The 56,588-nt window shown below is 70.0% G+C and carries 50 protein-coding genes and 4 pseudogenes; 30 read left to right on the top strand and 24 right to left on the bottom strand.

Annotated features, from left to right (window positions below; genetic code table 11):
• Positions 1-11 precede the first annotated feature (11 nt).
• Complete coding sequence (locus tag OG390_RS47760) at positions 12-1,451, bottom strand: serine hydrolase domain-containing protein (RefSeq protein WP_406176860.1); 1,440 nt, start codon at positions 1,449-1,451, stop codon at positions 12-14.
• 246 nt (positions 1,452-1,697) lie between these two features.
• Here OG390_RS47760 and OG390_RS47755 point away from each other — a divergent pair, with 246 nt between their 5' ends.
• Together OG390_RS47755 and OG390_RS47750 are read left to right on the top strand one after the other, a co-directional pair.
• Positions 1,698-2,909: a 4-hydroxybenzoate 3-monooxygenase gene (locus tag OG390_RS47755; RefSeq protein WP_406176859.1), complete on the top strand. Its 1,212-nt coding sequence runs from the start codon at positions 1,698-1,700 to the stop codon at positions 2,907-2,909.
• A gap of 162 nt (positions 2,910-3,071) precedes the next feature.
• Positions 3,072-4,664 carry a serine/threonine protein kinase gene (locus tag OG390_RS47750; RefSeq protein ID WP_406176858.1) on the top strand — a complete coding sequence of 531 codons (1,593 nt, stop codon included), beginning with the start codon at positions 3,072-3,074 and terminating at the stop codon, positions 4,662-4,664.
• Between the two features lie 61 nt (positions 4,665-4,725).
• Here OG390_RS47750 and OG390_RS47745 read toward each other — a convergent pair.
• The 6 genes and pseudogenes from OG390_RS47745 to OG390_RS47720 form a co-directional block, all read right to left on the bottom strand.
• Positions 4,726-5,123, bottom strand: a pseudogene (locus OG390_RS47745) (amidohydrolase family protein); the annotation flags it as partial.
• A gap of 379 nt (positions 5,124-5,502) precedes the next feature.
• Complete coding sequence (tgmB, locus tag OG390_RS47740) at positions 5,503-6,456, bottom strand: ATP-grasp ribosomal peptide maturase (protein ID WP_406176856.1); 954 nt, start codon at positions 6,454-6,456, stop codon at positions 5,503-5,505.
• Between the two features lie 15 nt (positions 6,457-6,471).
• The gene (tgmA, locus tag OG390_RS47735; protein ID WP_369251632.1) at positions 6,472-6,663 is read right to left on the bottom strand and encodes a putative ATP-grasp-modified RiPP; all 192 of its coding nucleotides are present in this window, start codon (positions 6,661-6,663) and stop codon (positions 6,472-6,474) included.
• 195 nt (positions 6,664-6,858) lie between these two features.
• On the bottom strand, positions 6,859-8,229 hold the full coding sequence (locus OG390_RS47730; RefSeq protein ID WP_406176854.1) for an MFS transporter: 1,371 nt from the start codon (positions 8,227-8,229) through the stop codon (positions 6,859-6,861).
• Positions 8,226-9,335 (bottom strand): PLP-dependent cysteine synthase family protein, encoded by a 1,110-nt coding sequence (locus OG390_RS47725; RefSeq protein ID WP_406176853.1) that lies wholly within the window; start codon positions 9,333-9,335, stop codon positions 8,226-8,228. The genes OG390_RS47730 and OG390_RS47725 overlap by 4 nt, the downstream gene beginning before the upstream one ends.
• 803 nt (positions 9,336-10,138) lie before the next feature.
• Positions 10,139-10,368 (bottom strand): annotated as a pseudogene (locus tag OG390_RS47720) (SDR family NAD(P)-dependent oxidoreductase); the annotation flags it as partial.
• A gap of 71 nt (positions 10,369-10,439) precedes the next feature.
• Here OG390_RS47720 and OG390_RS47715 point away from each other — a divergent pair.
• Together OG390_RS47715 and OG390_RS47710 are read left to right on the top strand one after the other, a co-directional pair.
• Positions 10,440-11,363, top strand: coding sequence for a LysR family transcriptional regulator (locus OG390_RS47715; protein WP_406176851.1), 924 nt, complete (start codon positions 10,440-10,442; stop codon positions 11,361-11,363).
• Positions 11,364-12,219: 856 nt separating this feature from the next.
• On the top strand, positions 12,220-12,585 hold the full coding sequence (locus OG390_RS47710) for a hypothetical protein (RefSeq protein WP_406176849.1): 366 nt from the start codon (positions 12,220-12,222) through the stop codon (positions 12,583-12,585).
• Between the two features lie 425 nt (positions 12,586-13,010).
• Here the strand turns inward: OG390_RS47710 and OG390_RS47705 are convergent, their stop codons facing one another.
• Both OG390_RS47705 and OG390_RS47700 read right to left on the bottom strand, forming a co-directional pair.
• Positions 13,011-14,165, bottom strand: a complete 1,155-nt coding sequence (locus OG390_RS47705; RefSeq protein ID WP_406176847.1) for an FAD-dependent oxidoreductase — start codon at positions 14,163-14,165, stop codon at positions 13,011-13,013.
• Between the two features lie 79 nt (positions 14,166-14,244).
• Complete coding sequence (locus tag OG390_RS47700) at positions 14,245-14,469, bottom strand: hypothetical protein (RefSeq protein ID WP_406176846.1); 225 nt, start codon at positions 14,467-14,469, stop codon at positions 14,245-14,247.
• A 150-nt stretch (positions 14,470-14,619) separates the two neighbouring features.
• On the opposite strand from OG390_RS47700, the gene OG390_RS47695 reads away from it, so the two are divergent.
• Positions 14,620-15,297: a DUF2238 domain-containing protein gene (locus OG390_RS47695; protein ID WP_406176844.1), complete on the top strand. Its 678-nt coding sequence runs from the start codon at positions 14,620-14,622 to the stop codon at positions 15,295-15,297.
• A gap of 61 nt (positions 15,298-15,358) precedes the next feature.
• Here the strand turns inward: OG390_RS47695 and OG390_RS47690 are convergent, their stop codons facing one another.
• Positions 15,359-16,342 carry an aldo/keto reductase gene (locus OG390_RS47690; RefSeq protein WP_406176842.1) on the bottom strand — a complete coding sequence of 328 codons (984 nt, stop codon included), beginning with the start codon at positions 16,340-16,342 and terminating at the stop codon, positions 15,359-15,361.
• 157 nt (positions 16,343-16,499) lie between these two features.
• Here OG390_RS47690 and OG390_RS47685 point away from each other — a divergent pair, with 157 nt between their 5' ends.
• The 4 genes from OG390_RS47685 (at position 16,500) to OG390_RS47670 (ending at position 21,878) form a co-directional block, all read left to right on the top strand.
• Positions 16,500-16,790: a hypothetical protein gene (locus tag OG390_RS47685; protein ID WP_406176841.1), complete on the top strand. Its 291-nt coding sequence runs from the start codon at positions 16,500-16,502 to the stop codon at positions 16,788-16,790.
• Positions 16,791-16,949: 159 nt separating this feature from the next.
• Positions 16,950-18,308, top strand: a complete 1,359-nt coding sequence (locus OG390_RS47680; RefSeq protein WP_406176839.1) for a ricin-type beta-trefoil lectin domain protein — start codon at positions 16,950-16,952, stop codon at positions 18,306-18,308.
• Positions 18,309-18,342: 34 nt separating this feature from the next.
• Positions 18,343-20,559 carry an RICIN domain-containing protein gene (locus tag OG390_RS47675; protein WP_406176838.1) on the top strand — a complete coding sequence of 739 codons (2,217 nt, stop codon included), beginning with the start codon at positions 18,343-18,345 and terminating at the stop codon, positions 20,557-20,559.
• A 26-nt stretch (positions 20,560-20,585) separates the two neighbouring features.
• Positions 20,586-21,878, top strand: coding sequence for a ThuA domain-containing protein (locus tag OG390_RS47670; protein WP_406176836.1), 1,293 nt, complete (start codon positions 20,586-20,588; stop codon positions 21,876-21,878).
• Between the two features lie 60 nt (positions 21,879-21,938).
• On the opposite strand, the gene OG390_RS47665 is transcribed toward OG390_RS47670, so the two are convergent.
• From OG390_RS47665 to OG390_RS47655, 3 genes are all read right to left on the bottom strand, one after another.
• The gene (locus tag OG390_RS47665; protein WP_406176834.1) at positions 21,939-23,087 is read right to left on the bottom strand and encodes a glycoside hydrolase family 88 protein; all 1,149 of its coding nucleotides are present in this window, start codon (positions 23,085-23,087) and stop codon (positions 21,939-21,941) included.
• Positions 23,088-23,254: 167 nt separating this feature from the next.
• Positions 23,255-24,088: a DUF1206 domain-containing protein gene (locus tag OG390_RS47660; protein ID WP_406176832.1), complete on the bottom strand. Its 834-nt coding sequence runs from the start codon at positions 24,086-24,088 to the stop codon at positions 23,255-23,257.
• Entirely contained in the window at positions 24,085-24,483 is a 399-nt protein-coding gene (locus tag OG390_RS47655; RefSeq protein ID WP_406176830.1) for a hypothetical protein, read from the bottom strand. The genes OG390_RS47660 and OG390_RS47655 overlap by 4 nt, the downstream gene beginning before the upstream one ends.
• Before the next feature lie 186 nt (positions 24,484-24,669).
• Between OG390_RS47655 and OG390_RS47650 the strand changes: the two genes are divergently transcribed.
• The 7 genes from OG390_RS47650 (at position 24,670) to OG390_RS47620 (ending at position 32,232) form a co-directional block, all read left to right on the top strand.
• Positions 24,670-25,593, top strand: coding sequence for a MurR/RpiR family transcriptional regulator (locus OG390_RS47650; protein ID WP_399082239.1), 924 nt, complete (start codon positions 24,670-24,672; stop codon positions 25,591-25,593).
• Between the two features lie 372 nt (positions 25,594-25,965).
• The gene (locus tag OG390_RS47645; RefSeq protein WP_399082612.1) at positions 25,966-26,343 is read left to right on the top strand and encodes a hypothetical protein; all 378 of its coding nucleotides are present in this window, start codon (positions 25,966-25,968) and stop codon (positions 26,341-26,343) included.
• 100 nt (positions 26,344-26,443) lie between these two features.
• A complete protein-coding gene (locus OG390_RS47640) occupies positions 26,444-27,316 on the top strand; it encodes an MBL fold metallo-hydrolase (RefSeq protein WP_406176828.1) in 873 nt (290 codons plus the stop codon).
• Between the two features lie 101 nt (positions 27,317-27,417).
• The gene (locus OG390_RS47635; protein WP_406176826.1) at positions 27,418-27,732 is read left to right on the top strand and encodes a DUF1232 domain-containing protein; all 315 of its coding nucleotides are present in this window, start codon (positions 27,418-27,420) and stop codon (positions 27,730-27,732) included.
• Positions 27,733-27,767: 35 nt separating this feature from the next.
• The gene (locus OG390_RS47630; protein WP_406176824.1) at positions 27,768-29,060 is read left to right on the top strand and encodes a CAP domain-containing protein; all 1,293 of its coding nucleotides are present in this window, start codon (positions 27,768-27,770) and stop codon (positions 29,058-29,060) included.
• Between the two features lie 307 nt (positions 29,061-29,367).
• Positions 29,368-30,624, top strand: coding sequence for a serine hydrolase domain-containing protein (locus OG390_RS47625; protein WP_406176822.1), 1,257 nt, complete (start codon positions 29,368-29,370; stop codon positions 30,622-30,624).
• 360 nt (positions 30,625-30,984) lie between these two features.
• The gene (locus OG390_RS47620) at positions 30,985-32,232 is read left to right on the top strand and encodes a serine hydrolase domain-containing protein (protein ID WP_406176821.1); all 1,248 of its coding nucleotides are present in this window, start codon (positions 30,985-30,987) and stop codon (positions 32,230-32,232) included.
• Positions 32,233-32,248: 16 nt separating this feature from the next.
• Here OG390_RS47620 and OG390_RS47615 read toward each other — a convergent pair whose 3' ends face one another.
• The 3 genes from OG390_RS47615 to OG390_RS47605 form a co-directional block, all read right to left on the bottom strand.
• A complete protein-coding gene (locus OG390_RS47615; protein WP_406176819.1) occupies positions 32,249-34,594 on the bottom strand; it encodes a glycoside hydrolase family 65 protein in 2,346 nt (781 codons plus the stop codon).
• Positions 34,591-35,331 (bottom strand): HAD family hydrolase, encoded by a 741-nt coding sequence (locus tag OG390_RS47610; RefSeq protein ID WP_406176817.1) that lies wholly within the window; start codon positions 35,329-35,331, stop codon positions 34,591-34,593. Before OG390_RS47610 ends, OG390_RS47615 begins: the two co-directional genes overlap by 4 nt.
• 65 nt (positions 35,332-35,396) lie before the next feature.
• The gene (locus OG390_RS47605) at positions 35,397-35,795 is read right to left on the bottom strand and encodes a YybH family protein (RefSeq protein ID WP_406176815.1); all 399 of its coding nucleotides are present in this window, start codon (positions 35,793-35,795) and stop codon (positions 35,397-35,399) included.
• A gap of 64 nt (positions 35,796-35,859) precedes the next feature.
• On the opposite strand from OG390_RS47605, the gene OG390_RS47600 reads away from it, so the two are divergent.
• A complete protein-coding gene (locus OG390_RS47600; protein WP_406176813.1) occupies positions 35,860-36,180 on the top strand; it encodes a DUF6191 domain-containing protein in 321 nt (106 codons plus the stop codon).
• Between the two features lie 50 nt (positions 36,181-36,230).
• Positions 36,231-36,926, top strand: a complete 696-nt coding sequence (locus tag OG390_RS47595) for a nucleoside/nucleotide kinase family protein (protein ID WP_406176811.1) — start codon at positions 36,231-36,233, stop codon at positions 36,924-36,926.
• On the opposite strand, the gene OG390_RS47590 is transcribed toward OG390_RS47595, so the two are convergent.
• Together OG390_RS47590 and OG390_RS47585 are read right to left on the bottom strand one after the other, a co-directional pair.
• The gene (locus OG390_RS47590; protein ID WP_406176809.1) at positions 36,856-38,688 is read right to left on the bottom strand and encodes a hypothetical protein; all 1,833 of its coding nucleotides are present in this window, start codon (positions 38,686-38,688) and stop codon (positions 36,856-36,858) included. The two genes, OG390_RS47595 and OG390_RS47590, sit on opposite strands and share 71 nt — an antisense overlap.
• A 6-nt stretch (positions 38,689-38,694) precedes the next feature.
• On the bottom strand, positions 38,695-39,573 hold the full coding sequence (locus OG390_RS47585; RefSeq protein WP_406176807.1) for a carbohydrate ABC transporter permease: 879 nt from the start codon (positions 39,571-39,573) through the stop codon (positions 38,695-38,697).
• Between the two features lie 120 nt (positions 39,574-39,693).
• On the opposite strand from OG390_RS47585, the pseudogene OG390_RS47580 reads away from it, so the two are divergent.
• The 3 genes and pseudogenes from OG390_RS47580 to OG390_RS47570 all read left to right on the top strand — a co-directional run bounded on the left by OG390_RS47580 (position 39,694) and on the right by OG390_RS47570 (position 43,296).
• Positions 39,694-40,518: pseudogene (locus tag OG390_RS47580) on the top strand (BadF/BadG/BcrA/BcrD ATPase family protein).
• A 181-nt stretch (positions 40,519-40,699) separates the two neighbouring features.
• Positions 40,700-42,643 carry a phosphatase PAP2 family protein gene (locus tag OG390_RS47575; protein ID WP_406176805.1) on the top strand — a complete coding sequence of 648 codons (1,944 nt, stop codon included), beginning with the start codon at positions 40,700-40,702 and terminating at the stop codon, positions 42,641-42,643.
• A 152-nt stretch (positions 42,644-42,795) separates the two neighbouring features.
• The gene (locus OG390_RS47570) at positions 42,796-43,296 is read left to right on the top strand and encodes a methylated-DNA--[protein]-cysteine S-methyltransferase (RefSeq protein ID WP_406176804.1); all 501 of its coding nucleotides are present in this window, start codon (positions 42,796-42,798) and stop codon (positions 43,294-43,296) included.
• 205 nt (positions 43,297-43,501) lie between these two features.
• On the opposite strand, the gene OG390_RS47565 is transcribed toward OG390_RS47570, so the two are convergent.
• Complete coding sequence (locus OG390_RS47565; RefSeq protein ID WP_406176803.1) at positions 43,502-44,725, bottom strand: DUF418 domain-containing protein; 1,224 nt, start codon at positions 44,723-44,725, stop codon at positions 43,502-43,504.
• A gap of 551 nt (positions 44,726-45,276) precedes the next feature.
• Between OG390_RS47565 and OG390_RS47560 the strand changes: the two genes are divergently transcribed.
• The 4 genes from OG390_RS47560 (at position 45,277) to OG390_RS47545 (ending at position 48,453) form a co-directional block, all read left to right on the top strand.
• Positions 45,277-45,948 (top strand): response regulator, encoded by a 672-nt coding sequence (locus OG390_RS47560; protein ID WP_406176802.1) that lies wholly within the window; start codon positions 45,277-45,279, stop codon positions 45,946-45,948.
• Positions 45,945-47,165: a sensor histidine kinase gene (locus tag OG390_RS47555; RefSeq protein ID WP_406176800.1), complete on the top strand. Its 1,221-nt coding sequence runs from the start codon at positions 45,945-45,947 to the stop codon at positions 47,163-47,165. The genes OG390_RS47560 and OG390_RS47555 overlap by 4 nt, the downstream gene beginning before the upstream one ends.
• Positions 47,166-47,328: 163 nt before the next feature.
• Positions 47,329-47,517 carry a hypothetical protein gene (locus OG390_RS47550; RefSeq protein ID WP_406176798.1) on the top strand — a complete coding sequence of 63 codons (189 nt, stop codon included), beginning with the start codon at positions 47,329-47,331 and terminating at the stop codon, positions 47,515-47,517.
• A 75-nt stretch (positions 47,518-47,592) separates the two neighbouring features.
• On the top strand, positions 47,593-48,453 hold the full coding sequence (locus OG390_RS47545) for an alpha/beta fold hydrolase (protein WP_406176797.1): 861 nt from the start codon (positions 47,593-47,595) through the stop codon (positions 48,451-48,453).
• A gap of 241 nt (positions 48,454-48,694) precedes the next feature.
• Here OG390_RS47545 and OG390_RS47540 read toward each other — a convergent pair whose 3' ends face one another.
• Positions 48,695-49,456 (bottom strand): peptidoglycan-binding protein, encoded by a 762-nt coding sequence (locus OG390_RS47540; protein WP_406176795.1) that lies wholly within the window; start codon positions 49,454-49,456, stop codon positions 48,695-48,697.
• Between the two features lie 164 nt (positions 49,457-49,620).
• Here OG390_RS47540 and OG390_RS47535 point away from each other — a divergent pair, with 164 nt between their 5' ends.
• Both OG390_RS47535 and OG390_RS47530 read left to right on the top strand, forming a co-directional pair.
• On the top strand, positions 49,621-50,328 hold the full coding sequence (locus OG390_RS47535; RefSeq protein WP_406176794.1) for a hypothetical protein: 708 nt from the start codon (positions 49,621-49,623) through the stop codon (positions 50,326-50,328).
• Positions 50,328-50,549, top strand: coding sequence for a hypothetical protein (locus tag OG390_RS47530; RefSeq protein ID WP_406178299.1), 222 nt, complete (start codon positions 50,328-50,330; stop codon positions 50,547-50,549). The genes OG390_RS47535 and OG390_RS47530 overlap by 1 nt, the downstream gene beginning before the upstream one ends.
• Positions 50,550-50,590: 41 nt before the next feature.
• Here the strand turns inward: OG390_RS47530 and OG390_RS47525 are convergent, their stop codons facing one another.
• The gene (locus tag OG390_RS47525) at positions 50,591-50,815 is read right to left on the bottom strand and encodes a hypothetical protein (RefSeq protein ID WP_399082314.1); all 225 of its coding nucleotides are present in this window, start codon (positions 50,813-50,815) and stop codon (positions 50,591-50,593) included.
• Between the two features lie 360 nt (positions 50,816-51,175).
• Here OG390_RS47525 and OG390_RS47520 point away from each other — a divergent pair, with 360 nt between their 5' ends.
• From OG390_RS47520 to OG390_RS47510, 3 genes and pseudogenes are all read left to right on the top strand, one after another.
• Positions 51,176-51,697: an AAA family ATPase gene (locus tag OG390_RS47520; protein ID WP_406176792.1), complete on the top strand. Its 522-nt coding sequence runs from the start codon at positions 51,176-51,178 to the stop codon at positions 51,695-51,697.
• A gap of 607 nt (positions 51,698-52,304) precedes the next feature.
• Positions 52,305-52,424 (top strand): annotated as a pseudogene (locus OG390_RS47515) (deaminase); the annotation flags it as partial.
• A gap of 598 nt (positions 52,425-53,022) precedes the next feature.
• Positions 53,023-53,448 (top strand): VOC family protein, encoded by a 426-nt coding sequence (locus OG390_RS47510; protein WP_406176791.1) that lies wholly within the window; start codon positions 53,023-53,025, stop codon positions 53,446-53,448.
• A 191-nt stretch (positions 53,449-53,639) separates the two neighbouring features.
• On the opposite strand, the gene OG390_RS47505 is transcribed toward OG390_RS47510, so the two are convergent.
• From OG390_RS47505 to OG390_RS47495, 3 genes are read right to left on the bottom strand one after another with little or no spacing between them, the layout of a single operon-like run.
• Entirely contained in the window at positions 53,640-54,557 is a 918-nt protein-coding gene (locus tag OG390_RS47505) for an alkaline phosphatase family protein (RefSeq protein WP_406176790.1), read from the bottom strand.
• Between the two features lie 50 nt (positions 54,558-54,607).
• Complete coding sequence (locus OG390_RS47500) at positions 54,608-55,564, bottom strand: sugar-binding domain-containing protein (protein ID WP_406176788.1); 957 nt, start codon at positions 55,562-55,564, stop codon at positions 54,608-54,610.
• Positions 55,565-55,577: 13 nt separating this feature from the next.
• Positions 55,578-56,555 (bottom strand): hydroxyacid dehydrogenase, encoded by a 978-nt coding sequence (locus tag OG390_RS47495; protein WP_406176787.1) that lies wholly within the window; start codon positions 56,553-56,555, stop codon positions 55,578-55,580.
• Between the last annotated feature and the right edge of the window lie 33 nt (positions 56,556-56,588).

The raw sequence follows: 56,588 nt of genomic DNA, 5'->3' as shown, positions 1-56,588 counted from the left end.
CCGTCGGCCGGCTACGGCAGGTGCGACGGTGCGTGAAGTTTCTGCAGTGAGCCGCCGTGCAGCGGGGTGGTGTGCCACCGCGCCGTGAACGAGCGGTCCGGGAGCGAGCAGGTCACCGTCATCCGGTGCGGGGTCTCCAGGAACAGCACGTCGACACGAAGGGTCTCCGGGTCGGTCCATCCCCCGCTCACGGCTGTGGGGATCGGGCCGGAGTCGACGGTCCAGTCGGCGGTACCCAGCATCAGCTCGATGCGCCCGTCGCCCTCGGCCAGCGACACGCGCCAGCCCTTGTCCGCCGCCGCGACCTCGACTCCCGTCAACGTCCGCTGGTCCGTGCAGGCACCGCCCGCCGGGGCGAACTCGGCGCTCGCCCAGACATCGCTGCGTGCGGGAGGCTCGGGATGCGCCTCGACCGGCGGCAGGGCGAGTCGCGCGAGCCGGCTCCGCAGCATGTCGTCCTTCTCGCCCGGGAGCGGTGCGGTTCCGAACGCGGGCAGCAGGTGGCGCCACACCAGGTTCAGCAGGTCCTGCATCCGGTCGGTCGCCGCGGTCGTCGCGATCACCGCGTCGTACTCGGGCAGGACGAGACAGTACTGTCCGTACGCTCCGTCGCCGCGGTACCCGTGCCGGGACCTCCAGAACTGGAATCCGTACCCCTGCTGCCAGTCCGACAGCGCTCCCTCGGCCGTGCCGTCCGCGGTGGAGATGTGCGCGCGGGTGGCCTCCGCGATCCACGAGGACGGGAGCAGCCGCCGCCCCTCCCAGACACCGTCCCGCAGGTACAGCTGGCCGAGCCGGGCGATCGCGTCGGTCGCGGCGTACAGGCCGCTGAAGCCGAGGTCGCGGCCGCGCGGGCCCTGCCGCCAGGCGGCCTCCCCGATGCCCAGGGGATCGAACAGCCGGGGCCGCAGATACGCCGTCAACGACTGGCCGGTCACACGCTGGACGATCGTGGCGAGCGTGTACGTGGCGGACTGGTTGTAGGCGAACACGGTGCCGGGGTCGCGGTCCGGCGGTATCAGCAGGAAGCCGCGCACGGTCTCCTTCCGGTCAAGCCGGAATGCCTGGTCGTAGGTCTCGGCGAGGTGACCGCTCGCCATCGACGCGACATGCCGTACGAGCATGGCACGGCTGCGCGGGTCGGTGATGTCGGCATCGAACTCGGGGAAGTACGAGATCACGGGGTCGTCGAGGCGCAACAGCCCTTCCGCGGCGGCGAATCCCGCGGCCGTGGACGTGAAGCTCTTGCTCAGCGAGTAGAGCAGTTGACGGCGCTCGGGTGTGTACGGCCCCCACCAGCCGGAGGCCACGACATGACCGTGGCGCAGGATCATCAGGCTGTGCGGTTCGATGTCCGGGGCGGCCTCGACGGCATCGAGGAACGCGTGAATGCCGGACGCGTCGACACCCTGCTCGCCGGGCGTGCTGACAGGCAGGGGAAGAGCACTCATACGGGTGGCCTCCGGGCGGCTCGGGACAGTGGCTGTGGCGCGGCAGACGGAAACCGTGTGCATGCGTACGCCATCTTTCCCGTCCGAGCGCTTGTGTGTCCATGCCTTGCGCGCGGGCTTGGAGTGGTTGTGCACGCGGTGCGGGAACGGGCAGGCGCCGCCCGCCGAGCCGTGCCTCGGGCCCCGCTGGGGCGGCACCACGTGGGCGGATGTCCGGTGTTGACAGCTCACCGTGATAATGATCGAGTGATTTCCCCCTCCCCCGCATCCGTACAGCGCGTCCCCGTCGCCATCGTCGGCGCGGGACCGGCCGGTCTCACCCTCGGCAATATCCTGCGCGCCGCGTCCGTCGAGTGCGTGGTCCTGGAGAACGAGAGCCGGGAGTTCATCGAACAGCGGCCCCGGGCGGGCTTCATCGAGGAGTGGGCGGTGCGCGCCCTGCGGCAACGGGGGCTGGCCGACCGGCTCGTGGAGCGGGCTCAGCCGCACAGCGAGTGCGAGTTCCGGATGGACGGCGAACGTCACCGGTTCCGGTACGCCGAGCTGACCGGGGACCGCCATTTCGTCTATCCGCAGCCACTGTTGGTGACCGACCTGGTACGCGAGTATGCCGATGTGCGCGGTGGCGACATCCGGTTCGGCGTACGGGATGTGGCCCTGCACGCCATCGACGGCGACCGGCCCTCGGTGGTGTACACGGACTCGGCCACGGGTGAGCGCCGGCGCATCGAGTGCGAGATTGTCGCGGGCTGCGACGGCGCGCGCGGAGTGACCCGCATCCACGTACCGCCGGAGCGCGGCTCCCTCGCCCGCTACGACTACGGAGTGGGCTGGCTGGCGCTGCTCGCCGAGGCACCGCCGTCGTCCGACTGTGTCGTCTTCGGTGTGAACTCACGTGGATTTGCTGCCCACATGGCCCGCAGCCCCGAGGTCACCCGCTATTACCTGGAGGTGAGGCCCGGCGACGATCCGGAGAACTGGCCGCACGACAGGGTGTGGTCGGAGCTTCACGCCCGGCTGTCGGTGACGGGTGCCCCACCGCTCACCGAGGGACGGCTGATCGAGAAGCGGGTGCTCGACATGCACAGCTATGTCGTGGAGCCGATGACGTACGGACGGCTGTTCCTGGCGGGCGACTCCGCCCATCTCGTGGCACCGATCGCGGCGAAGGGCATGAACCTGGCGCTGTACGACGCCCTGCTCCTGGCGGACGCGCTCGTCACCTACTTCGGGACGGGCGACGGCAGCGGACTGCGTGACTACTCGGCGGCCTGTCTGCGGCGCGTATGGGAGTACCAGGAATTCTCGCAGTGGTTCGCCGAGTTGCTGCACGGGCCGTCGTCGGGCGATCCCTTCCGGGCGGGTTCCGCGGGTGCGCGGCTGCGGCGGCTGCTGGGCTCGCCCGCCGCGGCAGCCACGTTCGCGGACTCCTACATCGGCAAGGACCCTGTGCGGTGAGCCGCCGTCACGCACCGCGGCCTGAACTCTTCGCACGCGTGGGCGACCGTCGGGGAGTTGAGGAAAAACAGGTCTTTGGAACCCCTCGCCGTTGAACACTCAATGTCACACCCTCCGTACTTCCGGGAAAGGTGAGAGCCCGGTGCGCAGCGAGGGATGACGATGGTCAAGGTGCAAGACTCCACGGGCGAGTTGGTCGCCGGAAGATACCGACTGCTCGAGGTCGCCCACCGGGAAGAGGGCCGCGTCGGCTGGCACGCTCAGGACGTCGGCTTCGAGCGGCCGGTCGACCTGACCCGGTCGCGGCTCCCGGAGCATCGGCGCGAGGAGGCGGAGCACCGTACCGCCGCGCGGATCCTGCGCGCGTCCGAGCGCCTGGGGCTGGTCTGTCCCGGCCGGGTCGCCACGGTCGTGGACGTGATCGAGGAGCACGACTTCGTCTGGACGGTCACGGAGCGGTCCCCGGGCGTCCCACTGACCGAACTCCTCGGGCGCGGCCCGGTGAACTACATCCGCGCGGCCCGCATCGGGCTCGGCCTCCTCGACGTCCTCACGGCCGCCCACAACGCGGGGGTTACGCACGGCGATCTGAGCCCCGGTCAGGTGCGCGTGCACGAGGGGGGCGCGGTCACGGTGAGCGGTTTCGGGCTCATGGGGTCCACCGTCTCGCCACGCGTCACCGCGCCGTCGTACGCCTCCCCGGAGCAGGCCCGTGGCGAGGGCACCGGACCGACGGCGGACCTGTGGGCGCTGGGCGCGATGATGTACGCGATGGTCGAGGGCCGGCCACCCATCCGCGACCGTGGACGCCTCGACGCCACGCTGCGCGCCGTGGTCCGGCTGCCGATCCGGGCCCCGCTGAGCGCGGGACCGCTCGCACCGGCCGTTCAGGGTCTCCTGCGCCGGGATCACTTGGAGCGGGTGCCCGAGCCCGTCGTTCGCGAGGCCCTGACACGCATCCTCAAGGAGGATCTCGACGAAGCGACGGCCACGGCACCCCTGCCTCTCTACCTGGATCCGGACACCGTCGCCAAGCACACGGGACGGGCCCGGGGCGGACTGCCGGTCAGTCGGCCGGTCCTGCTCGGCGGGGCGCTGGCCGTCACCGTCATCTGCTTCGCCGTGCTCACCGCGGCGGGCGGCCTGCCCGACGGGGACACGTCCGCATCGGGCGCGGCTCCCTCACGGACCGCCGTGGGCAGCCCCTCCGCCGCCCCCGCCACACGCCCCGAGCGAACCCCGTCGGCTTCCCCCACTCCTTCCCCCTCCGTGACCGGCGGCGAGAAGGCTCCGTCCGGCTTCTCGCGCTATCAGGCGCCCGAGGGCTTCTCCATCGACCTCCCCAAGGGCTGGGAACGCCTTCGGACCACTAGTTCCGCCGACCAGTCCTACCGGGTCACCTTCGGCACGGGTGGTGACCCGCGCACGCTGGCCGTCACCTACAGCACGCGGCTGGGCCCGGATCCCGTCGCCGTCTGGAGCGCGCTGGAGCCGTCCCTGCGCGCCGATTCCACCGGCTACGAGCGGGTGGGCGACATCCGTGCCGTGGACTATCGCGGCCGCAAGGGTGCCGACATGGAGTGGTACTCCGTGATCGACGGGGTTCGCGAGCGTACGTTCGGCCGGGGCTTCCTGATCGGCGATCACCGGGGCTTCTCGCTGCGCTGGACCACCCCGGCGGACGACTGGGACACCTCCGCGAACCGGAAGGCGCTGGACGTCTTCCTCCAGTCCTTTCAGCCGAGTTCGAAATGATCAGGAATACGCTCCGGTTGGCCGGCTTCGGAGTGTTCCCCGATCCCCCCTTGGGCCGGCCTCAGAGTGATCCCGAGTCGCAGCAGCCGTCCCGCCGCATGAGCCGCCCGACCTCGAGCCAGTCGTCGCGCGGCACCGCGCGCCGCGACGACGGCTCGAACGCGGCGAGCAGGTCCGCCGTCTCGTAGGGTGTCCCTCCCTTGAGCACCGACACCGTGCGTACGAGTGTGTCGAAGTCCGTGAACGGGTCGCCGTCGACCACAGTCAGGTCGGCGAGCTTCCCTGGCTCCACGGTGCCCAGGTCACGGTCGACTCCGAACAGACAGGCCGGCAGCACGGTCACGGTGCGCAGGGCCCCGCCGGTGACAGTCCGCCGCGGTGCAGGGCGCGCAGTCCCGGATGCAGGGAGAGCCCGACGGGGACGAGCGGCTGGTCCGTGCCGAGGGCGGTAAGCGGGCCGATTCGGTTCCAGGTCGGCCGGGGTCAGCGGTACGGCACGGCCGCCGGTGCGCGGGAGCGACCACAGGACGTTCTGCGGCTCGGCGATCAACCGGTCGCCCGCCGGTGAGAGTGTCGCCGAGCCGCTGGTGGCTGAATGAACGAGGGCGAGAGGCCGGCGCGGGTCCGGGCCGTCGCCGGAGCCGCGCCGAGGGCGGTGGCGGCCCCGGCGACACCTGCCGCGGCGAACAGTTGACGGCGAGAGAGGGAAAGGGCGGTACTGCTCCCATCACGTTCCATGACAGAGCACGCTTACGGCTCTCAAAGCCCGTCAGCAACAGCGCCCTTCGCGTCAAACGGGTCCAGCCGCCTGCCGGTCCCGGGACTGTGGTGAGGAGTGTCAGTGCCCCTCGGGGATACGGTGCGCGGGTCTTCGCTGCGACAGCCACTCGGCGACCGCGTCGGCGATGGGCTGTCCGGTCTCCAGTTCGATGAAACCGAACTGGCCGCCCTGGTTGCCCTCCAGGAACCACCAGACGCCGTCCTCGTCCTCGGCGAAGTCGAAGGCGGCGTAAGCGAGTCCGGTGAAGACGAGGTACTCGTGGACCGAGCGGGCGATGCGCCCCGGCACGGCGGTGGCCTCCCATGCGTGTCCGGTGTCTCCGAACCGCCCGTCGACCTGTCCGGGCACGGCGGCCTTCCTGGCGGCGAACATACGGGTGCCGATGCTGGTCAGCCGGATGTCGGCGCGCTTGGGGATGTACTGCTGCAGGAGCGCGGGGCCGGCCGCCACGCCGGAGAAGTCCGCGTCGGGTCCGATGAGCGTGGTCGGCAGGGCCACCGGCGGCTCGCCGGGAGGGGGCCCCGAGGCCGACTTCACCACCACGTCCCGGTACTCCTCGACGAACTCCTGCGCCACGCGGGGAGCGGTCGTGATGATGGTGGGCGGCACCGCGAAGCCGCTGCTGTGGGCGACCCGCAGCTGCCAGGGCTTGTGCCGGGCCTGCTCGGCGCGGCGCGGATGGTTCATCCAGCGGGTCGAGGCGGAGTAGAGCATGCCGAACAGCGCCTGCCGGGTCTCGGCGGTGAGCCAGGGCGAGGGCTCCGCGGCATGGGCGGCCGGCTCGCCCGGCCGGCGCACCCACACGGACCGCAGGCCACCCATGCTGAGCACATGGCCGTTGACCGACAGATAGCCGTCGAAGTCACCGTGGGCGTAGTCGGCGGACAGCACCGCTTTGCCCGGCAGGTCGGCGGGGTCGAGGCGCACCATGGGCACGCCCCGCTCGTGCAGTTGGGCCACCACCATGTCGGCGGTGACGTCCTGCTCGGCCGTGAGAATGAGGACCGTCATGCGCGCGGGCGGCCGTCAGTCGTCGAAGTGCGTCTGGGAACCGGCCGTGGACGTCGTGGTACCGGTGGCCATCAGGAGCGCGCGGTCGCTGACGGCCGGTCGGCCGTCGGGGAGCACGTTCAACTGCAGTGCCACATCGAAGTGGTACGGGGTTACTGCGGCCGACTGCCCCGTGGGCATGGCGTAGTTGAGAGTGAACGGTCGCATGAAAAATCCTCCCCGGTTTCACGATGCTGTACGTCCACCCGTACGTGTCACGGCCGTAAGGAATTCATCACTTTCAGCCACATCGGGGTGAAGGTCATCACATCGCGTCGTTTCAAGCTTGCCTGTTGCCGTATTGCTCGTGTGTCTGCTTTGTCCCGGCCAAAAGCTTCGGCCAAGGCTTCATCCTCAGTGACCTCAACGCCGCACCATCCCGGGAGAGTTCCCGGTGACTTCGACTTGCTCTCCTCGCTGGAGCAAGGAGATTCCCTCCGCGTTGACGGACGCGGGCTCGGCGGTCATGGTTGCGAAACGGTCGGCCCGGTACAGGCGTTGGAGGGACGCGGCACACACCACGCCCAGGACGAGCAGCGCGAGCCACGGCAGTGCGGACAGGTTGGCCGCCCGGGCGGCGTCGAGGGCCGCTCCGGTGAGCAGGTTGCCCAGCGTGATGCCGATGCCGCAGATGGTGTTGTAGAGCCCGTAGTGGGTGGCGACAAGGCGGTCACCGGAGAGGCGGACGATCGTGTCCATCTCGAAGGGGTACGCGATCATCGTGCCCAGCGCGAGGAGCAGTGCCGCCAGCGTCGGCAGGAGGGCGGCGACCAACCGACGCCCGACCTGTGCGTCGGGCACGGGCATGATCGTGCCCGCGAGCAGCGGTACGAAGGCGAGCCCCATGCCCAGCAACCCCCAGGCCAGGGCCTGACCGGGCGCCAACCGTGCCTTGCACCACTCGGTCACCCGAGTCTGTCCGAAGAGGGTGGCCAGTCCCGAGGCGGCGAAGAGCAGCGCGACGGCCGCCGTCCCGAACTCCCCTTCGCCGCCCAGGCGTCGCACCTCCAACGGCAGCGCGAGATAGACCTGAAAGGACAGGACGTAGGAGCCGATCATGGTCGTGGCGAAGAGGAGGAACGCGCGGTTGCGCACGACGCCCCGCCACTGCACGAGCACGCTCGTGCGCTCACCGGCCTCCGCGTCCCCGGCATGGCCCGCCGTGCGGGCGGGCAGAGCACGGATCTGCACTGCGCTCAACAACGCGAAGATCGCTGCCGAGACCAGGCAGGTGAACCGGAAGTCGACGCCGGTCAGCAGCATCCCGACCAGTGGGCCGAGCAGAATGCCCGCCTGGTAGAAGACGTTGAAGAGCGCGAAGGCCTCGACGCGGCGCTCGCCCGCGTCGGCGGCGAGGTAGGCACGCACAGCCGGGTTGAACAGAGCCCCCGCGAAGCCGGTGGCCGCCGAGGCCGCGAGCAGCGCCGGGATCGAGTCGACCAGGCCGAGCGCGGCGAAGCCGACCGTACGCAGCAGGCATCCGGCGACGATCAGGGGTTTGTAGCCGAAACGGTCGGCGAGAGTACCGCCGACGAGAAACATGCCCTGCTGGCTGAAGTTCCGTACGCCCAGGACGAGTCCGACCAGCCAGCCGGCCAGGCCGAGAGTGCCGGACAGATGCTGGGCGAGATACGGCATCAGCATGTAGAAGCCGAGGTTGATGGTGAACTGGTTCGCCAGGAGCAGTTGGACGCTCCGCTCGTACGAGCGGGCCCGCGCGAGTGTCGTCTTCACTTCCCGCCGCCTTTCGTGCCGACCGTCTCCACCGTCGGGGAGAGCGGGTCGAGGACCGCGGTGCAGCGCGTCCAGCGGGTGACTTCCTTCTCGTCCGGGCGGCCCACGACCTCGGGTTCGGGCGCCGGAGGCACCCCCAACAGCCCGTGCTCGGTGCAGAATCGGTCGTCGTAGATGGTCTCCAGATAGCGCTGGGGCCCGTCCGGGAAGATCGCCACGACGCGGGTGTTCCGAGGCGCGGTACGGGCGAGCCAGCCGGCCACCAGCGCGACCGCGCCGACACTCCAGCCGCCGGTGGCGTAGTGCGAGGCGGCCAGCTGCCTGCACGCCCAGACCGATTCGGCCGGGGTCACCCAATGCACCTCTGCGAAGTCCTCGTACGCGACATTGCGCGGATAGATGCTCGATCCGAGCCCCCGCATGAGTCGAGGCCGGTCGGGCTGGCCGAAGATGGTCGAGCCGATGGTGTCGACGCCCACCAGACGCATTCCCGGACAGAGCCGTCGCAGCACGCGCGAGACGCCCGCGGAGTGGCCTCCCGTACCGACACTGCAGACGAGTACGTCGATGTGGCCCAGCTGCGAGGCGAGTTCGAGAGCCAGCGGGGTGTACGCGGCGACGTTGTCGGGGTTGTTGTATTGATCCGGAGACCACGCTCCCCGATGCTCCGTCAGCAGCCCGGCGACCCGGTCACGGCGAGCCTGTTGCCAGCCGCCCGTGGGGTGCGGCCGCGGCACCATGTCGACGGTGACCCCGTAGGCGACGAGGAGCCTGGTCATCGAGGGTTCGAGGCCCGGGTCCGTGACAAGCGTGACGGGATGCCCGTACACCATTCCGGCCAGGGCGAGGCCGAGGCCCAGTGTGCCGCTGGTCGACTCGATGATCGGGCGGCCCGGCCGCAACTCGCCTCGGGTGCGGGCCCGTTCGACCATGTGAAGTCCGGGACGGTCTTTGATGCCACCGGGGTTGAAGCCCTCCAGCTTCGCCCAGAAGCCGCGGTCGGGCGCGGTGAAGGGCCGGGACACGTGCAGGACAGGGGTGTTGCCGACGAGACTCGGGAGGCTGGAGCCGGCGGGGGTGAAGTCACTCGTGGTCAGGGAGTGCATGTGTTTCGCTCTCGATCAGGGCGGACGGGCAGCGATCAGTGGGGTGGTGGTGAACGATCGTCGACCATCCCCGCGCCGTGCCGGAGAGCGCGATGCGCAGGAGGGCAGACGCCATGAACCGGCCGCCGGAGGCAGCACCGACCACGGCCTTGAGCCGAGTCGGTGCATCCGATCAGGGGTCGACCGATTCGAGAGACGCTGACCTAGATACGAAGAACCGCGGAGTCCGACGCGTGCGCTATCGGGGCCACGGCGTCACGCGCTGCGGCGTGACGGGCCCGCACCGGCCGAAGCGTCTCGTTGTCGTGGCTCGCCGCATACAGCGGAGACAGGCAGGGCACTCCAGCATCGGGGCTCTGTGGAGGCTGCCCGAGCGCGCAGTCCTCGACGGCGTGCTGGTGCCCGTGCCCGTCCCGGTGCCCGGTCGATTTCCGGCCCGCTGACGAGGCCGACCTTGCACTCGCAATGCCCTCGTTCTCGGTGACGGGCTCACAATGAACGCCGGTGACCGACACGCCTTCACCCACGGAAAGGTGACTCAGCGTGGACTCAGGGCTGACGGCGTGCCCGTACAACAGACCGAGAAGGAGCAGGCCCAGCCCCAGGACGCGCCAGAGAGCCGCTGATGAGCGACTCCACTGCATGCCGTAAGGCGACCGGACCGTGATCACGCGGTGATCCTAACTCCGTGCCGGAAGCCTTGGCTTTTCGAATGAAAAGAACACCGAGTGAACCAGCCACCTGCCGACACCGCGACCACCCGATCGGCCCAACCTCGTGCAATGGCCGGACACTTCACCACGTTCGTCGGCGCGTCGGACGATGGCGTCGGTGTCGGTCACGTCCAGGACCCGGCCCTGCCACTGGCTGCGCGTGCCCGGCACCTGCGCCACCTCGCGGGCGGCGTCCGTGACCCGCTGGTGGCCGCGGCCAGTCGGCAGCACCAGGTCGTCCGGGCCGCCAACTCTTCGGCGAAGGCACGACCGAGCCCCTGGTGGGCGCCCGTCACAAGGGCGATGCGAGAAGCGTTCATGCCTGCCACGCCGGAAACACCGGTGCCATGAGTCCAACGACATTGGAGCACCGCTACGATGCGTGATCGTCATGGACTTCACTGATGTGTCACTGACCGCGCTGCGCGTCTTCCGCGCCGTGGCCGAGCAGGGAACCTTCACGGCGGCCGCCGCGTCGCTGGGCTATACCCAGTCGGCGGTGTCCCGGCAGATCGCCTCGATCGAGCGTGCGGCGGCCGCGGAGCTGCTGGAGCGGCGGCGCGACGGGGTACGGCTCACGGCGGCCGGCCGCGTCGTCATGCGCCGCGCGACGATCGTGCTCGACGAGATCGACGCCACCGCGCGCGAGCTGTCCGGCCTGCCCGGGCAGGCCGGAACCGTCCGCCTGGGATGGTTCCCCAGCGCCGGCGCCGTCCTGCTGGCCAGGGCCCTGACCGCGCTGCGTCGCACAGACCCCGCCATCCAGGTCGTCAGCCGGGAAGGCAGCACCCCGGCGCTGGTACGCGCACTGAGGGCCGGCAGTCTGGACCTGGCCGTGCTGGCGTCGGCACCGCCGTTTCGCCCACCGGACGCCGAATCGCCCCCGCTGGCGCTGCAGACGCTCACCGAACGTGCGCTGTGCCTTGCGGTGCCGTCCACCCATCCGCTCGCCCGCGGCGACTTCATTGACGTGGCCGACCTGCGTGGGCAGCGCTGGATCGCCGGTTCCTCCTCGGGGGAAGACGGGCTGATGGGGGTGTGGCCGGGCCTCGACGAGCGGCCCGAGATCGCCCACACGGCCCGCGACTGGCTGGCCAAGCTCCACCTCGTCGCCACTGGCTGTGGTTTGACCACCGTGCCCGCCTCGCTCGCCCCCGCCGTCCCACCGGGCGTACGCATCCTGCCGGTCCGCGGCGGGCCCCAGGAGCAGCGGCGCCTGCTGCTGGCCCGACTCCCCCACCCCCCGACCGAACCGGTCACCCGCGTGGCAGCCGCCCTGCGTGCCGTGGCCCTCGACGCCGACACGGTGGCCTGACCTCCGCCGCCCTCGTCACCACGAACGCCGTCGCCGTGGAACGGCCGCATCAGGGGCTGTTCAGGCATCGCTTCGACGAACACGGCGCAGACGCGGCACCGACGAGGGCACCGCTGCCTCCACCGTGCTCGGCCGGACGGGTCCTGGCCTCGCCGGGCGCCCCAGGCGGCCCGGCTGAACGGGTCATCGAGGTCGACGGTCATACCGGTCCACTTGCCCTCCGCGCCGTAGCGGACCCTGGTCAACTTCTGTGATCTGCGCGCGCTGAGTGGTGGCTGACGGCCAGAGCGGCGCTCGGGAAGTTGCCAGAAAACGCCGAAAGTGATCGTCAACCCACGAACTATGGCCGACAGTTCGGGGCCGCGTCAGAAGTCGTGCTCCGGCTGGAGGAGTCGCTGTTCCCCTCGCCGCTCGGTGAAGCTGGCTCTCCCAGCCGTGGAGTCGCGCGGCGGCTGCGGAGAACTTCTCGCTCTCGGCCCGCCTGCGCTCCTCCTCCACGCGGGCCTGTGCTGCGAGTCGCGCGACCTGCTCGCCGTGAAGGAGGGGACGCAGGGCCTCGCACTCCTGGGCGCGGTTCTGGTCGGCCGGCCGTGGCCGCCATCGTTTCCACACCGTGAGGGCTCGTCGGCCGTCGGCAGTGACCAGGATGGTGCGGCGCTCCCCGGCACCAACCGAGGCCCGCTCCGGGGCCGGCGGGGGGTGACCGCGGCATGCTGCATTGGCATCACCGACGTCACCGGGTCGGGGGACTGTGCCGCCGGCTGCCGGGCCGGACATCCCGGATAAGTGTGATCATCACGCCAAGGTGACATGGCGACTCCGAGCCGTCACCACACCTGGCAGGAGGACCCATTCGATGAACATCACTCTGAAGCGCCTGCTCGGCGTTACCGCGGCGGTGGCCACGGGCACGGCGGCCCTGCTCGGCGCCGGCGCCGGCACAGCCGTCGCCGCCGACACTGCGCACTGCGACCGCGCCGAACAGGACATGTGGAGCGGCGATCCCAGCCGCAACGTGACCGGCTACCGCTGCAGCATCCCGACGGACAGGAGCCGCTGGTACACCGTCGAGATCGACACCCTCGTACAGACCCACTACGACGGCGACACTGTGGAGGGAGGGGTCGACCGGACCGAGACCCTGCACAACAGGACCATCAGGTGCCTGGGCTATACCTCCGACGACGACACGGTGAACTGGTTCGGATGCCCAGCCGCCTGACACACCCGCCGAAGGCTCCCGTGCCGACGCCCCCGCCCCTCGGCCTGGCCCGACCTTCCCGCACGCCGCCGTGCGCACTCGCCGGCAGTCACTTCGACGACTGTCCTGCGTGTGCGGCTGTGGCTGGCGCCGAGGCAGGGGACGACGGATGCGGCGGCCTCGGCCAATGGTGCGGTTGTGGTGCGGCACCCGCCGACCGATCTGGACGACAGAGAACCCCCGAAGAGGACCCCGCCGGCACGTAGTGGCACGCCTGTGGCACGGCGCCTGGAACGCCGAACGGCCGGCCTGGGAGGAACCCCCTCCTGAGGCGGCCCTTCTCCAGCGGTGCGCCGAACACGGAGCGCCGGGGCGGCGCGCCGCGGGGTGCATCCGCCGCCCCGCGGCGACCGGGGGAGGCGCCCGTGCGTGGGCACCCGCCGACGTCAGTCGGCCTCGGCGCGGTAGGCGGCCATCTGGTCGACCAGGCTCTGCGGGGCGTCCGGACTGAAGCAGATGTCGAGGTTGGCCGCGGACCCGATGGCCGCCTCCTCGGCGCGCGGGAAGAGAGCCTCCTCGTAGGCGGTCAGGGCCTCTTCGATGTCGTCGGGGTGAGTGGCGATCGCGGTCGCGAGCTCGGCGGCGTCGCGCATGGCGAGGTTGGCTCCCTCGCCCGCGAACGGGGACATCAGGTGGGCGGCATCGCCGAGCAGGGTGACGCCGGGAGTGCGGTCCCAGCGGTGGTCCACGGGCAGCGCGTGGATCGGCCGGGGGACGAGCGCGCCGTCCGCGTCGGCGAGGAGGGACCGCAGCCGCTCGTCCCAGCCGTCGAAGTACTCCAGGAGGCTCCGCTTGGCCGCTTCGGTGTCGGCGAAGTCGATGGCACCGGAGGTGGACCAGTCGGCCGGCACCCTCAGAGCGACGTAGACGTGCAGCGAGCCGTCGGGATCGCGGTGGCCGAGGAAGCCCTTCTCCTCGGCGAGCGCGAACAGCATGCCTCCGCCGACGACGGCGGCGCTTTCCGGGTGCCGGATGTCGGCGTCGAGGAGGAGCACCTCGACGAAGGAGATACCCGAGTAGAGGGGGGTGGCGGCCGACAGCAGGGGCCGCACCTTCGACCAGGCGCCGTCGGCCCCGATCAGCAGATCGGCGGTGAACGTCTCCCCGTCGGCGAGCGTCACCTCGTGGCGACCGTCGTCGAGCGTCCGTGTGCCGGTGACCTTGGCACCCCAGCGGACAGCGCCCTCGGGCAGTGAGCCGAGCAGGATGTCGCGAAGGGCGCCCCTGGTGACCTCGGGGCGCTCACCGGCCTCGCCGTCGTCCTCCATCCGGACGATGGCGTCCTTGCCGAGGATGCGCATGACCTCGCCGCCGGCGTGCACGATCGCGCGGAACTCCTCGTAGAGTCCGGCGGCCCGCAGCGCGGCCTGGCCGGAGTCCTCGTGCATGTCCAGCATGCCGCCCTGCGTGCGGACGGTCGCTGAGGCGTCGAGGTCGAAGACGGCGGCGTCGATGCCGTTCAGGTGCAGTACGCGTGCGAGCGTGAGGCCGCCGAGACCGGCGCCGATCACGGCTATGGGGTGGTGGTGAGGGGTCGACATGGCAGGTTCTCCAGGTGAGTTGATATCGGTCGACGGTCGAGGACCGTGGGCACCGACGACAGTTGGGCGTGGATGACCGTCACGGCGTGTCGGGCGTGTCGGGTGTGTCCGGTCTGGGCGTGTGCAGGATGCCGTTGATCAGAGCGTGGAAGCCCCAGCCCAAGCGGGCCTCGCCTGGGCCGGAGAGCAGTTCGGTGCCGAGCGCGGCGATGCGTGGGTGCCGGTCCTCGCAGGCACCGCGCAGCGCCATCGCAAGCGCCGCCCATGCGCCCTCCGTGCCCGCGGGGTCGGAGGGTGCTGTCACTCCTCCAAGGTAACGAACATGTTCGTCGCGAACAAGTACGGCCCGAACATGTTCGCCCACTTCGCACAGGCGCCTGAGTGAGTAGTCGTACTCATGTCCTGGCCCATCCGCTCCAGCACGATGGAGCCACCTGGACCAAGGAGCCCACTCATGCCCGAGCCCGTCGTCGCCTCGCCCACCCGTCAGTCGGTGCCCGAGGAACGTGTACCGCGGCGGACGTTGCCGACCGCGCTCGTCGTGGTCGTCGTCGCGGGCATGGCACTCTCCGCCTGGCACCCGCACGACCCGACGACGTGGCTGCTGGAGACCGTGTGGGTGCTGGTCGGGCTGCCACTGGTCGTCCTGACCCGGCGGCGGTTCCCGCTGACGAATCTGCTGTGCTGTCTGCTCGCGGCGCACGCGCTGGTGCTCGCCGTGGGCGGCCACTACACCTATGCGCAGGTGCCGTTGGGCGACTGGGTGCGGGACGGGCTCGGACTCGACCGCAATCCCTACGACCGGTTCGGGCACCTCATGCAGGGCTTCGTGCCCGCCGTGCTGGTGCGGGAACTGCTCAGCCGCACCTCACCACTGCGCGGCAGTCGCTGGCTGGCGCCGCTGACCGTGTGTGCCTGTCTCGCGTTCAGCGCGGTCTTCGAGATGTTCGAGTGGGCGGCCGCGGTGATCGGCGGACACGCGGCCGATGACTTCCTGGCCACCCAGGGCGATGTGTGGGACACCCAGTGGGACATGTTCTGCGCACTGATCGGGGCCACCGTCTCAGTGCTGCTGCTGAGCCGCCTGCACGACCGGCAGCTCGGCGCTCTCACGACGTCGGGCAGGCGGTAGCGACGGACCGGGCGGCCGCATCATCGGAGCGGCCGCCCGGCCGTATGCACGTCGCCGACTCCTACCAGCGGCTCTCCACCTGCTCCTTGATCCGCCGCTCGTACAGATCCTCGATCGCGTCCAGCGTCTTCTGCGACAGCTCCGGCAGCTTCGCGGCCGCCGCGTTGGCGTGGGCCTGCTCGGGTGAACGGGCGCCCGGGATCACCGAGGTCACACCGGGCTGCTGAATGGCCCAGCGCAGCGCCAGCTGGGCCGGGGTGTACCCCTCCGGGGCGAGGGCGGAGAACTCGGCCGCCGCCTCCACACCCGTGGCGAAGTCGACTCCCGAGAAGGTCTCGCCCTGGTCGAAGGACTCGCCGTGGCGGTTGTACGTCCGGTGGTCGTTGGCCGCGAAGACCGTGTCCTTGGTGTACTTGCCGGAGAGCAGGCCGGAGGCCAGCGGCACCCGGGCGATGATGCCGACGCCCGCCTCCTGGGCCGCCGGGAGCACCTGCCGCAGGGGCTTCATACGGAAGGCGTTGAGGATGATCTGGACGCTCGCCACGTTCGGGCGGGCGATCGCCGTCAGTGCCTCGTCGCACGTTTCGACGCTGACCCCGTACGCGGCGATCCGCTCCTCCTCGACCAGGGTGTCGAGGGCGTCGTACACCTCGTCGGAGGAGTAGACGGGCGTCGGCGGGCAGTGCAGCTGCACCAGGTCGAGGCGGTCGACGCCGAGGTTGCGCCGGGAACGGTCGTTCCAGGCACGGAAGTTGTCGAGGACGTAGTTCTCCGGGATCTGCTCGACACGGCGGCCCATCTTGGTCGCGACCAGCACATGCAGGTCCGGCCTGCTGCGCAGGAAGGTGGCGATGGTCTCCTCGCTCCGCCCGTCGCCGTACACGTCGGCCGTGTCGAAGAAGGTCACCCCCGACTCGGCCGCCGTCTCCAGCACGGCCAGGGCATCCCGATCGCTCACATCACCCCAGTCGGCACCCAACTGCCACGTGCCGAGACCGATCACCGAAGCATGCTGACCCAACCTGTCGAATGCGCGCTCGTCCATGCCGTCAGTCTGACACTTCTGCGCCCCCACACAGGATTCCATCCACCCGGTTGCCTATGCGTCAACAAAGAACCTCCTGTGAGGGTTTGTCACTCGTACGAGTGAAGCGCTTCGACGATTGATTGATTCGTGTCAACCGCCGCCTAGCGTGCAGCGCATGACCGACCGTTCAAGAAGTGAAGGGCGAAACGCCTGGTCACGCCGGGGGTTTCTGCTGAGTGCCGCCACCCTGGTCGCCGGGCCGCCGCTCTCGGTTCGGGGCAGTGCCGCGGCCGCCGATCTGCCCGGATTCCCCGACGGCGTCGACGTCTACCGTACGGCCTACCGCAACTGGGTCGGCGAGATCACCGCATCACCGCATCACCGCATCACCGAGCCGAGGCTCTGCGCAGGCAGGGCCTCGGCTCCTCGTCGTCCACTGGGTCTCCGCGCGTTCAACTCCTCGTGAACACAGCCCAATTTACGCGCTGCTTTGCTTCATCTCTTGACGACTTTGGTGCAGACCTTTAGGTTCCCGATCACCACAGCTCCATGAATGCGCTCGTTGTTCATGAACGTGAACACTCCCCCACCATCAGCCTCCAGTGAAAGGCTGTGATCCCCCCTGATGTCCAGACAATCCCTCGCGCGCTCCACCGCGTTGCGCGGCACGCTCACCACCGCCGCCCTGAGCGTGGTGCCCGCCTCCGCCGCCACCGGCACGATCACCGGTCTCGCGGGCAAGTGCCTCGACGTGGCGGGCGCGAACTCCGCCAACGGCACGGCCGTACAGCTCTACGACTGCAACGGGACCGCCGCCCAGCAGTGGACCGTCGGCTCGGACGGGTCTATACGGGCCCTCGGCAAGTGCCTCGACGTCACCGGGAATTCGACCGCGAACGGGGCCGAGCTCCAGCTCTGGGACTGTACGGGCGGCGCGAACCAGAAGTGGACGGTCTCCTCGGCGCGCGACATCGTCAATCCGCAGGCCGACAAATGCGCCGACGTCACGGGCAACACCTCGGCGGACGGCACCCCGATACAGATCTGGAGCTGCACCGGCGGCGCCAACCAGAAGTGGACCGCGCCCGCCCCCGACGGGGGTTCGACGCCCGCCGCGCCGATGGCCGTCGCCCCGTACCTCTACAACGGCTGGGGCAGCCCGCCGAACCCGGCCACCGTCATGAACGCCACCGGCGTCAAGTGGTTCACGCCGGCCTTCGTGCTCAGCAACGGCTACTGCAACCCGCAGTGGGACGGCAGCCGCGCGCTGACCGGCGGCGTCGACCAACAGACCGTCAACACCGTGCGGGCGAACGGTGGTGACGTCATCCCGTCCTTCGGCGGCTACAGCGGCAACAAGCTGGAGAGTTCCTGCTCCAGCGCCGGGGAGCTGGCGGCCGCGTACCAGAAGGTCATCAACGCCTACGGGCTCAAGGCGATCGACATCGACATCGAGGCCGACGCGTACAGCAACACGACGGTCCAGCAGCGCACGGTGGACGCGCTCAAGACCATCAAGGCGAACAACCCCGGCATCAAGGTGTACGTCACCACCGGCACCGGGCAGAGCGGCCCCGACACGGGTCTCATCAACCGGGCCGCGGCGTCCGGGCTCACCGTGGACAGCTGGACGATCATGCCGTTCGACTTCGGCGGAGCCGGCCAGAACATGGGGACGCTCACCCAGCGGGCCGCGGAAGGTCTGAAGACAGCCCTCAAGAACGCGTACGGCTACGGCGACGACCAGGCGTACCGGGACATGGGCATCTCCTCCATGAACGGGATCACCGACCAGAACGAGACGGTCACCGTCGCCGACTTCCAGACCATCCTCGGCTATGCGCAGCAGCACCACCTGGCACGGCTGACGTTCTGGTCCGTCAACCGTGACCGGCCGTGCACGAGCGGCGTCGCCGACAGCTGCTCCGGAGTGAGCCAGCAGGACTGGGACTACACGCGGGCCTTCGCGAAGTACACCGGCTGACCTTGCCCAACCCCCACCAGCACAGGAGAGCCCCGTGTCCAGATCCAGAAGACAGTCCGGCCGTCACCGGATACCGAAAGTGCTGACCGTGTTCGCCCTGGTGGCCACAACGGTGTCAGCCGTGGCGATCGCCTCGCAGGACAAGGCGGCCGCGCAGCCCGCCGCGCTGCCCACCGGGTGGGCCACCGTCGTCAACGCGGGCAGCGGCAAGTGCGTCGACGCGCGCGCCGCCGCCACGGCGAACGGCACCGCGGTCCAGCAGTACGCGTGCAACAGCAGCCAGGCCCAGCAGTGGCGGTTCGCGGCCACGTCCGGCGGATACTCCCAGGTCGACCTTCGCGCCGACGCCACCAAGGTCTGGGACGTCACCGATGTCTCCACGGCGGACAACGCCCTGGTGCAGTTGTGGACGTACGGCGTCGGCAACAACCAGCAGTGGCAGGCCGTGGCCGAGTCCAGTGGCGCGTACCACTTCGTGAACCGGGGCAGCGGCAAGTGCCTCGATGTGCCGAGCGCGTCCACCTCGGACAGCGTGCAGCTCCAGCAGTACACCTGCAACGGCACGGCGGCTCAGTCCTTCTACGTCAATCCGGTCGACGCGACGCCGCCGCCCGGAACTCCGGACCTCGGTCCGAACGTCACCGTCTTCGACCCGTCGACTCCGGCCGCCACGATCCAGAGCAGCCTCGACTCGGCCTTCTCCCAGCAGGAGACCAACCAGTTCGGCACTGCCCGAAAGGCCTTCCTCTTCAAGCCGGGTACGTACGACGCCAACGCCGATGTCGGCTTCTACACACAGGTCGCCGGTCTTGGCCTCTCCCCCGACGACGTCAACATCCGCGGCGCGGTGCACGCCGAGGCCGACTGGTTCCAGGGCAACGCCACCCAGAATTTCTGGCGGTCGGCCGAGAACCTGTCGGTGACTCCGACGGGCGGTTCGGACCGCTGGGCGGTGTCGCAGGCCGCGCCCTACCGGCGGATGCACCTGAAGGGCAACCTCGCGCTGGACGACGGCGGTTGGTCCAGTGGCGGCTACATGGCCGACACGAAAATCGACGGGCAGGTCAACTCCGGTTCGCAGCAGCAGTGGCTGTCGCGGAACACCGAGTGGGGCAGCTGGACCGGCTCCAACTGGAACATGGTCTTCGTCGGCTCCAGGAACGCTCCGGCGAACAGCTTCCCGAGTCCGCCGTACACCACGGTCGACCAGGCGCCGGTCACGCGTGAGAAGCCCTTCCTGTACGTCGACTCGGCGGGCGCCTGGAAGGTGTTCGTGCCGTCCGTGCGCACCAACACCATCGGCACCACGTGGAGTTCCGGCACCCCCGCGGGCACGTCACTGCCCGTCGCCGACTTCTTCGTCGTCAAGCCGGGCGCCACGGCCGCGCAGATGAACGACGCGCTCGCGCAGGGCAAGAACCTGCTGGTGACGCCAGGGGTCTACCACCTCGACCAGACGCTGAAGGTGACCAGGGCCGACACCGTCGTCCTGGGCCTGGGTCTCGCCACGCTCGTCCCCGACAACGGGATCACCGCGATGTCCGTGGCCGACGTGAACGGCGTCCAGCTCGCCGGACTGCTGATCGACGCGGGCACCACCAACTCGTCGCAGCTCATGGAGATGGGGCCGAGCGGCTCCTCCGCCGACCACAGCGCCGACCCCAGCTCGCTGCACGACGTGTTCTTCCGCATCGGCGGTGCGGGCGTCGGCCAGGCCACCACGAGCCTGACGATCAACAGCGACGACGTCATCGGTGACCATCTGTGGCTGTGGCGTGCCGACCACGGCAGTGGCGTCGGCTGGACCAGCAACACCGCCGACACCGGACTCGTCGTGAACGGCGACGACGTCACGATGTACGGCCTGTTCGTGGAGCACTACCAGAAGTACCAGACCATCTGGAACGGCAACGGCGGCCGCACGTTCTTCTACCAGAACGAGATGCCGTACGACCCGCCCAACCAGTCGTCCTGGATGAACGGTTCGACGCAGGGCTACGCCGCGTACAAGGTCGCCAACTCCGTGACGAGTCATCAGGTGTACGGCTTCGGCAGCTACTGCTACTTCAGCACCAACTCGAGCGTGGCCGCCGAGCACGCCATCGAGGCACCCGACACCGCGAACGTGAAGTTCAAGGACATGGTGACGGTCTCCCTGGGCGGCACCGGCACGATCCGGCATGTCGTCAACGACAGGGGCGGCCCGTCCAACTCCTCCACCAATGTCGCCAACCTCATCAGCTACCCATGACCCGCACAGAAAGGATCGATCAACCGATGCACACGATCAGATCCGGTCCGGCGCGCGCGGCCCTGCGGGTTCTCCTCCTGCTGGCGGCGTTGCTGGGCCTCGCGGCACCGCCCGCCGCCCAGGCGAGTACGGCGGCGACGCCGTTCAAGGTGCTGGCGCTCTACAACGGCACATGGGACGCGGCGCACATCGACTTCGTCAAGGAGGCGAACCACTGGTTCCCCAAGCAGGCCGCGGCGAACGGCTTCACCTACACGGCCAGCAATAACTGGGACCTGCTCAGCAACGGCGGCGTCAGCGCGTATCAAGTCGTGCTGTTCCTCGACGACTTGCCGCAGACGGCGGCTCAGAGGACAGGCTTCGAGACGTACATGCGCAACGGGGGTGCCTGGCTGGGCTTCCATGTCTCGGCCTTCACCACCGACGCGGCAGCCTGGCCGTGGTACCACAACCAGTTCCTCGGCAGCGGCAACTTCCGGTCGAACACCTGGGGTCCGACGACGTCGGTTCTGAAGGTCGAGGACCGTACGCACCCCTCCACCAAGAACCTGCCGGCCACGTTCACCTCGTCGGTCAGCGAGTGGTACAGCTGGTCCAACGACCTCCGGCAGAACCCGGACATCAAGATCCTGGCCTCGGTCGACCCCAGCAGTTTCCCGCTGGGCACCGATCCCAACCAGAGCTGGTACAGCGGCTACTACCCGATTCTGTGGACCAACACGAAGTACAAGATGCTGTACGCGAACTTCGGTCACAATGCGATGGACTACTCGACCAACACCCGTCTGTCGTCGACGTTCGCCAGTGAGACACAGAACCGGTTCGTACTGGACGGGCTCAAGTGGCTGGGCGGGGCAGACTCCACCACCCCGCCGTCGGACTCGGTCTCCGAGACCGCCTGGTACTCGCTGACGAATGCCGGCAACGGCACCTGTGTGGACGCCCGTTCGGCCGCCACGGCGAACGGGACGGCGATCCAGCAGTACGCCTGCAACGGCACGCAGGCACAGCAGTTCCAGTTCCCCTCGACCGAAAGCGGCTACCGCCGAGTCGGTATCCGCGGCAACCCGCAGCAGGTCATCGACGTGACCGGTGTCTCGACGGCCGACAACGCGCCGCTCCAGCTGTGGAGTTACGGAGGCGGACAGAACCAGCAGTGGCTCCCGGGCAAGGAGAGCACCGGGCGCTACCACTTCACGGCCCGGCACAGCGGCAAGTGCCTGACCGCGGCGAGCGCCTCGACGAACAGCGTGCAGCTCACCCAGCGCACCTGCGACGGCTCCGCTGCACAGAGCTTCACGCTCACCGCGCAGCCCTGACCACTCGGCGCGAGGGTGCCCCCGCCGCACTCCAGCGGCGGGGGCACCGGTCTGTCGTCGTCAGGAGCGTGCCAGTCGGGCGAGTTCGGTGCCGGCGAGCAGGAAGGCACCGACGCCGAAGTTCGCGGTGCTGTCGTAGGTGACGGGCTGGCTGGACTCGGGACGGTCGCCGACGTTCTGGACACAGCCCAGGAAGCCGTCGGGGTGCACGGCGGTGGTGACGAGGCCGTTCCAGGCCCGGGCCGCCACCGGGAGGTAGGTGGGCCGGTCGACCAGGCCCGCGCCGATCGCGTACGACGTGCCGTAGAGGAAGAAGGACGTGCCGCTGGTCTCGGGGCCCGGCAGGTGCGCGGCGTCGGCGAGGTTGACGTTCCAGAAGCCGTCGCCGCGCTGCACGCCGGCCGCGCCCCTCACCAGGCGGGTCAAGGTCTCGCGATATTCCGCGGTGTGCCCTTCCCCTGGGGGCAGGGCCTTGAGGGTCTTGACGTGTCCGCCGGTGACCCATCCGTTGCCGCGCGACCACACGACCGGCTTGCCCGCGGGAGAAACGATCCCTCCGGGCAGGAAACGCTTGTCGCGGTACCACAGGCCCGTGGTGGGGTCGTACAGGCCGGGGCCGCCCTCGATGCGCTTGGTGTGGTTGTACAGGGCGTACAGCTTCTCCCAGTACCGGGGGTCCTTGCGCAGGGCGCCCATGCGGGCGAAGGGCGGCATGGCCATGTGGAGGGCGTCGTCCCACCACCAGTCGTCGTTCTTGTCGGGCTGGTCCTCGTAGACCATGCGGTGCAGGGACGTTTCGATCGCGGTGAGCTTGCGCTCCTCGGGCTCTCTCTCGTAGAGATCGAGGTAGGCCTGCCCGGCATTGTGGTTGTCGGCGTGGCGGGTGGTCACACCGCCGTTGAGGCCGTACGCGTGCTTCTCGGCCCAGCCGCCGGCGTAGGCGAGGTAGCGGGCGCTGCCCGTCAGGCGCTGCAGCGCGAGCAGCCCGCTGAAGAAGGTGGCGTTGGCCCAGCCGTTGTCACCCGGGTCCGTGTGGGCGCCGATCCACTGGTCGGCCACACGGCGCAGGACAGCGGTGATCTCGGCCCTCGGCGGCAGCCCGGGGGAGGCGGCGCGCGAGGCGGCGTGTGCGGTGCCCGCCAGGGAGGGCAGGAGGGATGCGGAGGCCGTGAGCGCGGCCGCGCCGGAGAGCAGGCGTCGTCTATGCATGTGAACAACTCCTACGGACGGGGACTCCCATCCTCAACTCCCGCCTCACGCAAAGTCCATGGCGCGTCGTCAACTGGTGATAAATCAAAGGGAGTTAAACTCAGCGCACCTCGTTCAGACTGCAGAACCGAGGCTCCCGGGCTCTCACGAACCGGGCTCCCGCGTTCTCACACCCTCCCCCACCGCGCCATCGCGCAGGAGAAGGCCCCGAACAGGACGAGCCCCACGGCGACGCAGGCCAACAGCCACGGGCCCAACGGGGTTTCGGAGAACGAGCGGAGTGTGTCGTCCACGCCCTTGGCCCGGTCGGGTTCGTAGTCGACGGCAGCCCGCACCGCGAAGGCACCCGCCGTGGCGAACACCAGCCCGCGCGCGACCCCGCCCGCAACGCCCGTCGTATCGACCGCCCGCCGCACCTGCCGCGACATCTCCCCGAGCTTCAGTTGCTCGCGGTACTTGCGCAGCACGGCTCCAACGGCGATGCAGATACCCACCACGACGGCGCCGGCTCCCGCCATGCCCACGATCCACTGCCCTGCCGGCCGCTCAAGCGCCCGGGCCGTAACATCCCGGGACTGCTGGTCGCCGGAGGCCGTGCCCCCCGCACCGGCGGCGAAGGACAGCACGGAGTAGGCGACGAACGCGTAGAAGACACAGCGCACGGCCGACAGCAGTCGCGTCCGCGCGGTACGGCCGTCGCGCCCGGCTGCCCCGAAGAGCGCCTCGGAGAGCCGCCACAGCGCCATCCCGACGAGTCCGGCGCCAAGGGCCCACAGCAGGACGGCCCCGAAGGGCTTCGTGGAGATCTCTTCGAGCGCGCCGCTCCGGTCCGCCGGGCGTCCACCGTCACCGAAGGCGATCCGCAGCGCCAGTGCGCCCACCAGGAGGTAGATCACGCCTCGTGCGACCAGGCCCGCCCTGGCCGCGCCCTCCCGTACCGATCCCGTCGCCGCCCGGCGGGCCCGGAGCCGGCCGCTCCGGGTCACCGCGTCGGCGTTCACACGGATCCGGACTGGTGCGCCGGGACCGCCTCCAGCCGCAGTTGGACCTGGACCTCCTGGTCTCCTGCGTCTTCACCCAGCTCGGACAGGGCGAAGGCCTCACGCAGGGTCTCCCGCACGAGCTGCACCGCGTGGGGGGTTCCCTGCACTTCCGCCGTCACCGGTCCCGACAGCCGGCCTGTTGGTACGGCCGCGCCCTCGGGCGCGTCCTCCGTGTCGAAAGTGCCGGTCCACACCGTCGGGTGATGGCCCTCGGTCTCTCGGATCTCGTCCTCGGCACACCGGTCCGAGGCGAAGCGACCGCACAGGACCGCGAACAGGTGCCCGGCGTCGGCCGCCGAGCAGTCGCTGAGCACCACCTGGACCTGCGATCCGGGCAGCGGATGCGCGCTCATGGAAATCCTCTCCCCTCTCGCACGGGGATCCCGCCTTCGATCGGGCGAGTCCTTGCGTTGTCGCGGGTACCCCACAGGCGCGAGTGAAACGGCCGTGCGTGCAGGCCACGTGTAGTGAGACACCCCCAGGTCAACACGCTCAGTGAGCTATGTTGAGTGCTCGTGGGACACAAAGGAGGCGCACCGGTGCCATCGCCGCAGCAGGCACGCGCACAGGCATCCGCTATCACCTCGGGCAAGAAGGCCCCGGAGGCGAGCGTGGCTCCCACGGCCCAGCTCAGGGAGCTGTTCGACGGACCGCGGCTCTCACCGGGCCAGCGGCGCATCGCGCAGTACCTGATCGAGCACATCACCGAGGCGGCCTTCCTGTCGATCACGGATCTCGCGGAGCGCGTGGGCGTCAGCCAGCCCTCGGTCACCCGTTTCGCGGCAGCGGTCGGCTTCAGTGGTTACCCCGCGCTACGGGAGAAGCTCCAGTCGATCGCGCTCAGCATCCTCGGCAGCACGCCGGGCACGCCCGCGGAGACCACGAGCAACGAGCTGCAGGCGGCGGTGGACGCCGAGATCGAGAACCTGGAGAACCTGCGGAGGGACTTCGCCGATCCGGACGAGGTGATCCGTGTCGGCCGGGCGCTGTCGAAGTCGACGCCGCTGACCGTGCTGGGACTGCGGATCTCCGTGTCGCTGGCCGAGTACTTCGCCTACGCCGCACGGCGCATCCATCCGGACGTACGGCTGGTGACCCGGGGCGGCAGCGTCGCCTACGACGCACTCCTCCAGTCGCGCGAGGCGGGCGGCACCTGGGTGCTGGCCTTCGGGATGCCGCGGCACGCCCAGGAGACGCTCACGGCCCTGCGGGTCGCGCGCAGCGCCGGGCTCCAGGTGGCCCTGATCACCGACCTGGGGCTCGGACCGCTGGCGGACGAGGCGGACGTCACCTTCACCATCGGCACCGGGTCACGCCTCGTCTTCGACTCCTACGCCGCGCCCGTCGTGATGTCGGCGGCGCTGCTGCAGGCCATGACCGACGCCGATCCGGAGCGGACGCAGGCCCGCCTGGAGGAGTACGAGCAGGTCGCCGAGCAGCACCAGTTCTTCCTCAAGGACTGAGTTTTCTTCGTCGAGCTCCCGATCGACCGTCGTGGAGCTCTCGGGCGCCCCTTGCAGAAAACCCTTTCCCGTACCGCCCGCCACCACGGCATCACGGGATCATTCGCCTCAATTCGCGCATGAATGTTTTCATGTTCTTGCGTATCCGGCGGTATATATAAATACTTCTCGCGGATCGCGACCAGGAGGCCCTCCGGGTCGCGTCCGACGACCACCCGGGACCGTCCGCTCCTACCCGCATCGGGTCCCGGGTGTTCAGACGGGCCCCGCTTGCGCGAGCGCCCGTGGTGGCGGCCCCGGCCATCCCCTAGACCGGGGCCGCCCCAGACCCCCCACGACCCTTCCCGCCGACGTAACCCGGAAGCGATGAACATGGCCCTGACATACTCACCGATCACCTCGGACTGGCCGTGCCAGGTCAAGACCCCCGGCAGCTTCGACTGGGAGCGATCGGCGGTCAAATGGCTGCGTGAGCTGGTGCCGAGCCGCTACGCGAGCTACCCCGTCCTGCTCAAGCACCCCGTACTCCTCGCCCGCCACGCCCAGATCCAGGTGCAGCACGAGATACGGGTCGCCCGCACCGCGCTGCAGACCGCCCGGGCCGAACTGCCCGCCCTGGGGCTGCACGAAGGGGTCATCGAGCACACCATCAAGCTGTACGCCGCCGAGGTCATGCAGCTCCAGCACATCGCCCGCAGCATCCGCGCGGTGACCCACGCGCTGACGGACGGCAGCGCCGCGCGAAACTGAGATCCCGGGGCCTGTGTGATGGTTACGGCAGGACCGTCACCGAGGAGTCGCCGTGGACACGCACAGGCCGCCGCAGGTTGTCGCAGGTGGAGCGCGGGGAGTGGAGGGAGCCGAGGGATCCGCACCGGCGCGCACCCTCGACGTACGGTGGATTCACGGGTCGCCGTCGGCCAAGCACAACACCGATCCCGACATCCAGGTCCACGCGTACGACGCGCACACGGTGATCCTCCGACAGAACATGGCGATCGACTACGAAGCGCCCTTCATGTTCCTGCTGTTCGGTGAGGAACGGGCCGTTCTGATCGACACCGGCGCCACCGCGTCCGCCGAGTACTTCCCGCTGCGTCGCGTGGTCGACGAGGTGATGGAGACCTGGTTGGCCGCACATCCCCGGGACGCCTACGAGCTCCTGGTGCTGCACACGCATCCGCACGGCGACCACATCGCGGGGGACGGTCAGTTCACCGGCCGTCCCGGCACCAGAGTCGTGGACGCGGCCCTGGACAGCGCCTGGGAGTTCTTCGGCTTCCACGACGATCCCGAGGGCGTCGCCCGGGTCGACCTGGGTGGCCGTGTCCTCGAATGCCTGGCGACGCCGGGGCATCACGAGGCGGCGGTGACCTTCTTCGACCCCGGGACCGGGTTCCTGCTCACCGGCGACACGGTCTATCCCGGCCGTCTGTACGTGGAGGACTGGCCGGCGTTCACCCGCACGATCGACCGGCTGATCGACTTCTGTGCCACCCGGCCGGTCACCCACGTCCTCGGCTGCCACATCGAGATGACCCGGCAACAGGGCCGGGACTACCCGGTGCGCACCACACATCAACCCGACGAGCCGCCGCTGCAGATGACCACGGATCAACTGCGTGGCATCCGAGCGGCGATCGAGACCGTCGGCGACCGGCCGGGACGCCATGTGTTCGACGACTTCGTGATCTGCCGCCGCGACACTCCGGACGGGGATTAGGAACGCGGATGCACCGCGAATGGCCCAAGCCGGCGCGATAGGAAACGGCGTGGGCGGGAACACGCAGAGCGAACAGCCCGACGAGCGGACTGGACGGTCGCATGGATTCCACAGCGTGGACGTTGATCCTCGTTGTCGCGGTGCTGGCCGCCGCTGCCCTCGCGGTGGCCATCGTGCTCCTGATCCGGCTCGTCCGCGCCCGCCGCGACCTGCGGCGGGCCGGACTGCCGTCCGGGCCGCGCTGGGTCTTCTGGGGCGCGGTCCTCTACCTCGTGCTCCCGGCCGACCTGCTGCCCGACCCCGTGTATCTCGACGACATCGGCGTACTGCTGCTGGCCCTGCGGTCGCTGCGCGCCCTGCCGAAGGAACCGCTGCCCGACATGCGCGGGAACCCGCGTGCGCCGACACGACGTTGACGTCTGTAGCGAGCACCACGTCGACGGGCGGCACCATGAGCGAGCTGGTTCCCGGGGCCAATATGCCCCTGCCGGGCGGCACCCTGACCCTCAGGGTGCCGGGCCCCTTCGATGTGTCCGCGCTCGTCACCGACGACAGCGGGAAGGTGCGCGGCGACGGCGACTTCGTGTTCTACAACCAGCCGTCCGCGCCCGGCGCCCGCCTCCAGGGCGAGCGCCTGACCATCGATCCCCTGAGGCTGCGGCCCGGAGCCAGCCGCGTCACCGTGGTCGTCAGCCCCGCCGACCCCGCGACGCCCCTGGGGCAACTGCCCGCGCCCACGCTGCACGTCATCGCACCGGACGGTCGTCCCCTCGCCCGGTTCACCCCGCCACGACCACAGCGGGAGACGCTGCTGCTGCTCGCCGAGCTGTATCGGCGAGGCACCTCCTGGAAACTCCGCGCCCTGAGCCAGGGCTATGCGGACGGACTGGCCGGCATCGCCCGGGACTTCGGGGTGGATGTCAGCGAGGACGACGCCCCGGCGGAACCGTCCCCCGGCGCGACGGCCGACCCGGACGGATTCCTCGGTCCGGTGAATGCCGCCCGCTCCGCGGCCGGTTCCCCGCCCGTCTCCCTCGACGCACGGCTGACGGCCGCGGCGCGGGCCCACGCCTCCGGCATGGCCGCCCGCGGACAGCTCCGTTCCGAGAGCCCGGACGGTGTGTCCGTGTACCAGCGCGTCGCCTCGGCCGGATACGCGTATCTCACCATCGGCGAACACCTCGTGTCCGGCCCGCGCACACCGGCGGAGTTCGTGGAGTACTGCCTCTCCTCCGAGCAGTCCCGGCGCACTCTGTGCGACCCCGGGTTCCGCCAGGCGGGGCTGGCGTACGTCAGCGACGGTCGCTCCGGCGTTTTGTACTGGACGGCGCTGTGGGCACTGCCCTTCAGCCCCGCGGGCCTGGAGCGGACGACACGCGAGGTCATCGCCCTCACCAACGCCGAACGGGCCGCGGCCGGTCTGCCGCCGCTGTCCGGCGATTCCCCGCTCACCGCGGCGGCCCAGGCCCACAGCGCCGACATGGTGGCCCGCGCCTTCTACGCCCACACCTCACCCGACGGCAGCCAACCCTGGGACCGGGCCGCCGCCGCGGGCTCCACCCGCCGCACCGTCGGCGAGAACATCGCGTGCGGTCAGCGCTCCTCCGCCGAGGTCGTCCGCGGCTGGATGAACAGCCCCGGCCACCGCGCCAACATCCTCAAGCCCGACTTCACCCACATAGGCGTCGGCTTCGCGGGCGGCGGCGAGGCGGGCACGTACTGGACACAGCTCTTCGGAGGCTGACCGGGGCGCCGGGGCCGCCGACAAGAACGCTTCGGCCGCGGGCTGAGGGCGCTTCGGCGGCCGACTGTAACTCTCGGCGGCCGGCAGGGGCTTTCGGGTGCGACACGCGTGTCCGGACCGGCGCTGAAATGACACGTGCGGACGCGAGATTCGGCCGTTCGTGGCTCAAGACCGTCGTTTCACCGCAGGTGGCAGAACAATGCAACCTGCTCAGCCGCCCCACGCGTACAGAATGAGCCGTCCCATGTTCAGGGCGCGATCAGGCCGGGGCGAGTGGCACCGGCGGAACGACAGGGGAGAAGAGCAGATGGTCTCAGGAATGGTCGGCACAGGTACGGCGCTCGGCGCGGTTCTGGTGTCCCTCCTGGCGGTTCCCGCACAGGCCGCCGGGCCCGCTGCGGACGGCGTCAACGCCATTTCCCGCACGGCGACTTCGCCGACGACGGCCCAGGATCTTGCGGCGCCGGATGTGACGGGGCTGGCCGACGTCATGAAGACGGCGATCAGCCAGGGCGCACCGGGAGCCATGGCGCGGATCGACGACGACGGCACGGCCTACACGGTGGCCAGGGGGGTCGCCGACCGGGGCTCCGGGCGCGCCATGAACGCGAGCGACCGCTTCAGGATCGGGAGCGCGACCAAGAGCTTCTCCGCCGTCGTACTGCTGCAACTGGTGGACGAGGGCAAGCTGGACCTCGACACCTCGGTGAACACGTATCTGCCCGGACTGCTGCCCGACGACCGGATCACGGTGCGGCACGTGCTGAGCCACCGCAGCGGCCTGTACGACTACACCAACGACATGTTCGCCGACACGGTCCCCGGCTTCGAAGCGGTGCGCAACAAGGTCTTCAGCTACCAGGACCTGGTGAACCTGTCTCTGCAGCAGCCTCTCACCAACGCGCCGGGCGCCGCCTACTCATACTCCAACACCAACTTCGTCGTCGCGGGCATGCTCATCGAGAAGCTCACCGGCCATCCCGTGGCCACGGAGTACCAGAACCGCATCATCAATCCGCTGGAGCTGAGCGACACCCTCTACGTGCACCCCGACACAGCGATCCCGGGGACGCACATCAACGGCTACCTCCCGCCCGACGGCGGCGGCGCTCTGGTGGACTCCACCGAGCAGACGGTCTCCTGGGCGCAGAGCGCCGGCGCGATGATCTCCAGCACCCATGACCTGAACGTCTTCTTCTCGGCACTGATGGGCGGAAAGCTGATGTCCGCCGCCCAACTGGCGCAGATGCAGCAGTGGACCACGGTCAACAGCACCCAGGGCTACGGCCTCGGTCTGCGCCGCCGGGACCTGTCGTGCGGGGTGTCCGTCTACGGGCACACGGGCACCGTGCAGGGCTACTACACCTACGCGTTCACCTCGAAGGACGGCAAGCGCACCATCAGCTCGCTCGCCAACACCTCCAACAACGCCGATGTGCTGAACACCATGGCCCGCACTCTGGAATCCGCGTTCTGCGGCAAGTCCGCGACCAAGGCCGCCACACGCAGCGCGGCGCCCCAGGAGCGGCACGAGGACATCGCACCGGCCATCACCCTCAACTGACCTCCCCGGCTGCGCCTGACCCCGCACGCTTCGGCCGCCGGTGCGGCGGCCCGCCAGGGGCCGGGCGCAGCTTCGGGGCCGGGGTGAGTCGTCAACTGCCGTCCGCGGCCGGATGAACAGCCCCGGCCACCACGCCGACATCCTCCACCCCGACTTCACCCACATGGACATCGGCCCCGCAGCCACTGCCGCTGCCTCTTTTCCGCCAATTCACCGATTCGAATTCACCGATTCTGATGCATCCCCGGGCAATGCAACCCAGTCCGTCTTCCAGCGCGTAGAGATGGTGCCGACGCCCGCATCCGCGGCGCGGTCCGTGCTGGAATCAATCCGGCAGAAGGAACTCGGGAGAGAAATCAGATGGTCTCAGCAACGGTGGGCACGGGTACGGCGCTCGGCGCGGTTCTGGTGTCCCTCCTGGCGGCCCCCGCGCAGGCCGCGGCGCCCGCGGCCACCGGTGGAGCCGACACCGAACGGGTCGCGGCGGCGGGGGCGTTGGCGGCGCCCGACGACGCCGGGCTGCGCAAGGTGCTGCGCACGGCGCTGACGCAGGGAGCCCCCGGCGCGATGGCGCGGATCGACGACAACGGCACAGTGCACCGGCTGACCGGGGGAGTCGCCGACCGGACCACCCGACGGGCCATCAGCACCAAGGACCGGTTTCGCGTCGGCAGCGTCACCAAGACCTTCTCCGCCGTGGTGCTGCTCCAACTCGTCGGCGAGGGCAAGCTGAAGCTGGACCGCTCGGTCAACAGATATCTGCCCGGGCTGCTGCCCGACAACGGGATCACCGTGCGCCATGTGCTGAGCCACCGCAGCGGCCTGTACGACTACACCAACGACATGTTCGCCCAGACGGTCCCCGGCTTCGAGGCCGTCCGCAACAAGGTGTTCGGCTACCGGGACCTGGTGAAGCTCTCCTTGAAGAAGCCGCGCACCAACGCGCCGGGCGCGGCCTATGCGTACTCGAACACCAATTTCGTCGTCGCGGGCATGCTCATCGAGAAGCTCACCGGCCATTCCGTGGCCACGGAATACCAGAACCGCATCTTCGAGCCCCTCAACCTCTCCGAAACCTTCTACGTCCACCCCGGCACGGCGATCCCGGGTCGCCACGCCAATGGCTACCTCACCCCCGACGCGGCCGGTGCCGCCCTGGTGGACGCGACGAAGCAGACGGTCTCCTGGGCGCAGAGCGCGGGCGCGATCATCTCCACCGCGCACGACCTGAACACCTTCTACTCCGCCCTGATCCGCGGCAAGCTCATGTCCGCCGCCCAGCTGACGCAGATGCGCAAGTGGACGACGGTCAACAGCACCACGAGCTACGGCCTCGGGCTGCGCCGCCGTGACCTGTCGTGCGGAGTCTCCGTGTACGGGCACACGGGCACTGTGCAGGGCTACTACACGTACGCCTTCACCTCGAAGGACGGCAAGCGCAGCCTCACCGCCCTGGCGAACACCTCCAACAACACCGCTGTGCTCAACACCATGTACGCCACCCTGGAATCCGCGTTCTGCGGCAAGCCCGCGCCCAAGGCCGCCCCGCGCGGCGCCGCGCCCGTGGAGCGGAACGAGAACATCGCACCCGGCGTCGCCCGCTACTGACCGCTCGCGCCGCGCCTCACCCCTGACGGTTCGGCCGCCGGTGCGGCGGCTGGTCGGGGGCGGGGCGCAGCCTCGGCGCCGGGATGGGAAGGCCCTGGGGCTTGTCGGCGTCGACGGTGACGGGTTCGCGGTAATGGCGGATCTCCAGGGGCTCGCCGGTCACCAGCGTGTACGTGGCGACGCCCGGCTCGATCTCCACGCGCAGACGGCGGCCGAGGAGCTCCAGGGAGAAGGCGAGCCGGCTGAAGCGCTCCGGCAGCCGGGGCGCGAACTCCAGGGTGCCGCCGTGGTGGCGCATGCCCCCGAACCCGGCCACCAGGGCCATCCAGGTCCCGGCGAGCGAGGCGATGTGCAGGCCGTCACGGGTGTTGTGCTCCAGGTCCTCCAGATCCATCAGCGCGGCCTCCACCAAGTAGTCGTAGGCGAGGCCCGGATGCCCGGCCTCGACCGCGATCACGGCCTGGCAGCAGGCGGACAGGGAGGAGTCCCGGACGGTGAGGGGCTCGTAGTAGGCGAAGTTGCGGGCCGTGTGCTCCTCGTCGAAGAAGGGGCTGCACTTGTACATCGCGAGCACCAGGTCGGCCTGCTTGACGACCTGTTTGCGGTAGATGTCGAAGTACGGGAAGTGCAGCATCAGCGGGTACTGGTCGGGCCGGGTGGCGGCGAAGTCCCAGCGCTGGTAGCGGGTGAACCCGGCGTGCTGTTCGTGGACGCGGAGTTCGTCGTTGTAGGGGATGTGCATGGCGTCGGCGGCGTCGTGCCAGGCGGCACTCTCCTCGGCGTCGACGCCGAGCTCCGCGGCTCGCCGAGGGTGGCGCTCGACGACGTCCGCGGCGGCCAGGAGGTTCGCACGGGCCATGAGGTTGGTGTACGTGTTGTCGTCGGCGACCGCGCTGTATTCGTCGGGTCCCGTCACCCCGTCGATGTGGAACTTCCCCTGGTGGTCGTGGTGGCCGAGCGAGCGCCACAGGCGTGCCGTCTCGACCAGCAGCTGGACCCCGGTGTCGCGTTCGAACCGCGCGTCGCCGGTGACAGCGGTGTAGCGGACCACGGCGTCGGCGATGTCGGCGTTCACATGGAAGGCGGCCGTGCCGGCGGGCCAGTACGCCGAGCCCTCCGAGCCCTCGATGGTGCGCCAGGGGAACGCGGCGCCCCGCAGGCCGAGTTGGGCCGCCCGCTCGCGTGCGGCGGGCAAGGTGTTCTGGCGCCAGCGCAGTGCCTCGGCGACGGCGCCGGGCGAGGTGTAGGTGAGCAGCGGCAGTACGAAGGTCTCGGTGTCCCAGAAGGCGTGGCCGTCGTATCCGGAGCCGGTGAGCCCCTTGGCGGGTATCGCGCGCTGTTCGGCGCGGGCGCCGGCCTGCAGGACGTGGAAGAGGGCGAAGCGGACGGCCTGCTGGATCTCTTCGTCGCCCTCCACCTCGACATCGGCGCGCGCCCAGAAGTCGTCCAGATAGGCGCGCTGTTCGTCGACCAGCGCCTGCCAGCCGCCGTGTTCGGCCGCCGCGAGCGCCGCGTCGACCTGATCGCGTACGGCCGGCAGGGACCGGGTGCTCGACCAGCCGTAGGAGACGACTTTCTCCAGACACAGCTTCTCGCCGGGTGCCAGGACGGAGGTGACGGTGAGCCGGGCGATGTCGTCGCCGCTCTCGCTGCTCGTGGTGGTCGGCTCGGGCCCGTTGACGACGTGGTCGGCGGCCGTGGCGACCCGCAGTCCGCTGCGCCGGGTGCGATGCACGAGCCGCAGCCGCCGGCCCGCCGCGAAATGTTCCTCCGCCTCCAGCGGCGCCTGCAGGGCGGTCGCGGCCCGCGGGTCGCCGCCCCGGCCGGGCAACTGCTCGTTGGCCACGAGCTCCGACTGGACGACCACGCGGACGCGGGCGTCGACGGCCTCCACCTCGTACGCGACGGCGGCGATCGCCCGTTGGGTGAAGGACACCAGCCGGGTGGAGCGCACGCGCACCGTGGAGCCGGCCGGTGAGGTCCACTCGCAGGTCCGGGTGAGCAGGCCGGTGCGCAGGTCGAGCACGCGTTCGTGGGAGCGCAGCCGTCCGTAGCGCAGATCGAACGGCTCGTCGTCGACCAGCAGACGGATGATCTTGCCATTGGTGACGTTGATGACCGTCTGGCCGGACTCGGGGTAGCCGTATCCCGCCTCGGCGTAGGGCAGCGGGTGGACCTCGTGGACGCCGTTCAGATAGGAGCCCGGAAGGCCGTGGGGTTCGCCCTCGTCGAGGTTGCCGCGCCAGCCGACATGTCCGTTGGAGAGGGCGAACACGGACTCGCTCTGCGGCAGAAGGTCGAGGTGGAGGTCGTGCTCGCGCAGGATCCAGGGCTCGACGCCGTACGACGTGTGGGTGATCACGCCCGCTCCCCCAGTTCCGCCAGATCCCGTACGACGATGTCCGCGCCGTGTGCGCGCAGGGCGGCGCCCTGTCCCACCCGGTCGACGCCGACGACGTACCCGAAGTGGCCGGAGCGGCCCGCGTCCATGCCGGCCAGCGCGTCCTCGAAGACGGCGGATTCCGCGGCCTCGACTCCGAGGTCCCGCGCGGCGGCCAGGAACGTGTCGGGGTGCGGCTTGCCGGGAAGCCGCCGCTCGGCGGCGACGACACCGTCGATCCGTACGTCGAAGAGGGACTCCGCGCCGACCGAGCGCAGGATGTCGCGGCAGTTGGTGCTGGAGGAGACGACCGCGGTCCGCAGCCCGCTCGCGCGCACCGCTTCGATGTAACGCAGCGTGCCGTCGTACGCCTCGACGCCATCGCTGCGGATCAGCTCCAGCAGCAGGTCGTTCTTGCGGTTGCCCAGGCCGTGGACGGTCATGCGGTCCGGTGGGTCGTCGGGCGCCCCCTCTGGCAGTTCTATGCCGCGAGAGGCGAGGAAGGTGCGGACGCCGTCGGCACGGGGGCGTCCGTCCACGTACTCGTCGTAGTCGGCGGTGTCGTCGAAGGGACGGAATCCGTCGCCGCCGCGCTCCCGCAGGAAGTCGTCGAACGTCCGCTTCCAGGCAGCCGCGTGGACGACGGCGGTCTTGGTGATGACGCCGTCGAGGTCGAAGAGGCAGGCCAGGATTTCTTTCGGAAGACCGAGCTCTGTCATAGGAGGAGTGTGCCCCGGGGACCTGCGGACAGTGGGTGGCGAACAACACACCGCGTCGCGTCGGATCAGTCGTGCGGGTACGAATGGTGCTCGTGGGCGACCCTCCAGCGCCCTTGTTCCTTGCGCAGTCCGAGGGTGAGCCGCAGGCGAAGGTCGGGCTGTTCGGCAAACTCCTTCGCGGTTCCGCAGCGCAGCAGGGCGTGCGCGTACGCCACATCATCGCCGGCGGTGACGTCGAGGGACTCGATCTCGAACGCCGCGCCCTGCGCCTGCCACTCGAAGAACGGCGGCCAGGTCTCGCGGTACGCGTCGATGCCATGAACCCCCTCGTAGGGCGGCGGCACGTCGTACATCACGATGTCGTCCGTGTGGTCCACCAGCACACCGTCGAGGTCGCGCTGGTGAACCGCGGCGGCCCAGCGCTCGATCAGGGTACGGATCTGCTCCTGGTCATCGTTGTTCATGGTCCATGCATGCCCCGTCCTGTCCGGGACTTCTCAACCGCTGCCCGGCACGGATACTGGGGCCATGGAATTCGCCGTCTTCATGACCTTGCCCGGCCTGGTCATCCTGCTGACGCTGGTGGCCTTCGCGGATCAGCTGCTGCTCCGGGCGGGACGGGCGGGCCTGCTGCCCTGGCGGAACGGTGCGCGGCAGGGCCAGATATCCGCGACCGGGTTCGAGCAGCTGCACGCGAGTCTGTCGCCGGGCAAGCAGAACGAGCTCAAGGAGCGGCAGTCGGCCCTGCTGATGCGGGACAACGAGGAGGACGGTGCGCCGCCGAACCGGACGACGGTCGATCTGGTCGGCGGGACCGCGGTCGTGCGGATGCCGCCGGCCGGACGGTAGGCGCGGCGCCGGTGGATACGGAACAGGAAGTCGGGGAGAACGGGTCGCCCATGACCTTCGACGATCTTCTGGAGCGGGCGGCATCGCTGGTGCGTCCCGGGCGGCGCGCCCTCCTCGGTATCGCCGGTAGTCCCGGTGCGGGCAAGACGACACTCGCCGAGCGCCTGGTCCGGCGGCTGAACGGTGCCGGTCCTGCCTGGGTCGCTCAGGTGCCGATGGACGGTTTCCATCTCGCGGACGTCGAGTTGGACCGCCTGGGCCGCCGCGACCGCAAGGGCGCTCCCGACACGTTCGACGCGGCGGGGTACGCGGCGCTGCTGCGCCGGCTGCGGGAGGACGAGGACGACCCCGTCTACGCGCCCGGCTTCGAACGGATTCTGGAGCAACCGATCGCGGGTGCCGTCCCCGTGCCCCGCACCGCCCGCCTCGTCGTGACCGAGGGCAACTACCTGCTCCTCGGGGATGCCGACTGGGCTCGCGCGCGGGCGCAGCTGGACGAGGTCTGGTTCTGCGAGCTCGACGAGGCCGAACGCCTGCGGCGTCTGGTCGCCCGCCACGAGGAGTTCGGCAAGGACCACGACACGGCGGTGGCCTGGGTGCTCGGTACGGACCAGCGCAACGCCGACCTGGTCGCCGCTACACGGGAACGCGCCGACCTGGTCGTCGATGCGGCGGTCAGCGCGGACGGAGCTCCAGTTCGGGTTCCCCTCGCGGATCGCCCGCGGGATCGCCGATCCGTGCGGTGAACGCCTCGGTGCGGATGGTCAGTTCCGCCGGGCTCCCCTCGAAAGCGGGGGTGAAGGCGCCGCCGGGGCCGTACCGCACCGCGAAGACGTGCAGTTCCTCCGGAGCGCCGGGAGCCGGGTCCGCTTCGAGGGCCGTGGAGGCCACGAGATGCCGCCAGCCGTCGTCCGGGTTGCCGTAGCCGCGCGGGTCGGCCGCCAGGGCGAAGGCCGCCAGCTCCTGGGTCGTCTCCGAGCGGGCGTCGAAGTGGTCGGCGCCCTCCGCCCGCGGGTGCGTCAGCCTCAGGGCACCGGCGGAGGTCACGTCGGACTCCGCGGTTCTGCGGACCCGGTCGCCGTCGTCCTTGGCGTACGGCAGCCCGGCGAGCAGGTAGGGAGTTCCGTCCAGCCGTTCCACGGCGACCGTCACCCACAGGCTCGTGCCGTTGGTGACGTACAGGGACCGGACGTGGCGCAGGACGTGGTCGCGGCCGACGACCGGCTTGCTGACGAGCTTGGCCGTCAGCGCGTCGGTGCGCAGGTCGCGTACGCGGACCTCGCCCATGGGGCGGCACAGCAGGAACCCGTCGGTGACCGGGCCGAAGCCGTGCCGGCGGTTGACCGCGGCGGCCAGGTAGTACGTGCCCACCGCCTCGACCAGCGACGGGGTCATCCGGTCGTCGAAGGCCACCGAGACCGTTCCCGCGCGGAGTTGATGGCGTACGGGGTCCTTCGAGGGTGCGCGGTGCCAGCGCGAGGTGTCCTGGATCTGCCAGACCAGCATGAAGGCGAAGTGGCCGTCGATGCCTCCGTCCCGTTGGACCGCGTGCCGGCCCCAGCGGGTGTCTCCCCGGTAGCGGCCGAGGTCGGCGCCGATGCGGTGGCCGAAGTAGCGCAGGCCGAGCACCGACTCGAAGCCGGAGTGCTGTTCGCTGTAGCGGGGGCCGCCGTTGTCGTAGCCGCCGACAGTCAGGCGCGCGTCGATGTAGCGGGCGAGGGCGTCACCGTCCGCGGCGAAGATCTCCTCGCCGCTGATCCGGTGGGCCTGGGCGAGGAAGGACAGGGAGATCGGGCCGTAGTTGTTGTCGTACGCTCCACCGTGCTCCGGGGGCAGGAGCGCGCCCCGGTCGCGTACCCGCCGGGCGCGGATCTCGTCGCCGTACAGGCTCATGGCGCGGGCACGGACCGCCTCCGCTTCCTTCGTGGGGAGGTGGCGGGCGAGCATGAGCCCACCGACGACACAGCCGATGGCCTGGTTCCCGGCCTCCTGAGGATTGAAGAATGTCGCCTCGGTGAGCCAGTGCCAGTAGCCGTGTGCCAGCTCGACGAGTTCGTGGCGTTCTTCGTCGGGGACGATCGGGTCGGCCGTGGCCAGGATGTTCACCGCCTGGAGCAGCGCCCACACCGTGCTCGGCCAGTCACCGATGGGGTGCGCGCCGGCTTCCAGTACGTAACGGGCGTACGGCAGGCCGGATCTGCGGATCCTCAGGTTCGGGTAACCGGGGTTGTCCTCGGTGAACACCCGCTCGCGCAGATGGAAGCGCAGGCTGCGGCACACGGCCTGCGGCAGGCGGGGATCCTTCGTACGCTGCCGGGCAAGTGCCAGCAGCGCGGTGATGCCGAGTGAGGTGTCGCCGATGTCGTCGAGGGCGGCGGGGTGTTCGAGGCTGCCTTCGGGGGTGAGGCGGGCCAGCGCCTCTTCGGCGAGGGCGGTGAGGACGGCGTCGTACGCGGCCGGATCGTCCGGGAGGTCGTGCAGCGGGCCGCGCTGATGGGGAAGATGCACCGGATGTCAGCCCTTCATGCCGGAGGTCGCCAGGCCCTCTACCAGTCTCTTCTGGAAGATGAGGAAGCAGATGAGCGTGGGCAGGAGGGCGAGTGTCGACATGGCGAACATCGCGCCGTACGACGAGCCGCTGGTCTTGTCCAGGAACAGGGTGAGGCCGAGCGGCACGGTGAAACGGGCGTTCTGCTGGAGGTAGACGAGCTGGCTGAGGAAGTCGTCGTAGGTCCAGATGAAGGTGAAGATGGTCGTGGTGACCAGGGCCGGGCGCATCAGGGGCAGGATGATCTTCCAGTGGATCTGGAAGGGGTTGGCGCCGTCCATCATGGCGGCCTGGTCCAGCTCGCGCGGAATGGAACGGATGAACTGGACCATGAGGAAGATGAAGAAGGCGTCCACCGCGAGGAACTTGGGCACGATCAGCGGCAGGAAAGTGTTGATCCAGGTCAGGTTGTAGAAGATCGTGTACTGCGGGATCAGCGTCGCCTGCATGGGCAGCATCAGCGTGCCGAGCATGATGCCGAACCAGATCTTCTTGCCGCGGAACTCGAAGCGCGCGAAGGCGTAGGCGGCCAGCGAGCAGGAGACGACGTTGCCGATCACCGCGCCGATCGTGACGATCAGCGAGTTGGTGATGTAGAGGGAGAAGGAGTTGCCGGAGCCGCTCCAGCCCTCGGAGTAGTTCTCCGGGCGCAGCGCGTTCGGGACGAGCCCGGGGTGGGTGAAGATCTCGGTGTCGGGCTTGACCGAGCTGCTCAGCATCCACAGCAGCGGGTACAGCATGGCGATCGCCATGCCGATCAGCAGCGTATGGACCAGGATGCGACGGGGGCCGCTGAGCGAGCGCAGCTTCTGCAGTGGCGAAACGGACGGGGTGATGGCGGACATGGGCTGACTCCTCGCTCAGTCGTCGTAGTGGACCCAGTAGCGGCTGGTAATGAAGTTGACCGCCGTGAAGCCGGCGATGACCAGGAACAGCACCCAGGCCAGCGCCGAGGCGTACCCCATCTGCACCGTCTCCGTGCCCGCGCGGGACAGCGTTCCGTCGCGGATCACGTCCGTACGAGCAGTGGATGGCGGCCGCACGACCCGGCCGCCGCCGCGTGGCTGACCGCACTGGTCGGTGACGCGCTGCCACCGGGACACGTCCGTCCGCCGTCGCCGTGGGCGGACACGCCTGCGAGACGCCCCGCCAGTGCGAGGAGATCCGCGCCGCGCTGCGGGAGCGGCTCGATGTGCCCGCGCTCGTCATGGGTGACGCCGAACTCCTGGTCCCCGCCGCGGGGCTCGACAAGGGCGTCGGCCTGGTCGCCGGTGCCGGATCAGTGGCGGTGGGCCGGCTCGCAGACGGAAGCCCCGTTCAGGTCGGTGGCTGGGGTGCGGTGCTCGGCGACGAAGGCGGTTCGGCCGGTCTCGTCCGTGAGGCGGCACGGGCCGCGTGGGCCGCGCACGATCGCGGCGAGGACCCGGACGCGCTGGCTCTGGCACTCATCGCCGCGTTCGAGGTGAGCGAAGTGCCCGCGCTCGGCGCGGCCTTGGAGAGCGCCACGGATGTCTCCGCCGAGTGGGGGCGACACGCACGAGTCGTGTTCGCGGCCGCCGAGGCGGGCTCGGCGCTCGCCCGCCGGGTGATCGCGGAGCGCGGACGAGCGCTCGCCGGGCTCGTCGTGCGCCTCGCCGAACGTGGGGTCGCCGTCGACGACGTCGTGGTGGCGGGCAGCACCGTCCTCGCCCAACCCGCCCTGTACGACGCCTTCGTGGCGTCGCTGGCCGAGGCCTTTGCGGGTGCCACCCGTCGAGGGGGCGGTGGCGCCGGCCCGTTCACGCGTATGACATGTCTCGGACGCCGAGCCCCACCCGGCCCGACATGACTCGGCCGTAGATCTTCGCTCGTACGACACACCCTCGCCACGGGACACCTGCGACTGACACGTCTCATGTGCTCCCTGACGTCCGGTCCATCGAACGATCTCCCACCGGCCGCACGGCCGAAGAACTCGAGAGAGGCACACCCATGCCGTCACCAGCCGGGCACCGCGCCATCCCCTCGGCCGGTCAACTCACCGTCAACAGGCGGGGATTTCTCAGAGCCTCCCTGGGCGCGTCAGCCGGCCTGCTGGCCGCTCCGACCGTCGTCGGCCGGCTCGCCGCCGCGGACGCGAAGGCCGCCACGGGTCCCGCCGCGTTCGTCGACGACTACACGACCAACGTCCTGACCAACCTGACGCCCGAGACCAACGCGGTGGTCCGGATCCTCGGCGGCATGGCCGAGCTGTGGAAAACCGGTGACGCGTGGAACGCCGGCACGCCGCTGCAACCCGAGGTGCTGCGCGCCAACATGCGCTATTGCGCCCGGATCGCCGCCGCCCGCACCGACGCGCAGGCCAAGGAAGCATTCATCTACGACCGCCAGCACCAGAGTTACGCGATGATCGCGGGCCTGGGTCCACTGGCCGACCTGTACACGTCGGGTGCCCAGGCGGTCACGTCGATCACCAGCGCGCCGGACGGCACCCCCGCCGGGAAGATCAACGACGCGGTGCCCGCCGACGCTCCGGCCGGTTCCACGCTCGGCGCGGGCTCGCACACCTCCGCACTCGGCAAGGTGGCCGAGCTGGTCGACACGGTGCGCGGCCCGTTCGCATCGGGCAACCCGGCCAAGTACGCCTACCAGTACCCGCGCCCATGGCGCATGAACGAGGACAGTGAGGTCGTCGACACGGGCAAGGTCGACACGCTCGGCTTCCCCGTCTACGACTCCTACGTGATCGTCGCCCCTCAACTGCTGTGGCAGCGCGGCACGACGCCGACCGACGACGGCGGCTTCCCCAGCGGGCACACCAACGCCTTCCACCTGGCGGCCCTGGCGTACGCGTACGCCGTGCCGGAGCGATTCCAGGAGCTGGTGGCCCGCGCCTTCGAGCTCAGCCACACCCGCATCATGGCGGGCATGCACTCCCCCGTCGACGTCCTGGGCGGCCGGATCATGGCCACTGCCCTGGCCGCCGCCACGCTCGCCGATCCGCAGTACGCGGACCTCAAGGCTGCGGCCCGCGCCCAGGCCGCCGCGTACTTCCAGCAGCAGACCGGTACGACGGCGGACACGCTGTACGCCTACGCCCACGCGGCCGGCGTCGAAACCGACCCGTACGCCGACCGGACCGCCAATGCCCGCGCGCTCGAGCCGCGTCTGACGTACGTGCTGACCCGGCACGGCCGCTCCGAGGAAATGAGCGTGCCCAAGGGGGCCGAGGTCCTGCTGGAGACACGCCTGCCCTACCTCGACGCCGCGCAGCGTCGCGAGGTGCTCCGCACGACCGCACTCCCCTCCGGGTACGTGCTGCTCGACGGCTTCGAGCAGTGGGGGCGCCTCAACCTGTTCGCCGCCGCCGACGGGTACGGCGCGTTCCACTCGGACGTGACCGTCACCCTGAACGCGGCCGACGGCGGCTTCGGCGCGGCGGACACATGGCGCAACGACATCTCCGGCTGCGGCGGCCTGATCAAGCGCGGCAGCGGCTCACTCACCCTGACGGGAACCAACCGTCACACGGGCGGCACGCTGCTGGAGGAAGGTGTGCTGACCGCCGGTTCCTCGGGCGCTCTCGGACACGGTGACGTCCGGGTGGAGGGCGGCACGCTGCGGGTGGCTCCGGCGACGACCGCTCGTGTGCGTGGCGCCTACGCGCAGGCATCCGGCGCGACCTTGGAGGTGACGCTGCGCGAGGGCCGCACCCCCGCGCTGACGGTGGACCGGCGGGTACTGCTGGGCCGGGACGCCACGCTCTCGGTGCGGCTGGACACCGAACGGCCGCCGGCCGCGGGAACCACGATTTTGGTGATCGGGACGTCGGCGCTGCGGGGTCGGTTCGGACGGATCGACGTGCGGGCGGACGGGTACCGAGCGGTGCCGGTGTACACGGCCGAGGGGTTGTCCGTACGGCTGACCAAGCACTGACAATGGGTCGACGGCCGACACTGTCGGCCCCTTCACATGTCCTGCGACAGGTCGGTGTCCGATTCCCGCCGGACGGAGTGCCGGACAAGCGGCAAAATTGCTGGTGGAGCGATCCCGGTACCGCTTGAAGCACTCTTGAGAGGACCCTCCCGATGACGGTCTGTACGACCATCGACAGCCCCCTCGGTGAGCTGCTGCTCGTGGGCGAGAAGTCGGCCACTGCGAGGGGCGGCACGGCACTGGCCTCGCTGTCGATGCCTTGCCAGAAGCACGGGGCCGTCGTCCAGGACGACTGGGTCGAGGACGGGGACGCGTTCGCCGAGATCGCCTCCCAGCTGCGCTCCTACTTCGACGGCACGCTGACCCGCTTCGACATCGAGTACGTCACGCGCGGCAGCGACTTCCAGCAGCGGGTCTGGAAGGCCCTGGAGACGATCCCGTACGGGACGACGACCAGCTACGGCGAGATCGCCGCGCGGATCGGCGCGTCGCGGGCCGCGGTGCGTGCCGTGGGTACGGCGATCGGCGCGAACCCGTTGCTGCTCGTGCGCCCCTGCCACCGGGTGATCGGCGCGAGCGGAGCGCTCACCGGCTATGCCGCAGGCCTGGAACGCAAGCGGCAGCTTCTGGATCTGGAGAGCGTGGGGGCGTGAGGGTTCGGCTCCTGAGCAGAAGGGCGAACTTCGGGGGGCGTTACCCAGATCGTGCTCGCCATGACTTCATCAGCGGCGTCTTCGGCGGTGTTGACGACGTCGCGCAGGGCGTCGGCGTACAACTGCGGACGCAGCACTGCCAGCACGGCTGCCGCGACGGCCGCCGTGAGCAGTCAGGCCTCCCAGCGACCGCCCGCGGGACCGCTCACCGCACACGCTCGGCGAACTTGGTGGCCCTGCCGAGGAGCCACTCCAGCGGACCTCGCCGGAAGGAGCGCGACCACAGCGTCGCGAACACGGTCATGGCCGCGATGAAGCCGAGCAGGACGTGCAGCGGCAAGCCGGAGAGATCGTCGATGCCGAGGACCTGCATGCCGATGATGTGGAAGACGTACGCGGTCAGGGACATGGCGCCGACGGCGGCCACCGGGCGGGCGAGCCCGCGGAAGCGGGGAGAGGCATCGGTGGCGGCGATGCAGGCGGTCAGGACGACGATGGCCACCCCGGTGCTGGCCACGACGGAGAGCGTCGTCTCGCTGTGCGGGGACGCCGCCAGCAGCCAGGCGGGGGTGTCCCCGGTCGGGTAGCCCACGGAGTCGGACCACCAGGCGGACAGGGGCGATCCGCCGCCGTCCTGGCTGGCGGCGCCGATGGCCGCGGCGGCGCCGTGGACGAGGTGCAGGGCGAGCCAGGAGCCGCCGTATCCGAGCACGGCCAGAGCGCCGCCGGTGACCGCGAGGCGTATGCGCACGGTCGTGGACGCCAGGTCGAGCCGGGCCACGGCCATGCCCGCGATGACGAAGGGGATCCAGGCCAGTGCCGGGTAGCTGCCGGTGAAGAGCAGCGAGACGATGCCGTCGGCGTCGGCGGGCCAGGCCCAGATTCCGCCCGGATCGCCGTCGGCACCGCCCGAGTCGAGGGCGCGCTGCACCACGTACAGGACCTGCGGAAGGATCACGACAGTGCTCGCGGCGATGATCGCCAGCGGGCGGGCGCCGAGCCGGTACAGCGGCAGGACCAGGAGGAAGTACAGGCCGTAGAAGGCGAGGATCACCTCGACGGGGGTTCCGCTCATCGTGAGTGCGGTGCCCAGGCCCACCAGGATGACGGCCCTGATCACCACCTTGGCGACTGCCTGGCGACCCGCCCGGCCCGTCTTCGGCGCCCTCCGGCCGGTGATCAGAACGATCGAGAAGCCGGCCAGGAAGGCGAAGAGCGCGGAGGAGCGGCCGTGCGAGAGCTCCATGAGGAAGCCGGTCGTGCCGCCCTCCGAGGGGTCGGGGCCGAGATGGGCCGCGTACATCCCGAAGACGGCGAGCCCGCGGGCAAGATCAACGCCGATGAGCCGTCCGAGCGCGGAAGGGGCGGTCGTGAACGCCTCGGTTGCGGTCCGGGCAGCGAGTTGCGCACCAGCCGCGTTCTGTGTCATGTCTTCAGGCTGGAGAGAACGCCGATCGGCGGGTATCCGGCAGGCGTCCGGTCCTTACCCGCCGGGTGGCGGGTAAGGACCCGGCTGGGCGCGGGCCCATCCGGGGCTGCCCACTCGATGCCTCCGGACGGCCCGCGCCTGAGCCGCCCCACGGGGAGTGCGACTCCCAGTGGCGGGCTCCCCCATTTGGTGCATTCATGGAGGGAAACGCCGGTTCCGGCAGGCGATCCAGCGTGCCCATGCCATCCGGCGGACATGCGTCACAGCGGCTGATCGAGAGCTGAGGTAACGGTATGGCGTTCGTGAACGTGGGCCAGGAGAACGTCACACCGATCGCTCGCGTGCCGTGTCGCCGTACCGCGTGAGGGCGCCGACCATCCGGCTCGCCGGCCGGTTCCCCCTCCCCCGGACGACTGGAACCGTCCCCCCAGGTGGCTGGTGTGTCCGGCCGGCGCGCTCGATGGGGCGGGGCTCGTTCTAGGGTCTGGGCTACGACATCAACGTGCGGCCCCAGACGTACGCACGACGAACGATGAGACGGCGGAACGCGCGTGATCCGGGTAGTGGTGGTGGACGACGAGGCCCTGGTGCGTTCCGGGTTCGAGCTCATTCTGAGCGCGGCCGACGACATCGAGGTCGTCGCGACCACGGCGGGCGGGGAGGCGGTCGACGCGGTGCTGCGGGAGCGGCCGGACGTCGTGCTGCTGGACATCCGGATGCCGGACGTCGACGGGTTGACCGTGCTGCGGAAGCTTCGGTCGGTGCCGGACGCCCCGGTGGTGGCGATGCTGACGACGTTCGACGCGGACGAGTACATCCTGACCGCGCTGCGCTCCGGCGCCGCGGGGTTCCTGCTCAAGGACACCGCGCCCGACCAACTCGCCCAGCTCATCCGCACGCTGGCCGCGGGCGGTGTCGTGATGTCGCCGAAGGCGTCCCGTGCCGTCTGGCAGAGCCACCCGGGGGCCGCCGCCGACGACGATGCGGGGGCCACCCGCGTCGGACGGCTCACCGAGCGCGAGCGCGAGGTGCTGGTGCTGATCGCGGACGGACTGTCCAACGCCGACATCGGGACCCGCATCCATCTCAGCGCGGGCACCGTCAAGGACCATGTCAGCGCGATCCTCACCAAACTGCGGGTGAGCAGCCGGGTTCAGGCGGCGCTGCTCGCCCAGCGGGCCGGTCTGCTCGACGAGCGGAACCGAGCGGAGTCCGGACGATGACCACGGGCAAGGGGTTGTCGCCGCGCGGAACGGGCACGGGGGGCCGGGCGCGTGCAACAGGCCACGAGTCCTCGGCCCGGGACTCGTCGCTCGTGGCGCGCGCGACCGGCAAGGGCTTGTGGGCGCGCACGCCGCCTTGGGCCGTCGACGGCGGGCTCGTCCTTCTCGCGGCCGTGGACGCCTGGGTCAATCTGTTGGACGCGACCCGCCTCGCGGTGGCACCGGCAGCGGTGGCCTGCGCGGCGCTCGCCTTCCGTCGGCGCTTCCCGTTCGTCGTCTTCCTGCTCACGCTCCCCGCCAGCGTGATGGTGGACATCGTGGTCGCCCCGATCGCCGCGCTGTTCACCCTGGCCGAACGGTCGCGTGATCGTCGCCTACTCGTCGGCTGCGCCGTCCTGTTCGCCCTCGCCGCCTCCACGCCATGGCCGCCGGCCGACCTTTCCTCGCACGACCGCACCTGGACCCTGATCTACTTCGTCTACACCCTGGGCACCGCCGCCGCCCCCGTTCTGCTGGGCCAACTCGTGCAGGCGCGCGGAGATCTGTCCCGCCGGCTCGTCGAGATCGAGGAGGCGCGGGAGCAGGAAAGGCTGCTGCACTCCCAGGCGGTGCTGGCCCGTGAACGCGCCCAACTCGCCCGTGAGATGCACGACGTCGTCTCGCACCAGGTCAGCCTGATCGCCGTACAGGCCGGGGCCCTGCAAGTGGCGGCCAAGGACTCCGGCTTCCAGGAGGGCGCCCGCACCATCCGGTCGCTGAGCGTCGACACCCTCGACGAACTGCGCCACATGGTCACGCTGTTGCGCGCCTCCGGTGGCCGCGCCACCGAGCTCACCCCGCAGCCCACACTCGCCGATCTCCACAAACTCGTCTCGACGAGCGGCATCGAGGCGGAACTGACCGGTGAACTCCCCTCCGACATCCCCACCCCTGCCCAGCGCGCCATCTACCGCACCGTGCAGGAAGCCCTCACCAACGTACGCAAACACGCGCCCGGCGCCACCGCGACCATCCTGCTCGACAGCGACGGCGGCCACTTCGGCGTGACCGTCACCAACACCTCCCCGACGCGGCCCTCCCTGCCGCTGCCCGGCTCGTACCAGGGACTGGTCGGTCTCCGGGAGCGTGCCGAACTCCTCCACGGCACCTTCGAGTCGGGGCCGACCGTCGAAGGCGGCTACCGGGTCACGCTCCGCATCCCGGCTCACGCGGACTGAGCAAGCGCACGTCGATGTCCCCTAGGCACCCCTGGGCATGCCTCACGGGTGTACGGGGCAACGCTGACGCCGTTGGGAGGCAAGGCTCTCTACGACGACGCGGCCGGGTATCGCGGCGTCCCCGCAGGAGGTCAACCAGTGGATCCGCAGCAACGGCGGTTCGATGCCGTGGTCGACTGCGACAGGGCGGGCCCGCGATCCGCGGCGGCCTTCGCGGCTCCTGGCCGCGACCGACGACGGCGACCATCCGCACCTCAACCCGAGCGGCTGCCGGCTCTTCGCCGAGGCCGTCCCCGCCCGGCTGTTCCGGCTCACACCACTGCCGGAGGACTTCGGCCCCGCTCAGAGGTGAGTTCTGCGGTGATGTCACACCCCGGCCCTCTGCGGCCCTCTTGGTTGGGGATTCCGACACGCACAGGAGGCCCGTATGAAGGCGAAGGTCCAGTCCGCGATAGAGCTGTCCGCCGGGACGATCGAGTACACGGACACCGGCGGCGGTCCCGTGCTGGTGCTGCTGCACGGTCTGATGATGGATGCCTCGCTGTGGGACGCAACGGTCGCCGACCTGTCCATCGACCACCGATGCGTGGTGCCGACGCTCCCTCTCGGTGCGCATCGCCGGGCGATGCGTGCCGATGCGGATCTTTCGCTGCCCGGGGTGGCCCGGCTGGTCGCCGAGTTCCTCGACCGCCTCGATCTGTGGGATGTCGTCCTCGTCGGCAACGACACCGGTGGGGCGCTCGTGCAACTGCTGATGTGCGACGGCGGGGATCGGGTGGGCGGGGCCGTCCTCGTCTCGTGCGACGCGTTCGACAACTTCCCGCCCGGCCTGACGGGCAGGACGCTCGTGCTCTCCGGCAAGCTCCCGCCCCGGCTGTTCGGGCTGTTCATGCAGCAGATGCGGCTGCGGATGCTTCGACGGCTCCCGCTCGCCTTCGGATGGCTGACCCGCCGAGGGGACGCGGCGACCGCGCGCTGGATCGGGCCCGTGCTGCGGCAGCCCGAGATCCGCCGCGACGCCGTGCGCGTTCTGCGAGCCGTGGGGGCCGACCCCGGTCTGCTGCAGGTCACGGCCGAACGGCTGCCCGGCTTCGAGCGGCCTGCCCTCGTCGTCTGGGCCGGCGAAGACCGTGTGATGCCGCCCGAGCACGGCCGTCGCCTCGCCGAACTCCTTCCGTACGGCCGGCTGGCCGAGGTCGCGGACAGCCACACCCTCATTCCCCTGGACCAGCCGAAGGAGCTCGCCCGGCTGATCCGGGAGTTCACCCGCGCACCGCACACCGACTGACCATGCCGCCCGGGACATCGGGCCGTGTCCACCGGATCGCCTCGCCGCCCGGACAGGCACCACTGCCGTGTGGCCATGCCCGCCGCCGACGAGACGGTCGACGCCGGTTCCCCCGGGCGGAGCATCCAGGTGTCGCCCGCGTCCGAAGTCGACTTCGGAGCGGCTCAGATCGCTTCCCGGCGATGCGGTTGCACGCTGCTTCACGCGGCTTCATGGCACGGCCGTTTCACGTCGCGGCTGTTCACGACGTCGTACGGGATTCGAGGGCGGCGCGGGTGTCGTTGCCATAGACGCCGGTCTCGTCGCCCTGGATGCCGTACCAGAGCTGGAAGCGGGCCACTGCGGCGGTGAGCGTGGCGTCGTAGGTGCCGCTGGTGGTGCCGTTGTCGTACACGTCCGGGACATGGAGGAGCCGCTCCTGGAGTTCGGTCACTTCGGGGCCCGTGTCTCCCTCCCGGAGGGTGCCCGCACCGTCCGGGTCGGCGGACCGGGGCGGGCCCTGGGCGGCGGGCGTCGTCGAGGGCTGCGCCCCGGTCCGGGGTGCGTCGTCCTGGTCGCCGCTCGGCAGCAGAAGCGCGAGGGCGAAGCCGACCAGTGCCGCCGCGGTCACGGCGACGGCGATCGCGGCGCGCCGCGAGTCTGCGCCGCGCCCGAATCCCTTCCCGAATCCCTTCCCGAATCCGTGCCCGCCCCCGTACCGCCTCCCGGGTGCGGGGGACCGTCCTGCCGTGCCCGCGACGTGGCCCTCCCCCGCCAGGACCGGCGGCAGCTCCTGAGTCTCGTACTCCTCGGCCCCGTATTCCTCCGGTGGCGGCAGCAGCCTTGTCGCGGTCGACGGGACCGCGACCGACTCGTACCCCTCCTCCGAGTCGGCTCCCCCGTCCTCCTCGCGCACCTGCCTCAGCAGCTCCGCCAGTGCCTCTGAGCGGCGGCGGCGCTGGACATGGGTGGGTTCGAGCGCCGGACGCCTCTCCGGCTGCCCGGGCTCGGGCGGTATCGACACACTGATCTCCTTCCTTGCGCGCGGTCTCCCGCCATCCCCTGGAGTGATACGAGGGTGTGAGCCCGGCGGTTCAGCGAAACACCACACCTCAGTAAACGATCGATATGCTCAATTCGGTAAGAGTCATTGAGCGTTTGAACGCCAGCGTGCTAGAAAACGCCGTCATGACGACTCGTTGGTCACGCCGTGGCTTCCTGGCCGCAAGCAGCGGCACCGCGTTTGCGCTCGGGGTGCACACCACCGCCGATGCCACTCCCCTCACGTCCACCGACATCATCGAGAGCACCGAGACCTCCGAGGCCGCGGACGAGTTCGCGACCCTGCGCGCGAAGTGGCGCACCCTGATACTCGGCGACGGATTCAGTCCCACCGCCGAGCCCTTCAAGACCCGGCTCGCCGAACTGGGCACCACCGCCAGTCAGTTGCGATCCACGATGGCGCCGACGTCCGGCTCACTGTGGCCGGACCTGGTGTACGCCGACCCGGAACCCGACACCGACCAGGAGTCGTACGGCTACTCGGGCAACCTGAACACCAGCTACACAAGGCTCAACACGCTCGCCCAGGCCTACTCCCAGCAAGGCACCGGGCTGACCGACGACACCGGTCTCCGCGACGACATCCTGACCGGCCTCGATCACCTCTGCTCCGAGGTCTACAACGAGAACCAGGCCCGCTACGGCAACTGGTACAGCTGGCAGATCGGCGCACCTCAGGCCCTGCTGGACGTCTGTGTCCTGATGTACGACCAGCTGTCGGCCACGCAGATCGCCGACCATCTCGCCGCGGTCGACCACTTCATGCCGGATTCGGCGACTTCTGGTTCGGCGGCACGGTCGGCGCTCTCACGGCGAGCAACCCGTGCTGCGTGATGATCACCGAGAAGACCGACGGCACCGCGGTCATCTGCGTCAGCGACCCGATGCGCATGCAGACGAGCCTGACGCTCACCTGGAACAAGGCGGTCTCCTCGGTGACCTCCAAGCCGGTCACCGTCACCTCGGCGACGACCGGTTCCTCCCTGAAACTCACCTTCGGCGACCTCAGCACCACCGCAGGCGTCACCCAGAAGATCACCGTCAAGCTCGGCTGAACCCAGGGTCGACGGGCCGGAGCTGCCGCCCTCGAGGGCATCTACTCTCGTGTCTGCGTGCCCCACTGCTCCGGCCCGACGCCGCGCCAGTCGATCAGCGGGGATACCGCCACGGTCACCGGGTCGACATCCAGGCCCGCACGCCTCAGGAATTCGGACAGGTCCTCCAGGCTGTGGGCCAGCCCAAGACTCTCGCCGTTGACGCGAACCCGGCGGCCACCCGCCGGCGAAGGTGGGGACACGACCACAGGATGCAGTTCGGGCATGCTTCCAGCCTCACTCATGCGACTCGGACTTGCACGCGGGGTGCGCATGCGGGAACGCATGACCTCTGAGGGCCCGGAGTCCCGCCAGGTTGTCAGGGAAGTGGTGGCGCGCCATGACAGTAATTCAATCACGTGTTCGATTTCTGGCGCCAACGGGAGGAGGCGACTGTGACTCGCAGCGACAGTCGGCCACTCGCAGTGCCACTTGGCCACAAAGGCACCCTGGGCGATTTGTCCTTGTGATTCGCGATAGGTGACACCTGATCTTGATGGTTGGCAACACCCTGGGAAACGCCGAAGCCGTACCGGATGTCTGCCGTGCCCATTCCCGCGGCCCCCACGGCGCTAGCATCGCGTCCCATGATCGTATGGCTCAATGGCACCCACGGCGCAGGCAAGTCGACGACCAGTGCGCTCGTGCAGCAACTGATCCCGGATTCACGGGTGTTCGACGCCGAGAAGGTCGGCGAGACACTCATGGACATCACGCCGGGGCTGCCCAGGACGGACAACTTCCAGCACTGGCCGCCGTGGCGGCAGCTCGTCGTCGAAACCGCCCGCCGCGTACTCGACTACACCGGCGGCACTCTGGTGATGCCCATGACTGTCCTGGTCGAGCAGTACTGGCGCGAGATCAGCACGGGCCTCGCCCAACATGCCATCCCGGTAAGGCACTTCGTCCTCCATGCTGACCAAGACACCCTCCGCGGGCGCATCGAGGGAGACACTGTTCTTGGTCCTTCCCCGTTCCGCCTCAAATACCTCGAGCCCTACGCCGAGGCGGCCCGCACGTGGCTGCACGGCGAGGCCGAGGTCGTCGACACCACGCACCTCACGCCCGCCCAGGCCGCCTTACAGATCGCAGAGGCCGTCAAGAGTTGAGGTCCGCCCGCCACGCGAAAACAGCCGCAGGTGGCAACAGGGAACGATCTTCCGCCAAGTAGAGCGCGGACGCCCCACCCCGCTATCCGGTCGCCACCGCCATCCTCCTGGACGGGGCCGCCACGCTGCTCGCCCTGGAACGACCGGCGCTCCGGGAAGCTCTGCGCACCATGCTGCCCTCCGCACCAGCGAAGTCGTCCAAGCAGTGGAGACGCACCTGACTCCACCTCAAGAAGCACGCCTCCACGCAGCTCCGCGGTGACGTCGAGGCCGCAGCGGCCACCTATCCCTGAGCAAAATGGCCAACTGTCTTTGAGTACAGGCCGTTCACCAGAGGTCTTGCCACCGCCTCTGACCCACTATCGCTGACGGTCACATACGACTGTGACTCGCAGCGATAGAGGGCCATGCGCGGCGTTACTTGGCCACTGTCTCGTGCCATCGATCATTGATCACGTGCCATTCGAGTGGTCAGAACCACTTGTGGGGGCATAGCGATGAGTTTCGGAGGAGTGCTGGGTCTATGGGTGCGACGGTCACCGAAGCCCACCCACAGAAGATCGCCAGTCTGTACCCACACCGATCAACCGCACTCGAGGAGAACGACATGACTGCCACCTACACCTTCGACGTCTTTTCCAGCCTCGACGGCTACGGCGCCGCCGGCGCCGACTGGACCGGCTACTGGGGTAAGCAAGGCCCCGAGTTGCTCGACCGCCGCCTTGCCTGACCTGGGCGCGGCTGGCGCGTCCGCAGGGCGCGAAGGCTCGCGCAGGGCCGCGTCGACATGTGGCAGGGGCAGCGCCGCGAAGGCCCGGAAGCGTCCGGGGAACCGGGCCGCCAGCTCTGCGTACATCTCATCGCCGCACCCGCCACCGCCACCGCCACCGCGTCCGACTCCCTCAACAAGTGAGGGGACTGCGGTGCCACGGAGAGCATCTGAAGGTCGATGCCCGCCCGGTCCATCAGCGCGATACGGCGGTCCAGATCGGCCTCGGTCGCGTCGGCGCCGATCCCGCGCTGCGTGCCCGTATCGGCCTTCCCCAGTCGTTCGAGTTGGTCCAGGTACTCCGGGGTCCCCAGGTGTGCGTGCACATCAATACGCAGATGGGTCACCCTTCGATGAAACGCCCCCCACGCGGTGCGGGCCAATCGGCGGCCAGAGCGGTCACGGCGCAAGAACTCCGTTCACGCCCCCGGCCCTCCGACCCTGGTGGATGGTGGAAGACCTTGCTCCCGGTGCCCTGGACGGCGACCGCGCGCGGCACCACCGTCGCCGTCCTTGCCGGGCCGCGCTCGACGGCCGTCCGCGGCACAGTGGAGACATGAACGCAGACGACAGGAATCCTCTGGCCCGGGCCGGCGTGGCGACCAGGCTTCCGGCCCAGGATCTGGACCGGGCGCGACGCTTCTACTCCGAGCAGCTCGGTCTCGGCCCCGTCGATGAACGGCCCGGTGGGCTGCTGTATCGATGCGGAGGAGTGGAGTTCGCGCTGTTCCAGTCGACGGGCGCCTCGCCCGGCACCTTCACACAGATGGCGTGGAGGGTCGACGACATAGAGACGGTGGTGGCGGAACTCAAGCGGCGCGGCGTGGTGTTCGAAGAGGTCGACGCACCTGGGTTCCGCACGAAGGACGGGATCGCCGAGATCGAGGGGAACTACCCGAGCAAGGGCGCACGGGGTGAACGCGGTGCCTGGTTCCGTGACAGCGAGGGGAACCTGCTGGGCATCGGCGAGCCGGTCCTCTGAGCGGCGCACGACCACTGGATCACCCAGTGGTGCGTGCCGTTCATCGCGCAGATCGGGCGGGCACCGATGCGGAGCGCCTACCCATCGCCGGCGACCTCCACGACTGGCCGCCAACTCGCCCACCACGCACGGTGGTTACGGCCTGATAAGCATACGCGAGTGCCCTGTCCGTCGGCCGCCCTCACCGCCGGTCAGCCGACGATGACGACCGGCGGCTGAGCGTGCGGGTCTCCGGGTATCCCCTCCGATACCCGGAGACCTGCGGTCCCGATGCCCGCGAACGGTCGGCCGTCGAGTGTCCAGTGCGGGTCGGTTTCACACCCCAGCGAGACGAAGATCTGGGCGGCGATGTCGACATGGCGTATCGGCGGAGGTGCCGAGCACAGGCCGGGACCGGCGGCGATCAGCCAGGCGGTGCGTTCCTGCGGGGAGCGGCCGCCGTGGCCGCCCGTGTCGACATGGCCGTGGTCGGTGACGACCAGGACCGTCCACCGCTCGCTGTCGTGAGCGGGCCGGGAGCGTACGGCGTCCAGCAGACGGCCGACGCGCGCGTCGGCGCGCTCCACCGCGGCCTCGTAGGCGTCGCCGCAGCCGAGGAAGTGCGCGGTCTCGTCCGGAGCTCCCAGGTAGACGAAGGACGCGTCCATGTCGTCGGCGGCGAGGACGCGCACCGCCTCCTCGGTGATCTGTTCGTCGCAGCTCTCCCAGGCCTCGGGGGTGTCCTCGGCCGGGGAGACGTACGCGGTCCTGGACGGGGCGCGGAAGAGGGGGCCGCCGTCGCGGACCTGCATGAGCGGCTGCCAGCCCGCCGCGACGAAGGTGCGGCGGCCGTTCTGCCGGGCGAGGCGGGTGACGAAGTCGGGGAAGGCGTCGAGGCGGTGGCCGGTGAAGTCGTTGCTCCACACGCCGTGCTTCTCGACGCCCACTCCCGTGACGATCGTCGCCCAGCAGGGGCCCGACATGGTGGGTGTGCGGTCGTCGACCTCGATCGGCGCGAGGAAGCCGTCGGCCGCGAGGACGTCCAGGTGCGGGGTGTGCACACGGCGCAGCGTGTCGAGGCGTACGCCGTCGATGCCGACGACCAGGACGCGGTGGGCGGTGTCGGGCATGGATGATCCCTTCGGTGAGGCGGTCACGGACCGACTGCTCCGTGCGGTGGTCACCGGGCGCGCAGGACCAGGTGGAGTTGGGTCGGCCGGGCATGCAGGGTGTGTTCCGGCAGGGGGCCCGGGCCGCAGGAGGCGGTGCCGATGCCGTGGTGGGCGGCGTCGAGATGGATGTACACCTTGTCCCCGGGTGTGAGGTCGGTGGTGTGCCGGGCCGCGTCGAGCTGTTCGCTGGTCCAGCGGCGCACCGTGAGGTCGAAACCGCCGGTCACCTCCAGGCCGCCGGCGTCGCCGGTCAGCCGGGCCCAGCGCACCTCTCGGCGATTGCCGTTCTCCTGGGGGCGGACGTAGGGGGTCTGCATCGTGTCGACGCGGTAGTCGGCGTGCACGAAGAAGTCGTCGAGGCTGTCGGCCGGCCTGGACAGCAGGCGTACCGAGCGGAAGATGCCGGACAGCCACCACATGTCCTGGTCCTCCAGGTAGCTTCCCGTGGACCATTGGTGGACGCGGACGGCGAGGATGTTGCGGCCGGGACGCAGCGCGTCGGTGGCGTCGAACTCCGTAGGGACCCGGCTGCCCTTGCCGTCACCGAGGCGTACGCCGTTGAGCCACACCGCGAAGCAGGAGTCGACGCCGTCGAAGCGGAGCACGCTCGGGCCCACGGGCCGGTCGCCGGGGAGGCTGAATTCCCGGCGGTACTCCCCGGTCGGGTTGTCGTCGGGTACACGCGGCGGGTCGATGGGGACCGGGTAGGTGACGTTGGTGTACGCGGGCGCGCCGATGCCGTGCAACTGCCAGCAGGACGGGACGGGCAGCCGGTCCCAGTGGGTGTCGTCGAAAGTGGGCGCCTCGAAACCTGGAGTGAGATCGGCGAGTCCGGCGGCGGCCCGGAAGCGCCAGGGGCCGTCGAGTTCGAGGCGCGGGGCGTCGGAGTCGAAGCAGGCGCGGGGTGCGCGGCGGCCGTGGCCGGGTGAGCGGTCCTCGATGTAGTCGGTGTCCAAGTCAGCCATGCGGGGCTCCTGTTCAGGCCGAGCGGGTCAGCTCGTCGGGACCGACTGCGTACGTGAACGGGAGTCCTTGTGCGTAGCGCTCCACCTCGTCCACGGCCCAGTGCGTCATGCGGCCGAGTTCGTTGCCGAGGGAGCCGGCGATGTGCGGGGTGAGCAGGACGTTGGGGAGCGTGTAGAGCGGGGATGCGGCGGGCGGTACATCTGGTTCGGTCACATCGAGTACAGCGTGAATGCGCCCGGAAACGAGACGCTCGGTCAGCGCGTCGGTGTCGACGAGCGAACCGCGCGCCGTGTTGATGAGCGTCGCGCCGTCTTGCAGGAGCGCGAGCCGGCGCGCGTCGAACATATGGCGCGTCTCGGGGAGCTGGGGCGCGTGGATGGACACCACATGGCTGCGCCGGACGAGTTCGTCGAGGCCTACGAGTTCCACGCCCAGGGTTCGGGCGTGGCCCCGGTCCAGGTAGGGGTCGTGCAGGAGGACGTGGAGGTCGAGCGGGCGGAGCAGCTCGACGACACGGCGTCCGATGCGGGAGGCGCCGACGATGCCCACGGTGCGGTGGTAGTTGCCGTGGCCGGCGAAGTACGGCAGCAGTGCGGGCTGTTCGCGCGCCTGCGCGTAGGTGCGCGCGATGTCGAGGACCCGCTTGTTCGCGAACAGGATCGCCGCGAGCGTGAACTCGGCGACGGGCAGGGCGTTGGCGGCGGCCGCGGAGGAGACGGTGATGCCGCGCTTCCACACGGAATCGGTGATGTGGTGCTTGATGGAACCGGCCGCATGGACGACGGCCCTCAGCCGCGGCATACGACGCAGCGCGTCCTCGGTCAGCAGCGGCGCACCCCAGTGCGTGAACAGGACCTCCACGGCGGCCAGTTCGACGTCGTCGGCCGCGGCGAAGTCGGTGATGTGCGCCGAGGTGTCCACGCAGGCGACGGACCGGAGCCGGTCGAGTGCGCCTTCGGCCAGCAGTGAGCGGTGGATCTCCGGTCCCATGGCGAGGGCGGTCCGCGGGCGCCGCGCCGCGGC

Source organism: Streptomyces sp. NBC_00996 (genome assembly GCF_045162675.1).
Lineage (GTDB): Bacteria > Actinomycetota > Actinomycetes > Streptomycetales > Streptomycetaceae > Streptomyces.
The sequence above is the reverse complement of the archived record's forward strand: the minus strand, read 5'-3'. Positions and strand labels throughout refer to the sequence as shown.

Excerpts from the sequence above, each read along its gene's own strand:
- OG390_RS47760 (WP_406176860.1), bottom strand. The coding sequence starts at position 1,451 with ATGAGTGCTCTTCCCCTGCCTGTCAGCACGCCCGGCGAGCAGGGTGTC.
- OG390_RS47750 (WP_406176858.1), top strand. The coding sequence starts at position 3,072 with ATGGTCAAGGTGCAAGACTCCACGGGCGAGTTGGTCGCCGGAAGATAC.
- tgmB (WP_406176856.1), bottom strand. The coding sequence starts at position 6,456 with ATGACGGTCCTCATTCTCACGGCCGAGCAGGACGTCACCGCCGACATG.
- tgmA (WP_369251632.1), bottom strand. The coding sequence starts at position 6,663 with ATGCGACCGTTCACTCTCAACTACGCCATGCCCACGGGGCAGTCGGCC.
- OG390_RS47725 (WP_406176853.1), bottom strand. The coding sequence starts at position 9,335 with ATGCACTCCCTGACCACGAGTGACTTCACCCCCGCCGGCTCCAGCCTC.
- OG390_RS47715 (WP_406176851.1), top strand. The coding sequence starts at position 10,440 with ATGGACTTCACTGATGTGTCACTGACCGCGCTGCGCGTCTTCCGCGCC.
- OG390_RS47710 (WP_406176849.1), top strand. The coding sequence starts at position 12,220 with ATGAACATCACTCTGAAGCGCCTGCTCGGCGTTACCGCGGCGGTGGCC.
- OG390_RS47705 (WP_406176847.1), bottom strand. The coding sequence starts at position 14,165 with ATGTCGACCCCTCACCACCACCCCATAGCCGTGATCGGCGCCGGTCTC.
- OG390_RS47695 (WP_406176844.1), top strand. The coding sequence starts at position 14,620 with ATGCCCGAGCCCGTCGTCGCCTCGCCCACCCGTCAGTCGGTGCCCGAG.
- OG390_RS47690 (WP_406176842.1), bottom strand. The coding sequence starts at position 16,342 with ATGGACGAGCGCGCATTCGACAGGTTGGGTCAGCATGCTTCGGTGATC.
- OG390_RS47685 (WP_406176841.1), top strand. The coding sequence starts at position 16,500 with ATGACCGACCGTTCAAGAAGTGAAGGGCGAAACGCCTGGTCACGCCGG.
- OG390_RS47680 (WP_406176839.1), top strand. The coding sequence starts at position 16,950 with ATGTCCAGACAATCCCTCGCGCGCTCCACCGCGTTGCGCGGCACGCTC.
- OG390_RS47670 (WP_406176836.1), top strand. The coding sequence starts at position 20,586 with ATGCACACGATCAGATCCGGTCCGGCGCGCGCGGCCCTGCGGGTTCTC.
- OG390_RS47665 (WP_406176834.1), bottom strand. The coding sequence starts at position 23,087 with ATGCATAGACGACGCCTGCTCTCCGGCGCGGCCGCGCTCACGGCCTCC.
- OG390_RS47655 (WP_406176830.1), bottom strand. The coding sequence starts at position 24,483 with ATGAGCGCGCATCCGCTGCCCGGATCGCAGGTCCAGGTGGTGCTCAGC.
- OG390_RS47645 (WP_399082612.1), top strand. The coding sequence starts at position 25,966 with ATGGCCCTGACATACTCACCGATCACCTCGGACTGGCCGTGCCAGGTC.
- OG390_RS47635 (WP_406176826.1), top strand. The coding sequence starts at position 27,418 with ATGGATTCCACAGCGTGGACGTTGATCCTCGTTGTCGCGGTGCTGGCC.
- OG390_RS47630 (WP_406176824.1), top strand. The coding sequence starts at position 27,768 with ATGAGCGAGCTGGTTCCCGGGGCCAATATGCCCCTGCCGGGCGGCACC.
- OG390_RS47625 (WP_406176822.1), top strand. The coding sequence starts at position 29,368 with ATGGTCTCAGGAATGGTCGGCACAGGTACGGCGCTCGGCGCGGTTCTG.
- OG390_RS47620 (WP_406176821.1), top strand. The coding sequence starts at position 30,985 with ATGGTCTCAGCAACGGTGGGCACGGGTACGGCGCTCGGCGCGGTTCTG.
- OG390_RS47610 (WP_406176817.1), bottom strand. The coding sequence starts at position 35,331 with ATGACAGAGCTCGGTCTTCCGAAAGAAATCCTGGCCTGCCTCTTCGAC.
- OG390_RS47605 (WP_406176815.1), bottom strand. The coding sequence starts at position 35,795 with ATGAACAACGATGACCAGGAGCAGATCCGTACCCTGATCGAGCGCTGG.
- OG390_RS47600 (WP_406176813.1), top strand. The coding sequence starts at position 35,860 with ATGGAATTCGCCGTCTTCATGACCTTGCCCGGCCTGGTCATCCTGCTG.
- OG390_RS47595 (WP_406176811.1), top strand. The coding sequence starts at position 36,231 with ATGACCTTCGACGATCTTCTGGAGCGGGCGGCATCGCTGGTGCGTCCC.
- OG390_RS47585 (WP_406176807.1), bottom strand. The coding sequence starts at position 39,573 with ATGTCCGCCATCACCCCGTCCGTTTCGCCACTGCAGAAGCTGCGCTCG.
- OG390_RS47575 (WP_406176805.1), top strand. The coding sequence starts at position 40,700 with ATGCCGTCACCAGCCGGGCACCGCGCCATCCCCTCGGCCGGTCAACTC.
- OG390_RS47570 (WP_406176804.1), top strand. The coding sequence starts at position 42,796 with ATGACGGTCTGTACGACCATCGACAGCCCCCTCGGTGAGCTGCTGCTC.
- OG390_RS47565 (WP_406176803.1), bottom strand. The coding sequence starts at position 44,725 with ATGACACAGAACGCGGCTGGTGCGCAACTCGCTGCCCGGACCGCAACC.
- OG390_RS47555 (WP_406176800.1), top strand. The coding sequence starts at position 45,945 with ATGACCACGGGCAAGGGGTTGTCGCCGCGCGGAACGGGCACGGGGGGC.
- OG390_RS47550 (WP_406176798.1), top strand. The coding sequence starts at position 47,329 with ATGCCGTGGTCGACTGCGACAGGGCGGGCCCGCGATCCGCGGCGGCCT.
- OG390_RS47545 (WP_406176797.1), top strand. The coding sequence starts at position 47,593 with ATGAAGGCGAAGGTCCAGTCCGCGATAGAGCTGTCCGCCGGGACGATC.
- OG390_RS47535 (WP_406176794.1), top strand. The coding sequence starts at position 49,621 with ATGACGACTCGTTGGTCACGCCGTGGCTTCCTGGCCGCAAGCAGCGGC.
- OG390_RS47530 (WP_406178299.1), top strand. The coding sequence starts at position 50,328 with ATGATCACCGAGAAGACCGACGGCACCGCGGTCATCTGCGTCAGCGAC.
- OG390_RS47525 (WP_399082314.1), bottom strand. The coding sequence starts at position 50,815 with ATGCCCGAACTGCATCCTGTGGTCGTGTCCCCACCTTCGCCGGCGGGT.
- OG390_RS47520 (WP_406176792.1), top strand. The coding sequence starts at position 51,176 with ATGATCGTATGGCTCAATGGCACCCACGGCGCAGGCAAGTCGACGACC.
- OG390_RS47510 (WP_406176791.1), top strand. The coding sequence starts at position 53,023 with ATGAACGCAGACGACAGGAATCCTCTGGCCCGGGCCGGCGTGGCGACC.
- OG390_RS47505 (WP_406176790.1), bottom strand. The coding sequence starts at position 54,557 with ATGCCCGACACCGCCCACCGCGTCCTGGTCGTCGGCATCGACGGCGTA.
- OG390_RS47500 (WP_406176788.1), bottom strand. The coding sequence starts at position 55,564 with ATGGCTGACTTGGACACCGACTACATCGAGGACCGCTCACCCGGCCAC.
- OG390_RS47495 (WP_406176787.1), bottom strand. The coding sequence starts at position 56,555 with ATGGGACCGGAGATCCACCGCTCACTGCTGGCCGAAGGCGCACTCGAC.